This is a genomic window from Variovorax stachyos (genome assembly GCF_051400855.1).
Lineage (GTDB): Bacteria > Pseudomonadota > Gammaproteobacteria > Burkholderiales > Burkholderiaceae_C > Variovorax.
In genome coordinates, this window is the sequence record NZ_JBLFFN010000014.1 from 1 (window position 1) to 54,059 (window position 54,059).

Below are 54,059 nucleotides of genomic sequence, written 5' to 3' on the forward strand. Positions count from 1 at the left end.
GCCAGCACGGCCGACGTCGCCCCGGTGGCCTTGCCCGCGCTCCTGGCCGTCTCCTGCACCACCATGCGCATGCCGCGTGCGGCGTTGAAGACGACCCTGTGAAGGTGCTTGTTCATGTTCTTCCTTCTGCCGTCAGAAGCTGTAGTTCAGGTTGAATCCCGCCGTGGTGCCGGCCGTGCGGAAGCCTTCGGGCTTGGCGATGGGCGCGCCGACGAAGAAGTCGTAGTTCAGCCCCTTCCATGCGCCGCGCAGCCCGATCACGCCTCCGCTCAGGTGGCGCGTCTCCAGCTGCCGGGCGGAGGGGCCTCCGACCTGCCCGTGATCGATGCCGAGGTAGAGCTCTGCGCCGCTCGCGCCGAGCGCCCAGCCGATGTCGTTGCGCAGCAGCCAGCCACGATCGCCCATCAGGCTCGACTCGCCGTCGAAGCCGCGCACGGTGTAGCGCCCGCCGATCGAGAAGCGGTCCTGCGGTGTGAGCGCGCTGCGGCTCCACTGCGCGCGCCACAGGCCGGAATAGCGCAGCTTCTGCGCGCCGAGCGCGAAGGGCGCGTTCAGGCCGAGCTCGGCGGTGACGATCCGGAAGCGCGAGGTGCCATCCCCGTGTTGCTCTTCCGGCGCATGCAGTGCACCGAAGGCGCCGGTGCCGCGCCGCCAGGCCAGGTTGGCATCGAGCGTGGCCGCGCCGATGAACTCGCGGTGCGCCAGGCCCAGCTCCCAGCCCGCGGTGGCGCGCCGCTGCACCGGGATCTCGACGTCCTCCACGAAGTTGTGCGCGCTGCGACGGAAGCCGCGCAGGGCGAGCGTGGTCTTGCGGCGCTGGTCGCGATAGACCAGGCGCGAAAGCTTGAGCTCCGCGTTGGCCGACTCGCCCGCGTAGACATACGCCTGGTCCGCGCCGTGCACGGTCTGGTGGTACTTGCCCTGCGAGGCCGTGGCGCTCGCCAGCCAGTAGCCCCATGGCACCGAGTAGTGCACGGTCTGGCCGCTGGTGCCCTGCCCCCGGTGGTTGAAGGCGTCGTGGTTGAGGCTGAGGTAGAACAGGTCGTTGAGTCCCAGCGGGTTGTCCCAGGCGACAGTGGCGCCTGCCTGCGTCTTGCCGGTGGCCTTGGTGCCGCCGTCGTCGAGGCTCAGCGTGGTGCGCAGCGGAAAGCGCTGCGCGTACTTGACGACCAGGTCGCTGTCGCCGGGGCGTGCGCCGGCGGCCGTCGAAGGCTCGATCTGGATATCGGCCTCGGCGGTGGGCGCGCGCTTGAGGTTCTCCAGGCCCTGTTCGATGTCGCGCAGGTCGACCAGGTCGCCGGCACGCGCGGGAATGGCGGCGGCAAGGCTGGTGCGCCCCTCGCTTCCGTCGGCGAACCGGATGCGGGCGATGCGGCCGGGGATCAGCGTCAATGCCAGCGTGCCCCCGCCCAGTTCCTGCGGCGGGACGAGCACGCGGGTGGTGACGTAGCCACGCGCGACCACGGCCTGCTGCAGCCGCGCCATCACGATGTCGATGCCCTCGGGGCCGAGGCAGCGGCCGCGCGGATCGTCGCTGCCGTCCTCGCCGGCGGCCGCGGCCAGCGCCCACTGGAAGTCCTCGGCGCGCTCGCCGGCCAGCACGATGTGCTCGATGCGAAAGCACGGTGCCTCGTCCTTCGGCAGCCGGCGAGCCTCGGGCCGTGCGTCGGTCTGCAGGCGGGTGTCGACGGTGCGCTCCTGCTGCCGGCGCAAGGCCCGCTCGCGCTCCTGCTGGCGCTGCTCCTCGACGAAGGGATTGGGCGCCGCGGGCAGCGGTGCCGTCTGGGCATGTGCCAGCGTAGCCAGCGCGACAGGCAATGCCATCACCCATGTCTTGCGCTTCATCCCATGGGCGCGCGCGCGCTTCCGGGCCGCGGACCCGAAGCCTCCCCTGACATTCACCACGACGATCCTTCTTGGTTTTTGAACGGGCTGGATTCTGGTGTGCACCTCCGCAGATATCGGCAGCCGCGTCAGAAAACTTTAGATTTCGGTGATCAAATGCGCGGCCGAGCGACGCGGCTCGTGGCTGCGTGAAATCTTTCGTGGTAGTTGAGCTGCTGCGCGAACGAAGGCGCGCAGCCGCGGCCGCTCAGGGCGCGGCGCCACGCAGCGCCGCGACCTGCTGCGCGTAGCTGCGCTCGATGCGCTCGAGGCGGGCCTCGCGCGCCGCCCGGCTGACCCATTTCGCGTTGAGCGCTTGCTGCCGGGCGAGCCGATAGTCCAGGGCCGCCGTCGACAGCAGCGCACTGTTGTCCTGAGCGAGGTACCCCAGGGGCGCGTGCAATTGCTTCAGCACGTCGCGCTCGGCATCGCCGCGCGGACCGCGGGCCTGGCCGTAGCCGGCGAGGAAATCCTGCAGCTGCTTCTGCAGCGCCGACGGCTGGTCGCGCCGCACCACGAACAGCGCCGGCGGCGTCGGGCCGGATTCCCAGATCACCTGCAGCCGCGCCGCCTCGACCGGGAACTGCAGCTTGAAGCGCTCGAAGTCGGTGGTGTTGTTGGTGGCCACGTCGGCATCGCCGTTGGCCACCGCCAGGGCGGTGCCCTGGTGGGTGTCGACCAGCTCGCTCCGGAAGCGCTCCATGGCGATGCCGTGCGGGAGGAAGAGCTCCTGCTGCGGCACGATGAAGCCCGAGATCGAGTGGCTGTCGCCGTGCGCCAGGCGCCATCGCTCGGGCGAGTCGAGCAGCTCCTTCAACGTGCGGGGCGGGGCGGCCTTGCGGGTGAGCAGCACGGCACGATGCGCGGACACGCCGGGGTTCCGCTTCACCTGCGCCACGACGTTCATCCGCTGCGTCGAGACGGCGTCGAGTGCCAGCTTCGCAGACAGGAGGGCGAAGTCCACCTCGCCGCGCCGGATCGCCTGGTCAAGCGATTCGTAGGAGCTCACGGACAGCACGCTCACCGGCCGGCCAAGCGCGCGGCCCAGGTCCCTCAGCAGCGGCGTCCAGCTCTCGCGCGACTCGACGGCACCGCCGACCGGCAGCACGCCGAAGCGCAGGGGAGCAGCCGCCTCGGCGCGCACGCGCTGTGCAAAGGATGGGGCCACAGGCAGGGCGAGCAGCACCACCGCGCCCAATGCCAAAAAGGGCCGCCGCCGCACGCCGGCTTCAGGGTGCCCTGCCGCGCAAGGCCGCCAATTGATCGGCATAGCCGCTCTCGATGCGCTGCAGCCGCGCCTGCCGCGCGGCCTCGTTGACCCACTGCGAGGTCATGGCGCTCTGGCGCGCCAGCTGATAGGCCAGCTTGGCGGCCGGCAGCAGCGAGGTGTTGTCGGCCGGCAGGAAGCCCGCAAGGTCGTGCAGCGACTTGAGCACGGCGCGCTCGGCATCGCCGCGCGGGCCCTTGCTGCGTGCGTAGTCGACCAGGAAGGCCTGCACCTTCTTCTGGAACTCGGGGCTGTAGTCGCGCCGCACCACGATCTGCGCATGCGGGATCAGCTCCGATTCCCAGATCACGTGGAGGCGCTCGGCCTCGACCGGGAACTGGAGCTTGAAGCGCTCGAAGTCGGCGGTGTTGTTGGTCGCCACGTCGGCTTCGCCGTTGGCGACGGCGAGCGCTGTGGCCTGGTGCGTGCCGACCACCTCGCTCGCGAAGCGGGTCTCCATCACGATGTTGTTGGGCAGGAAGAGCTGCAGCTGCGGCACGATGAAGCCCGAGACCGACCGGCTCTCGCCACGGGCCAGGCGCCAGCGCTCGGGCTCGGCCAGCAGGCCCTTGAGCGTGCTGCGCGGCCCGGTCTTGCGCGTGAGCAGCAGGGCACGGTAGCCCGGCAGGCCGTCGTGCCGCGTGACCTGGGCGACCACGTTCATGCGGCGCTGGGACACGGCGTCGAGCGCCATCTTTCCTGAAAGGAAGGCCATGTCGACCTGGTCGCGCTGGATGGCCTGCTCGAGCGCCTCGTAGGAGTTGACCGAGAGCATGCTCACCGGCCGGCCGATGGCGCGGCTCAGGTCCGCCAGCAGCGGCTCCCAGTCGTTGCGCGACTCGAAGGCGCCGCCCAGCGGCAGGATGCCGAAGCGCAACGCGGCATCGTCGGCCGCGGCAGCGGTCTGCATCGGGGCCGCGAAGCCCAGGCCCATCAAGGCGGCGAGCACGCAGCGCCATGCAAGCGCCGACAGGCACCGTGCCATCATGCGCACACGCTCGGCCAAGCCGAAGGCGAAGGTACTCCAGTGGGCGGCATGGACAGGGGCCTGCATCTTCTTGGGGAACACGTTGGGCTCGGGGCTCCGGCAACAGGCTGGTCAAAGCTGTTCTCTCGGGAACACAATTAGAAACCAACTTTGGCAGATTCCGTGACATTTTCCTCCGGACATGTACTTCAGTCGAAGCCCCGGCGCCACGCCGGCGCGCGGCTGATCCAGCGATGAGCTGGCCCTTCCGCGCCCTGCGCCTGCTGGTGCGCCTGACGCTGGCCCAGCAGCTGGTGCTGCTGGCGCTGCTGCCCGCCACCGTGGCCACGCTGGGCGCCATCGCGGTGCTGACGCGCCAGCACCTCACGAGCGTGACCGAGCTGATGCGCGCCAACGCGCAGACGGTGGCGCTGCAGGTGGCCACCGTGGCCCAGTCGCAGCTGCAGCGCATGGACCGCCGCGCGCTGCAGCGCACCGCACAGTCCGGCAGCTACCAGCCGCACGTGCAGCAGGTGCAGATCTGGTCGGATGACGGCGAGATCCTGGCCAACTCCGAGACGCTGGACCGCGACCGCGGCGAGGGCCTGCAGGTGGTGGCACCGATCGTGGCGGACGACGGCCGGCACGCCGGCAAGGTGATGGTGGAGATCAGCCTCGACGCGGTGGAGCGGGCGAAGCGGTCGGTCTGGTTCAACGTGGTGCTGGTGCTGGCGGCCAGCCTCGTGGGCGTGGGGCTGGCCGGCTGGTGGGCGGCGCGCCGCATCAGCGCACCGATCCGGGCGCTCGGCGAGGCGGTGGACCGGCTGGGCGCCGGCGAGGCAGTGCAGGTGGCTGTCGAGGGCACGGCGGAGGTGCGGCGGCTGCAGCACGGCTTCAACGAGGCGGCCGCCGCGCTGTCGGAAAGCCGCGCCCTGCTCGAGAGCCGCATCGCCAAGGCCACCGCCGAGCTGGCCAGCAAGAACCAGCAGCTCGAAGTGGCGAGCCAGGCCAAGACGCGGCTGCTCGCCGCTGCCAGCCACGACCTGCGCCAGCCGCTGCATGCGCTCACGCTGTTCTCCGACGGCCTGGCCAACGGCGAGACCGACCCGGTTCGCCTGCAGCGCATCGGCCACATCCGCGAATGCGTGGACTCGCTGGACCGGCTGTTCTCGGGGCTGCTCAATCTTTCGCAGCTCGATGCCGGCGTGCTGCAGCCGCAGTGGGCGGATTTCGCGCTGGACCAGCTGTTCGACGAGATCAGCCGCAACTTCCGGCCGGTGGCCGAGCAGCAGAACCTGCGGCTGGTGGTGCGCAAGACCGAGCTGTGGGTGCGCAGCGACTACGTGATGCTCTCGCGCATCCTCAACAACCTGGTGTCGAACTCGCTGCGCCACACCACCGAGGGCGGCGTGCTGGTCGGCGCGCGGCGGCGCGGGCGCAGCGTGCGCATCGACGTGGTGGACACGGGCATCGGCATCGCGGAGCACCACCAGTCGCGGGTCTTCGAGGAGTTCTACCAGGTCGAGCCGCAGCCGCGCCAGGGCCGCGACGCCCGCGGCATGGGCCTGGGCCTGGCCACCGTGCAGCGGTTGGCGTCGCTGCTGAACACGCAGGTCGAGCTGAGCTCGAAGCCGCACAAGGGCACCTGCGTGCGCGTCCTGGTGCGCGCCGCCGAGGCCGCGCTGCCGGCGCCCGGCGCAGTGCCGGGGGCGGCCGCCGTCGACGAAGAGCCCAGCCTGCGCGGGGTGCGCGCGCTGGTGATCGACGACGAGCGCAGCATTCTCGAGGGGCTGCAGGTGGTGCTCAGCCACTGGGGCGCGGAGGTGATGACCGCGCAGACGCGCAGCGAGGCGCTGGCCTTCGCCGACACCTGGGATCGCCCGCCCGACCTGGTGGTGAGCGACCTGCTGCTGCAGGGCGGCGACAACGGCCTGGACGTGCTGGCCGCGCTGGAGCGCCATCCGCGCGGCATCGGCGCGTCGACCGCGCGCCTGCTGGTGACCGGCGAGACCAAGCCCGACCGGCTGCGCGAAGTCGCCAGCGCTGGCGTGGCCGTGCTCTACAAGCCGGTGTCGCCCAAGCTGCTGCGGCAGGCCATCGGCGCGCAGCTGGCGGCGGTGCGTCAGACAACGATTGAAGAGATACGAAATAAGGCATAGGCCGAGAGGCCGCGAACTCCTCGCGTCGGTAGGCGCAATGCGCCCTCGCACGGGCCGACATAAGCCCTCTGCCTTATCGCGCTGAAAGAGCCGGCTTCGTACATTGGCTGCATCACCCACAGCCGGTGCAGTTCATGTTCGTGAATCCTTCCTCTTGGCTCCTTCGGGGGCTGCGCGCCATCGCGGGCGCGGCCTGCGCGGCCCTGCTCGCTGCCGGCGCGCACGCAGCCGGGCTGACGGTGCTGCTGGCCGACGACAACGCGGCCCACGCGGAATTCGTGCGCCTGCTGCGCGAATCGCAGGACGCGAGCAGCCGCTTCGAGCTGGTGCGCCTGCCCGCCGACGGCACGGCGGCGGACCGCGTCGCGGCCGGCGGCGAGGACCGCGCGAACGCGGGCGTGCGCACCCGCAGCCTGCGCCCCCATCCGCCGGTCGATCTGCCCGTCACCATGGCGGTCGGCGTCGCGGCGGCGCGCAACGCGATAGAGCGGCCGGGCCACGACCCGCTGGTGCTCGCGATGCTGAGCCGGCTCGACTACGAGAGCCTCAAGGGCAACCCCGCACTCAAGCGCGGCGACCGCCAGGTCGGCGTGCTGCTGCGCGAGCCGGCGATGGCCGATCAGCTCGCGCTCATCGACGCCGTGCTGCCGCAGAAGCGCCGGCTCGGCGTGGTGGCGACTGCCGAGTCGGAGCCGATCGTGCGCGAGCTGCAGCGTGCCGCCCAGGGTTGGGACCTGCAGGTCGAATACGCGCCGGATGCCAAATCGCTGGCATCGGTGCTGCGCACGCTGGTGTCGCGCAGCGATGCGCTGATGGTGCTGCCCGACCTGATCGGCGACAGCCAGCCCGCCACGCTCTCGGTGCTGCGTGCCGGTGCCACGGCCGGCCTGCCGGTGTTCGGCACCAGCGACGGCCTGGTGCGTTCCGGCGGGCTCGCGGCCGCGGTCTCCACGCCCGGGCAGCTCGCCCAGCAGGCGCGCGCGCTTGGGCAAAAGCTGGCCATGGGGCCGGTTGCAGGCGGCTTGCTGGTGGAGGCGGCGACGCCCTCCACGGTGCGCGTCAACGCGACCGTCGCACGCGGCCTGGGCCTGCGCCTGCCCGAGGAGCGCGAGCTGAACGAGCGGGTGACCGCCACTCGATGATTTCCTCGAGCCCGCCTCTGGCCGTGCCCGCTGACGCACGCCCCGCCGAACCCGCCGCCGATGCCCGGGCGGTGGAGGTCGGCGGCAGCCTGCAGCGCGACCTGTTCCGGCTCGGCGTGGTGCCCTGCGCGGCAGTGGCCCTGGCGCTCACCGCCTGGTTCACCCACAGCCGTCTCGACACGCTGGAAGTTGCCTTCGATGCCGAGGGCCAGGCGGTGGCGCGCCAGGTCGCCGCAATGTCCGACCTGAGCCTCTATGCCGGCGACCTGCCCGCGCTGCAGAACGTGGCGAACGCGGCGCTGCGCGGCGGCCAGGTGACGCGGGTGGAAATCAGCAACAGCTCCGGCATCTACGTGACGGCCGGCTCCAAGGCCGCGCCCATGGGTCAGCTGCGCATGTTCACCGCGCCGGTGACGCTGCGCGAAGCCTCGAAGGCCAGCGCCTTCGCGCCCGAGGGGGCGACCGCCGCCGGCGAGCAGCCCATCGGCCTGGTGCAGGCCTTCCGCGACACCACGGCCTACGCGCACGAGCGCACGCGCTCGCTGATGGCGGGCATCGGCATCGCGATGATTGCGCTGATCGCCGCCTGGGCCTGGGTGCGTCACACGGCGCGGTCCGTCGCGCAGCCGCTGCGCCGCATCTCGCGCACCGTGGCCGCCCTCGAGGCCGGCCGGTTCGACGCGCGATGCAACGTGGTCGCTCGCGAGGGCAATGCGGCGCAGGCGGACGGCGACAAGCGCGGCCGCCGCGCGCAGCACGAGCTCGCCGGCCTGGCGCACGACATCAATCGCCTGGCCGAGCGCCTGCAGCGCAACCGGCAGCAAAGCGAGGAACAGGTGCGCGAGGCCACCGCCGTCGCGCTGCAGCGCATGGCCGAGGCCGAGCAGGCCGCGCTCTCGCGCGCCCGCTTCCTGGCCGCGGCCAGCCACGACCTGCGCCAGCCGCTGCATGCGATGGGCCTGTTCATCGATGGCCTGCTCCCCACCGCCAGCCCGACGCAGCGCCCCGCGGTGCTGCGGCTGCAGGAAGGCGCCGAGTTCATGGGCGTGCTGCTCGACGACCTGCTCGAGATCTCCCGCCTGGATGCGCAGGTACTGACGCCGGCCATCGGCAACGTCTCGCTGGCGATGCTGTTCGACCAGCTCGGCGCCCAGCATGCGGCGCGCGCCGCAGCCTCGCAGGTGCGGCTGGTGTGGCGGGACCGCGGCCTCGCGGTGCGCTCCGACCCGGCACTGCTGCTGCGCATTCTCGGCAACCTGGTCGGCAATGCGATCACCCACAGCGGCATCGAAGGCACGGTGCTGGTGGCGGCGCGGCGCCGCGGCGGCCGGGTGCGCATCGAGGTGCGCGACAACGGCGTTGGCATCGCGCCGATCCACCAGGCGCGCATCTTCGAGGAGTTCTACCAGGTCGCGAACACCGAGCGCGACCGGCGCCAGGGCTTCGGTCTCGGCCTGGCCATCTGCGCCCGCGTCGCCGCACTGCTGGGCACGCGGATCGGGCTGCGCTCGGCGCTGCAGGCCGGCAGCACCTTCTCGCTGGAGCTGCCCGGTGCCGATCCGCGCGACGTGCCGCCGCCGGCGCCGGAGCCGGTGGCCAGCTCTCCGCTGGCCGGGCTGCGCTGCCTGGTGGTGGACGACGACCCCGCCATCCTCGATGCGACCCGCGCGCTGCTCACGCAATGGGACTGCGAGGTGGAGTGCATGGTCAGCGGCAGCGAGGCGATGCGCCGGCTGGCCGAACCCTCGACGCGCTTCGACGTGCTGCTGTGCGACCTGCAGCTGGCCGACGCCGAGGACGGCATGGAAGTGATCGAGGCCGCACGCCGCCTGCAGCCCCACGCGCTGGCCGTGCTGGTCTCGGGCGCAACCGGGCCCGAGGTGCTGCAGCGCCTGCGCCAGGGCGGCGTCACGCTGCTCACCAAGCCGGTGGCGCCGGCCAAGCTCAGGGCGCTGTTGTCGACACGGCGCGCCGGGCGCGTGTCTTCCTGAATTGCGCGCGACCGCGCGCACGCGCACCACTTCGCCCGAGCGACGCCCGCACGCGCGCCGCTCCGGATAATCCCGGCCGATGGACCGCCTGAAGCAGCTCGAATCCTTCGTCGCGATTGCCGCCCGCGGCAGCCTCACGGCCGCCGCCAAGGCCGAGGGCGTCGCGCCCGCGATCATGGGCCGGCGCCTCGATGCGCTGGAGGAGCGGCTGGGCGTCAAGCTGCTGTTGCGCACGACGCGCCGCATCACGCTCACGCACGAGGGCAGTGCCTTCCTGGAGGACTGCCAGCGCCTGCTGGTCGAGCTTGCCAATGCCGAAGCCAGCGTGAGCGCAGGTGGCGTCAAGGCGAGCGGCCACCTGCGGGTGACGGCGCCCGCGGGCTTCGGCCGGCGCCATGTGGCCCCGCTGGTGCCGCGCTTTCACGCGCTGCATCCGGAGGTCACGATCTCGCTCAATCTCAGCGACCGCGTGATCGACGTGGCCGGCGAGAACTTCGACTGCGCGGTGCGCGTGGGCGACCTGCCCGACTCCTCGCTGGTCAGCCTGCGGCTGGCGGACAACCGCCGCCGCTGCGTGGCCACGCCGGAGTTCATCCGCCGGCACGGCGCGCCTCGGCATCCGGACGAGCTGGCGCGCTTCGCCTGCCTGACGTTGTCCAGCGACGCCTCGCAAACCCGCGGCTGGGCCTTTCGCGTGCCGACGGAGGCAGGCGAACACGAGGTCGTCTACCTGAAGCCAAGCGGTCCGCTGGACTGCTCCGACGGCCAGGTGCTGCACGACTGGTGCCTGGCCGGCCACGGCATCGCCTGGCGCAGCACCTGGGAGGTGGAAGCCGAGATCGACGCCGGCTTGCTGGTGCCCCTGCTCGACGAGTTCGCCGCGCCGCCCAACGGCATCTATGCCGTGTTTCCCGAGCGCAAGCACCTGCCGCTGCGGGTGCGGCTGTGGCTGGACTTCCTGAAGGCCCAATATGCGCGGCCCGAGTTCTGGGGCGGCACAATCGCTGCGCCCGCGACTTCAACGGAAAGAACCCGATGACCCTCGAAGCGATCCTTGCGTACGTTCATTTCCTGGCCATCCTGACGATGGTGGTCTTCATCGCCAGCGAGGCCGCCCTGTGCCGCGTCGAGTGGCTCAACGCGGCGGCGGTCGAGCGCATCGCGCGGGTCGACATGGTGTACGGCATCGCGGCCATCGCCGTGCTCCTGACCGGCCTGGCGCGCACCTGGTGGGGCATCAAGGGCACGGCCTGGTACTGGACCAATCCGCTGCTGCACGTGAAGCTGGGGCTCTTCATCATCATCGGCGTGCTCTCGATCTTTCCCACGCTCACGTACTTCCGCTGGCGCAAGGCGGTGCGCGCCAGCGGCACGCTGCCCGATGCGGCCGAGATCAAGAAGACGCGCAAGCTGGTGATGATCCAGGCCCACGTGATCGCGCTGGTCCCGCTGGTGGCCGTGTTCCTGGCGCGCGGGTTCGGCGCGCGAGGGTAGCGACATGCAGCCGGCGGCGATCAAGGCGCTGTTCGCCGGCACCATCTTCATCGGCGCCTTCCTGCTGTTCCTGGTGCAGCCGCTGGTCGCCAAGCAGATCCTGCCCTGGTTCGGCGGCTCGGCGGCCGTGTGGTCGGTCTGCATGGTCTTCTTCCAGGTCGCGCTGCTGGCGGGCTACGCCTATGCCGACTGGATCTCCTGCAAACTGCAGCCGCGCACGCAGGCAAAGCTGCACGGCGCGCTGCTGCTGGCGAGCCTGGCCTTCATGCCGGTGCTGGCGGACGCGTCCTGGAAGCCCGGCGGCGGCGAGGAGCCGACGCTGCGCATCCTCGGCCTGCTGGTTGCGACGATCGGGCTGCCGTACTTCCTGCTGTCCACCACCGGGCCGCTGGTGCAGGCGTGGATCACGCGCACGCCCTGGGGCGCGCAGGTGTACCGCTACTTCTCGCTGTCCAACCTGGCTTCGCTGGCGGCGCTGCTCTGCTATCCGGTGCTGATCGAGCCGCACAGCACCGTGCGGCAGCAGGCCTGGGCTTGGTCGGCAGGTTATGGCGTGTTCGTGCTGCTGTGCGGGGCCACGGCCATCTACATCGCGGCGCGCTGGCCGGCGGCGATGCCGGCCGCGACGCAGGCTGGCGACGGTCCGGCCGTGGCGGGCGCCCCGGACACGAAGCCGCGTGTCATCGACCAGCTTCTATGGCTCCTGCTGCCGGCGCTCGGGTCCTGGCTGCTGCTGGCCGTGACCAACCACGTCACGCAGAACGTGGCGCCGGTGCCCTTCCTCTGGGTGCTGCCGCTGTCGGTGTACCTGCTGTCCTTCATCCTGAGCTTCGAGAGCGATCGCTGGTACCGCCGCGCCGTGGTGCTGCCGCTCACGGCGGCGATGCTGGCGCTGTGCGCCTACGGCCTGCAGGACAGCATCGGCTCGAGCCTGCGCACGGGGTTGCCGATCTACCTGGTCGGGCTGTTCCTGCTGTGCCTCTGCCTGCACGGCGAAACGGCACGCCTGCGGCCGGCATCGGCCTACCTGACGCGCTTCTACCTGATGCTCTCGCTGGGCGGTGCGGCCGGCGGCGCGCTGGTCGGGCTCGTGGCGCCGCATGTGCTGCCCACCTTCTACGAGCTGGGCATCGGGCTGGTGCTGTGCGCGCTCGCGGCGGCCCTGGTGTGGCGGCACCGGCGCACGGGGGTGCTGGCATCGCTGGCGATGGCCGCCTGCTGCGGCTGGTTCCTGGCCGAGGAGCTGCGCGACGACGCGCGCGCCAGGCGCATGGACCGCAACTTCTACGGCGCGATGAAGGTGGTCGACTCCGGCATCCTGCCCGACGACCGGGTGCGGCGCCTCTACCACGGCGCGACGCTGCACGGCGAGCAGTACCTGTCGCCCGCGAACCGCCGCTGGCCGGGCTCCTACTACAGCAGCAGCTCGGGCATCGGCCGTGCGATCGAGGCGGCGCCGGCCGGCCCGCGGCGGGTCGGGCTCATCGGGCTGGGCGCGGGCACGCTGGCCGCCTACGGCCGGCCGGGGGATGTCTACCGCATCTACGAGATCAACCCGCGCGTCTTCGAGCTGGCCGACACGGAGTTCAGCTACCTGCGCGACAGCGAGGCGCGCATCGAGCGCGTGCTCGGCGATGCCCGCCTGGCACTCGAGCGCGAAGCGCCGCAGGGCTTCGACGTGCTGGCCGTGGACGCCTTCTCGGCCGACTCGGTGCCGGCGCACCTGCTGACCGTGCAGGCCATGGACATCTACCTGCGCCACATGAAACCCGGCGGCGTGATCGCCTTCCACGTGTCCAACCGCTACCTCGATCTCGATGCCGTGGTGGCGAAGCTCGCGCAGGTGCGCGGCCTGCACACCGCGTTGATCGACGACGACCCGGCCGCGGTCGATGCCGAGCGCAGCATCTGGATGCTGGTGGCGAGCGACGCGCAGGCCCTTCAGCGCGAGCCGGTGCGCAGCGTCGCCACGCAAGCCGAGCCGGCCGCGGACCTGGCGCCGTGGACCGACGATTTCAACAACCTGTTCAGCGTTCTCAGGTAATGAAAAAGCCCCGACGGAGTGTCCGCGGGGCTGGATCGGGGAAGGCCGCGACGCTCAGGCCGCTGGCTTGGCCGAGAGGCATTCCTTCATGAAGGCCTTGCGCTCGTCGCCCTTGAGCGTCTTGGCCTTCGGGTCGGCGTTGCAGGTCTTCATCTTGTCCTGCTGCGTCACCGGCTTGGCCGAGAGGCAGGTCTTCATGAAGGCCTTGCGCTCGTCGCCTTTCTTGTCGGCGGCGTCCTTGTTGCAGGTGGCCATCTTGCTCTGCTGGGCCGTCGGGGCCTTGTCCTGCGCGTGCGCGGCGCCGATGGAAAGACAGGCGGCCATGGCCATCAGGGGGAGAAGCTTCTTCATGGTGTGATGTCCTCGGGGTGGGTTGTGAAGGCAGCCCCGGCCGGGGCCGCCCATGCTAACGGGCGCGCCTGACCGCCGGATGACCGCTGCCCCGGGGGCCCGGTTTGCCCCCGGTAAAATCCCGCGATGCTATTGGTCAAACAGGCGCTGCTCGAGGCGCTCGCGAACACGCTCGAATCCCTCTCCCCCGGCTCCGGCTCCAAGGCGGTCTTCGAATCGCCCAAGGTCGCGGCCCATGGCGACCTCGCCTGCACGGCCGCGATGCAGCTCGCCAAGCCGCTCGGGCGCAAGCCGCGCGAGCTCGCCGAGGACATCAGCGCCGCGCTGCGCGCCACGCCCGCCTTTCAGCAATGGGTCGATGCGGTCGAGATCGCCGGCCCTGGCTTCCTCAACATCCGCCTCAAGACCGTGGCCAAGCAGCAAGTGGTGCGCGAGGTGCTCGCCGCCGGCGAGGCCTTCGGCCGCGAGGCGGACAAAGGCGAGAGCGAACGCGTGCTGGTCGAGTTCGTCTCCGCCAATCCCACCGGCCCGCTGCACGTGGGCCACGGCCGCCAGGCTGCGCTGGGCGACGCCATCTGCAACCTGCTCGCCACGCAGGGTGCGCGGGTGTATCGCGAGTTCTATTACAACGACGCCGGCGTCCAGATCCAGACCCTGGCCACCAGCACCCAGCTGCGCGCCAAGGGCTTCAAGCCGGGCGATCCGCAATGGCCCGAGCAGGCCTACAACGGCGAGTACATCGCCGACATCGCCGAGGACTTCAAGGCCAAGAAGACAGTGCGCTCGGACGACCGCGAATACACCGCCAGCGGCGACGTGGAGGACATCGATTCGATCCGCCAGTTCGCCGTGGCCTACCTGCGCCACGAGCAGGACCTGGACCTCAAGGCCTTCCAGGTGCGCTTCGACAACTACTACCTGGAGTCCAGCCTCTACACCAGCGGCCGGGTCGAGGCCACGGTGAAGAAGCTCGTCGAGGCCGGCAAGACCTACGAGCAGGACGGCGCGCTGTGGCTGAAGTCGACCGACTACGGCGACGACAAGGACCGCGTGATGCGCAAGAGCGACGGCAGCTACACCTACTTCGTGCCGGACGTCGCCTATCACCTCGCCAAGTGGGAGCGCGGCTTCCACAAGGTGGTGAACATCCAGGGCACCGACCACCACGGCACGATCGCGCGCGTGCGCGCCGGCCTGCAGGCGGCCAGTGAATTCGACAAGCTCGGCATCCCGCCCGGCTACCCCGACTACGTGCTGCACACCATGGTGCGCGTGATGCGCGGCGGCGAGGAGGTCAAGATCAGCAAGCGCGCCGGCAGCTATGTCACGCTGCGCGACCTGATCGAGTGGACCAGCACCGACGCGGTGCGCTTCTTCCTGCTGAGCCGCAAGCCCGACACCGAGTACACCTTCGACATCGACCTTGCGCTGGCGCAGAACAACGACAACCCCGTCTACTACGTGCAGTACGCCCATGCGCGCATCTGCTCGGTGCTGGCGGCCTGGGGCGGGGACGCGTCCGCACTTGCGCAGGCGGAGCTTTCGCCGCTCGAGAGCCCGGCCGCGCAGTCGCTGCTGCTGATGCTGGCCAAGTACCCCAACATGCTGGCCGCCGCGGCCCAGGACTTCGCGCCGCACGACGTCACCTTCTACCTGCGCGAGCTGGCCGCGGCCTACCATAGCTACTACGATGCCGAGCGGATCCTGGTCGACGACGAGCCGGTCAAACTGGCCCGCCTGGCGCTGGTCGCCGCCACCGCGCAGGTGCTGCACAATGGCCTCGCGATTCTCGGCGTGAGCGCGCCGCGCAAGATGTGATTGCTACCCTCACCATGACTCAAAGACGACAACGCGGCAACATCGTCATCGGCCTGATCATCGGGCTGGTGCTGGGCCTCGGCGTGGCACTGGGCATTGCGGTCTACGTGACCAAGGTGCCCATCCCCTTCATGACCAAGACCCAGCGCGGCGGCCCCGAGCAGGACGAGGCCGAGGCGCGCAAGAACCGCGACTGGAACCCGAACGCCCCGCTGGCCGGCAAGGCCGGCGCCGTGCGTCCGCCAGAGCCGCCGGCCCCGCCCGCGGTGCCACCGCCTTCTGCCGCCGCGCCGGGCATGCCGCAGACCGCGCCGGCCCCGGTGGTGGTGCCGCCCGCCGCTCAGCAGCAGCAACAACAACAGCAACAACGCGCGGCGCGTCCGCCCGTGCCGGCCGAAGCCAACGCAGTGCCTCCGTCGAACGACCCGATCGGCGATCTCGCGCGCTCCCGTTCGGGCGCCGGCGCCGGCACCACCACGGCCGCCGCCCCGCCCAGCAGCAGCGACCCGTTCATGTACTTCGTGCAGGCCGGCGCCTTCCGCACCCCCGAGGACGCCGAGACGCAGCGCGCCAGGCTCTCGCTGATGGGCGTGGAGGCACGCGTCACCGAGCGCGAGCAGGCCGGCCGCACCGTCTACCGGGTGCGTGCGGGGCCTTTCAACAAGAAGGAAGATGCCGACCGGCTCAAGGAACGACTCGACGGCGGCGGCCTCGAATCGGCCCTGGTGCGCGTGCAGCGCTGAGCCTTCGTCTTTTCATGCCCGCGCCGTCCCGGGGAACTCCCGGCGCCATGGCGGGCTCTGTCAGCCGCACTGGAGAACCTTACACATGAAACGCCGTGACTTTTCGCTGGCCGCCACCTCGCTGGGGCTGCTTCCTCTGATCACCCCCCCGCAGGCGCACGCGCAGACGCTCGCGCCCAAGGCGGGCACCGACTACGCAGTGCTCGACAAGCGCGTGCCGGTCGATGCGCCGGCCGGCAAGGTCGAGGTGATCGAGTTCTTCTGGTACAACTGCCCGCACTGCAACGCCTTCGAGCCCACGCTCGAGAGCTGGATCAGGAAGCTGCCGCCGCACGTGGCCTTCAAGCGCGTGCCGGTCGCCTTCCAGGCCAGCTTCCAGCCGCAGCAGAAGCTCTACTACGCGCTCGAGGCCATGGGCAAGGTCGACGAATACCAGCGCAAGGTCTTCGCCGCCATCCACCAGCAGCGGCAGAACCTCTCGGGCGAGCAGCAGATCATCGACTGGGCCGCCGCCAATGGCCTCGACAAGGACAAGTTCACCGAGCAGTACAAGTCCTTCAGCGTGGCGAGCAAGATCCAGCGCGCCAAGCAGCTGCAGGAGGCCTACCAGGTGGCCGGCGTGCCCTCCATCGGCATCGCGGGGCGCTGGTATGTGGACGGCGACCTCGCAAAGAGCATGGAGCGCGCCTTGCAGGTCACCGACTTCCTGGTCGGCGAAGCGCGCAAGAGCGCCTGAGGCTGCTCCCCGGCAGGAAGCCCGCTTTGGCGGGCTTTTCATTGCCGGGCCGCCCCAAGATGAAAACGCCCCCTTGGGGGCGCGGCCACGCGAAGTGATGGAGCGGGTGGGCCATTTTTCATCCGGGTGCTCGAAGTCCGGCCCCTGAGGACGCATACAATCCCCAGCAAGTTTCGTGCCTTTATGACTTCGTTCGCAATTCCCCCCCGCCCCAATCACTTCTGTCGTGCTTTCGTATTCGCCTTGATGCTGGCCGGGCTCGTTCCCCTGGCGCAGGCCGAGAAGGCCGACCGCACCAAGCCGATGAACATCGAGGCCGATGCGATGCGCTATGACGATCTCAAGCAGACCAGCGTGTTCACCGGCAACGTGGTGGTGACCAAGGGCACGATCATCATCCGCGGCGCGCGCATCGACGTGCGGCAGGACCCCGAGGGCTACCAATACGGCGTGGTCACGGCGGCGCCGGGCAAGCTGGCCTACTACAAGCAGAAGCGCGATGCCGGCACCGACGAGTGGATCGAGGGCGAGTCGGAGGTCATCGAATACGACAGCCGTGCCGACAACGTGAAATTCATCCGCCGCGCCGTGATGCGCCGCCTCTACGGCGCCACCGTCAACGACGAGAGCAGCGGACCCCTGATCGTCTACGACCAGAGCAACGACACCTTCACCGTCAACGGCTCCCCGCTGCCGCCCAACGCGGGCGTCGCGACGCAGGGCGGGCGCGTACGCGCCATCCTCACACCCAAGCCGGCCGCTTCGGCGCCGGCGCCCGGCGCCCGCCCGGCCGCGGCGCCTGCCGCGGCACCGGCGAGCGGCAGCGGCCTGCGCTCGACCACCACGCTCGGCGGGGAAGAGCGCAAGTGAGGGCGGACCCGGGCATGGCCAGCGGCTCCAGCGACACGACGACTGGCAGCCGCCTCGAGGCGCGCGGCCTGCAGAAGACCTACGGCAGCCGCAAGGTGGTCAAGGACGTCTCGCTGGGCGTCGACAAGGGCGAGGTGGTCGGCCTGCTGGGCCCCAACGGCGCCGGCAAGACCACCTCCTTCTACATGATCGTCGGCCTGGTGCGGGCGGATGCGGGCGAGATCAGCATCGACGGCGTGCCGATCGCGCACATGCCGATCCACCGCCGCTCGCGCATGGGCCTGAGCTACCTGCCGCAGGAGGCCTCGATCTTCCGCAAGCTGACGGTCGAGGAAAACGTGCGCGCGGTGCTCGAACTGCAGCGCGAGCCGAACGGCGACGGACGGCCGCTGCCGCTGTCGAAGCAGCGCATCGAGGAGCGCCTGAGCGAGCTGCTGCACGACCTGCGCGTGGACCACCTGCGCGATTCCCCCGCGCTGGCGCTGTCGGGCGGCGAGCGGCGGCGTGTCGAGATCGCGCGCGCGCTGGCCACCCAGCCGCGCTTCATCCTGCTGGACGAGCCCTTCGCCGGCATCGACCCGATCGCGGTGATCGAGATCCAGCGGATCATCAACTTCCTGAAGGAGCGCGGCATCGGCGTGCTCATCACCGACCACAACGTGCGAGAGACGCTGGGCATCTGCGATCACGCATTCATCATCAGTGACGGGCATGTGCTGGCACAAGGCACGCCCTCGGAGATCGTCGACAACGCCGAGGTCCGGCGCGTCTACCTCGGCGAGCATTTCCGGATGTAGAGATGAAGCAAGGGCTCTCGCTGCGCGTCTCGCAGCATCTCGCGCTGACGCCGCAACTCCAGCAGTCGATCCGGCTGCTGCAGCTGTCGACGCTCGAGTTGAGTCAGGAGGTCGAGCAGATGCTCGACGAGAACCCTTTCCTCGAGCGCGCAACCGAAGAGGCGCCGCGCGAGGAGTTCGGGCTCGAATCGGCCGACGCGCCGGTGCGTGACGACGACCGCCAGGGCGACGCCGAGGCCGAGTTCGTGGCCGGGCCGGCAGCGGCGTCACTCGACAGCCCGCCCGCCGCGGCCGCCGACAGCGAGACGCCCGCAGCCACCGAAGGTCCTGAGGGCGAGCCCGACTGGGAAGGCGACGGAACGATCGACCTGGCGCCCGATGACAGCGAATGGGGTGGCGACGCCCCCGCGCGCAACAGCGGCACCGGCGACGAGCGCCCCGATGCGACCGAGCTCGCCAGCAGCCAGGAGTCGCTGCAGTCCTTCCTGCATCGCCAGGCACTGAGCCTGCGCCTGGAAGAGAACGACCGCGCCGCGCTGCGCTTCCTGATCGAGTCGCTCAACGACGACGGCTACCTCGAGGACTCGCTGCCGGCCCTGGCCTCCGGCCTGGCAGGCAACGACAACGACCAGTTCGACGAGCTGGTGCACCACTTCCAGGTCGCGCTCGGCCTGCTGCAGAGCCTGGAGCCGCTCGGCGTCGGTGCGCGCAGCCTGGCCGAGTGCCTCACCATCCAGCTGCGCGCACGGCAGGACGAGGACCACACCGAGGAAGAGAAGCAGGTGCGCAGGACCGCCATCGCGGTCTGCAAGCAGCCGATGGAGCTGCTCGCCAAGCGCGACTTCAAGCGCCTGGCCACGCTCACCCGCAGCAACGAGGACGAGGTGCGCGCCGCCCTGCAGCTGATCGCGCGGCTGGAGCCCAAGCCCGGGCGCCGATTCGCCAACGTCGAGCGCAACATCGTCATCCCCGACGTGATCGTCACGCGCATCGGCCACGGCACCAGTGCCAGGTTCCGCGTCATGCTCAACCCCGAGGTGATGCCGCGGCTGCGCGTGCACGACATCTACGCCGGCGCGCTGAAGGCGCACAAGGGCGAGGGCAGCCAGGCGCTGTCGCAGCGGCTGCAGGAGGCGCGCTGGTTCATCAAGAACATCCAGCAGCGCTTCGACACCATCCTGCGCGTGTCGAACGCGATCGTGGAGCGGCAGAAGAACTACTTCGTCCACGGCGAGCTCGCCATGCGCCCGCTGGTGCTGCGCGAGATCGCCGACGAGCTGGGCCTGCACGAATCCACCATCAGCCGCGTGACCACCGCCAAGTACATGTCCACGCCCTACGGCACGGTCGAGCTCAAGTACTTCTTCGGCTCGGCGCTGGGCACTGAAACCGGCGGCAATGCCTCCAGCACCGCGGTGCGCGCACTGATCAAGCAGTTCGTGAGCGCCGAGGATGCGAAGAAGCCGCTGTCGGACAGCCAGGTTTCCGAGATGCTCAAGGAACAGGGCATCGAGTGCGCGCGCCGCACGGTGGCCAAGTACCGCGAGGCGCTGCGCATCGCGCCTGCCAACCTGCGCAAGGCCTTGTAGCGATGCGTGCGCGCCCAAGCCGCTGGCCGCAGTGGGTGCGCCTGGGCTTGGCATTGGCGGTGGTGCTCTTCCTGGCCAGCGGCTGCGCGATGCTGCCTGCCGAGTTCGAGCGCACGCCTTCCAGGGCAGTGCCGCTGTCACCCGACACCGCGCTGGGCCGCATCGCGAAAAGCTCGCAGCCCGACGCCGACCTGAGCGGCTTCCGCCTGCTGCCCAGCGGCGATTTCGCGCTCCACACCCGGCTCGAGCTGGCACGCCGGGCCCAGCGCACGCTGGACGTGCAGTACTACCAGATCCACGACGACGAGACCGGCCGCTACCTGCTGCGCACGCTGCGCGACGCCGCCCGGCGCGGCGTGCGCGTGCGCCTGCTGATGGACGACCTCTACACCTCGGGCGCGGACGAACTGCTGCTGGCCCTGGCCGCCACGCCCAATGTCGAGCTGCGCCTGTTCAATCCCTTCCCCGCCAGGCGCGGCGGCATGCTCGGGCGCTTCTCGGCCTCGCTGCTCGACTTCAGCCGCGTCAACCGGCGCATGCACAACAAGCTCTTCATCGCCGACGGCGCGATGGCAGTGGCCGGCGGTCGCAACATCGGCAACGAATACTTCACCCAGACGGCCGGCGCCAATTTCATCGACCTCGACACCTTCGTCGCGGGCGCGCTGATCCCGCGGCTGGCCAGCCTGTTCGACCAGTACTGGAACAGCGAGTACGTGCGCCCCATCGAGACCGTGGTCGCATCCGCGGTGCCGCGCGAGGAACGCCAGCGCCGCTTCGAGTCGCTGAGCGGTCCGCAGACCACGCCGCCCCCGCGCCCGCCCGCACCCAACGACCTGCTGGGCTACAGCCCGATCATGGAGGACATCAAGGCCGGCAGGCTGGACCTGATCTGGACCCGCGCGGAGGCCTACGCCGACTCGCCCGAGCGCGTGATCGGCAAGCAGGTGACCTATGGCGGCATCCCGCTGCTGGATGTCGACAGCGTGCGCTACAACTTCATCGAGCAGATCCGCCGCGGGCGCTCCGACGTGACCATCGTCTCGCCCTACCTGATCCCCGGCAAGGGCGGGCTGGACGCGATGCGCGAGGTGCGCGGGCGCGGCATGAAGATCAGCGTGGTCACCAACTCGCTGGCCGCCACCGACGAGCCGGTGGTGCACACCGGCTACCGGCGCTACCGCGAGGACATGCTCAAGCTCGGCGTCGAAATCTACGAGCTGAGCTCGCAGCGCACCCGGCGCAGCGTGCGCCTGGGCCTCTTCGGCACGCAGATCGGGCGCCTGCATGCCAAGTCGGCGGTGATCGACGGGCGCACCCTCTTCGTCGGCTCGATGAACTTCGATCCGCGCTCCGACGTGCACAACACCGAGATCGGGCTGATCATCTTCAGCCCCGAGATGGCGCAGCAGGTGCTCAAGCTGATCGAGGTGCTCAAGCAGCAGGGTGCCTACAAGGTGCGCTTCGCACCGGGCACCGAGCGCATCGAATGGGTCAGCGAGGAGGCCGGCGTCGAGCAGGTGCTGACCAGCGAGCCCGACTCCACCCTCTGGGACCGGGTGATGCTCGAGATCCTGGCGCCGCTGGCGCCGGAGAGCTTGTTGTAGAGAAGGCCGAGGGGGTCGCAACCTGCGACCAGCTGCCGGAGTGAAGCCTTCCGAACAGCCTGTCTTCTCGGGCTCAGCTCGGCCCGCCCGTGATGTTCACTGCCTCCACCTGCACCAGCAGCCGCACCTTGTCCTCGAAGCCGAAGGGAATGCCCCAGCTGATGCCCCAGCTGCTGCGTTCCACCGTCGTCTCGAAGTCGCCGCCGCAGACCTGCCGCTTGATCAGCGGGCTCAGGTAGCAGCCGAAGCGGTTGGCCTTGAGCTTCACCGGCCGGGTCTGGCCCATCATCGTGAGCGAGCCCTCGACCTCGGTCACCTTGTCGCCGCTGAAGTCGATCTTGTCGGCCACGAAGCGGGCGACCGGAAACTCGGCGACGTTGAAGAAATCCTTGCTCAGCACATGACGGTTGAGCAGGTCGACGCCGGTGTTGATGGAGCCGATGTCCATCGTGATGTCGATCTTGCCGCCCTTGCCCGTGGCGTCGATCTTGATCGTGCCGTCCTTGGTGCTGAAGCGTCCGCGGTTGGTGGTGGTGCCGTAGTGGCCCATCTCGTACATCACGAAGGTGTGCGTGGGGTCGACCACGTAGGTCGCGCCCTTGACCGGCCCGCCGGCGGGCAGCGCGGCCATTTCCGGCGCAGTCTGCGCGGCGGCGAGGGCGGCGCCGGCCAGCAGCGCGGCGGCGGCAACGGACTTGATCATCTTCATGGCGGTGGATGCGTGCATGGCAAGGTCAGAGTGGACGCAGGCCCGTCAGGACCAGCTTGAAGCGCACCTGCACTTCGTCGCCGATCATCGCGGTGTCGGCCCATTCGCCCTCGCCCACCTTGAAGGCGAGGCGCTGGATCGTAAAGCTTCCGGCGGCGGTCGAGCGGTCCGCGGACTGGGTGATCGTCACCGGCACCACGAGTTCCTGCGTTCGGCCCTTGATGGTCAGCCGGCCGGCGATCTCGAACCGGCCGCCGCCCAGGCTCTTGATCGCGCTGGACTGGAAGCTGGCCCTGGGAAAGCGCGCGGTGTCGAACCAGGGCGCCTTGGGCAGCTCGGCGTCGCTCTGCGGCACGCCGAGCGTGGCGCTCGCCATGTCGATCTCCAGCGCCACGCTGCCGCCCTCGGGCTGCTTCGGGTCGAAGGCGACCTGGGCATCGAACTTGCGGAACTGGCCCTCGACCGGCACGCCCATCTGCTTGCTGACGAACTCGATCTGGCTGTGGCCGGGCACGAGCTGGGCCATGGGCCCGGTGCCGGCCATGGCGGCGGCCGAAGCAAGGATCAGCGCGGCCGCGCACAGAACGCGCCACGCGGGGCGAAGAAGGCTCATCGGGCGTGCCCCTGGTGCGAGAACGGCCACATGCGGTCCAGCAGGCCGTCGCGGTCGACGAAGTGATGCTTGAGCGCCGCCGCGGCGTGCAGGAGCACCACGGCCCCCAGGGCGAAGGCGCTGCCCTGGTGCAAGGGCTTCAGCACCGCCTCGGCGAAGGCCTTGTCCACCGGCACGAAGTCCGGCAGCGGCACCAGGCCCAGCCAGACGACCGGAAAGCCCAGCGCCGAGCTGTAGGCCCAGCCGGCCAGCGGCACCGCGAAGAACAGCAGGTACAGCAGCAGGTGCGTGCCGCGGTGCGCCACCAGCTGCCAGCCGGGCATCGCTTTCGCGATGCAGGCCGGCAACGGGGGCGGCGGGCGCGACAGGCGCCACAGCAGCCGCAGCGCCGTGAGCCCCAGGATGGCGATGCCCGCCCACTTGTGCCAGTTGAAGAGCTTGAGCCGCAGCGGCGAGAAGGGCAGGCCGCTCATGTAGACGCCGACGCTGAAGGAGGTGACGATCATCAGCGCGAGCAGCCAGTGCAGCGCCATCGCGACCGGGCCGTAGCGGCGGGCGGGAACGCGGTGGGCGACTGCAGCCTGGGGATTCAGCGGCTCGGCGGGCATGGCCGGAGCATAAGGCCACCGGCGCGCTGCCCCGCCCCGCTACGGACCTCGCGACTCCCCGGAAGCCCTGACCCGAAAAGCGCTCAGAAGGCCACGGAAGCCGGCTCGGGACCGATCGGCACGCCGCTCGGTCCGGCGTTGAAGTTGGTGAACTGCCATTCGGGGGTCTGGCCGACGCCCGGCTTCGACCAGTCGCACACGCCCAACGGGAACACGGCCGCCAGGCGCGCGAGTTGCGCCCCGCTGAATGCGACGCCTGCGTAGTCGGGGCTGGTCGGCACCAGCGGCTTCAGTTGGCATTGATAGATGTCCTCAGCCGTCGGTCCGCCCGCGACCCGCCGCGGCGACAGGGTCGGCTTCAAGGGACAGGCCGGATCGGTCAACGCGAGTTCGGCGGCCAGGTCGGCTTCGGTGACGCCGCTCGTCGTGAAGCACCCGTCCTTGACGTCGGAAGGCTTGTTGCTGATGACCTTTGCCTCTAGCGGCGCGTCGCCGGCGTCGTTTTCGATGGCCGAGAGCCAGCGATCCATCATCTTGAAGGACTGGGCGGTCAGGGCGGCGCCCGTCACGGTATTGCTTCCGCGCATCACATGGTTGGCGTGATGGCCGTTGGCAGCATCCAGGCGCGCACGGGCTTCGTAGCTGCGCCATGTCATGTGGATGTCCGCACCTCGCTCGGGCCGCAGGTCGATGATGGGTACCTTCGCGAGGTTCCTTGCGTTGCTGTGCAGCCCGCTGCGGTAGATCTGCGGCAGAAGATCGGGCACTGCCCGGAAGCGCGGCGCCGGGATCGTCGGCGCCGCGGGGTCGCCCCCGGTCCAGGCCATGTCGGCCGTGTAGGCCCCGACGCTCTCGTTGAGCTGGACGAACTGCTCGGCCGATATGGCACCGTCCTGCAGCGCCTTCAGCCCGTACTGCACACCGGTGTTGTCGTAGGGAAGCCTCGGCTTCACGCTGCCGTCGATGTCCGTCACGGTACCGAAGATCGCAATCATCATGTCGTGGATCGAGCACCGGACGCCGTTCGGCCGCGTGCCGGGCACATAGACCAGCGATGCCGGGAATCCCGGACCGCAATTGGCCGGTCGCGTCGGATCCTGCGGGTTGATGAACGAGTTGATCCAGGTCTGGCAATAGGTCGTCGGATGGCCGTTGATCGCGGCGCGCGCGCTGTCGCCCAGCGCGCTTCCGTTGGGTGTCTGGTAGTAGCGCCCCAGCAGCCCGCAGTCACGGGTCTCGATCCAGGTGGACACCGCGTCCGGATAGCTCACGCCCGTCTGCAGCCCTTGCAGCAATCCAGGCATGACCGACGCGATCACCGTCTGCATCATCGAGCCGCCGGAGCCGCCGTCGGACATGGTGTAGCGGATTTCTCCGTAGGTATCGATGATGTGCTCCTTGACCATCATCATGTTTTCGGCGGCGAGCAGTTCGTTGTTGTTGTCGTTGTGGTTGGTGAGCTGAGCGTTCGCAACCATGAAGCCTGCGGCCAGCGCATTCGCGTCGAACACGGACGTGCCGGGCGACTGCTGAAAGCGATTGCCGGACGCCGATGCGCCGAACTTCCAATGAAGCTTTCCGTTCCAGGCCTTCTGCGGGGACCAGGGTGCCCACGGCTGTGCGGGATCGAAATAGGCGAGGATGCTGTACATCCCGCGTCCCATCGTTCCGAGTTCGAGCCGCAGCAGGCGCTTGGCGACCTGGCCCCTGTCGTTGGTGAAGTCGGCGATGTCGGCATCCGCCGGCCGGGCCGCGGGCTGGTACTCGACGAAGCACGGGTCTGCGCCGGTCGTCGTGTACGTGCACGCGGTCCCCTGCTTTGCCTTCGGCTGGTAGTAGTAGAAGAATTTGGTGGGCGCGTTGCACTTGTCATCGGTCGGGTCGGCCCCGAGCCCGTTGACCCGGGTGGTCACGCTGTCCGAGAGATTCGTGCCTTCGACGGCCAGGTTGATCGCCCTGCCGTCGGCTGTCGCGCAGATCCACGGCTTGACCTGGACCCCCGCGAACACCGGGCCCCCGCGCTCGTGGTTCGTGATGACGAGCTTCGCGCCCTTCCCGTTGCCGCCCGTTGCGGCAACCGTGTTGGCGCCCGGCTTGAGTCCGGAGACCACGCCGAGCATGCGCCCGTCGGCACGGACAGCAAACTGGGACGTGACGTCGGTGCCGCCATTGAGATCGACCTTGATGCCTGTCGCGCTGGCCCCCTCCGGCAGGACGATCTCGATAAGTGCATCGCCGTCACTTATCAGGTCGGCTCGATTCGACACCGTCTTGACGGCGGTCGGTGCGGCGGCGACGGGAGCGGATGGAGGCGGAAAAAAGCCGCCGCCATTGCCCGATCCGCCGCCACAGGCGGCAAGCAGCGCGGCGAAGGCGAGTGCCAACGATGCCCGCAAGTGCGACAGGAACGGTCTCATGCTGTGTCTCCTCTTGACGTTGCGCAGCTCACCGGTGACGAACTGCTCCCGGCATTGGAGCCACGTGTACCGGCGCTGACTGTTGTCGCGCGAACATTTCAAGGGGAAGTCCCTAGCGGAGGCGCTTGGCGTTTACACCGGTGCAAGCCGTAGTGAGAATGACTGGAGTACAAACCGCATGCCTCCAGACCCCATGCCATTCGAAGGAAGCGCCGAACTCTCAAGTGCACTCCGGGACGCCAGCTGGGCCCATGGGCTGTCCGAGGCCGACCTCGCCGCCGTGGAGCAGAGCGTGCACGAGCGGCGGTTCGCCGCAGGATCGATCGTGATCCGCAAGGGCGAGCCCTCGGACCACTGGATCGGCGTCGTGAGCGGCATGGTGAAGGTCGACACCATGGAGGAGGACGGGCGAAGCACCACCTTCATCGGGGTGTCTCGCGGCGGGTGGCTCGGGGAGGGTTCGGTGCTCAAGAGCGAGTTGCGACCCTACGAAGTCGTGGCATTGCAGGAAAGCCGGATTGCCTTCATGCCTCGCAGGACTTTCATGTGGCTTTACGACACCAGCCTTTCGTTCAACCACTTCCTCATCTCGCAACTCAATGCTCGACTCGGCCAGTTCATTTCGGTCGTCGAGCGGGCCCGCATGGGCGATACCTCCGCGCAGGTTGCCTTCGGGCTCGCCAGCTTGTTCGATCCGCTGCTCAATCCGTCGGCAGGCCGGAAGGTTCGCATTTCCCAGGAAGAACTCGGAAAGCTCTGTGGACTGTCGCGTCAGGTCGTCAGCAGCGGACTGCATCGCCTGCAGCAAGTCGGCTTGATCGCCGTCGAGTACGGGCAGATTCGCGTGATCGACATTTCCGGGCTGAACAAGGTTGCTGGAATCGCGGGCTGACGTGTTCAGCTGACGGCCCACCATGCCCGCGCGGCTTCTCGATGAAGAAGGCAAGCGCTCGGCCTACGCACTAGCCGATGCTCCAGCGCGCGATCAGCAGCAGGCCCGGGCCCAGCACCAGCAGCAGGACGAGCGGCACGACCAGCCACGGTGCGTCGTGCTGCTCTTTGTCTTCCATGGTGTTCATGGCGATCTCCCTTCGACTACGGACGCTCAGAAGGTGGCAACCGCTTCATCCGGCACCGGCTCGGCCCCGCGCAGCACCTCGCTCGCGGCGGGGACCGAGGAATTCCAGGGATCGGCGACCATGAGCGGCGCGGCCGTGGATGCGTCGGCGTGGCTTGCCCCCGCCTCCCAGGAGCCGAGCAGGACCATTGCCCCCAGCAGCGCCACCGCGAGCGTCGCGGAGAACAGCAGTTGCGGCATCCGGGACCGCAGGCGGGCCGGCCGGTTGACGAAGACGGTGTGCGGGTGCGGGTGCGGATGCGGCTGCATGACGGTTCCTTCCTTGCTCATCGAGATGCGCGACGTGCGCATGCATCCAATCTAGAAAGAAGGCGCGTTCTGAGAAATTCCGCATTCGCGCCCGGGCATCCCGCGTTCGCGGGAGGACCGCGCCGTCGGTGCTCAGGCCGCGGCTGCCGCGGGCACTGTCATCGGCAGGCGCAGCACGACGCAGCAGCCACCGCTGGCCGCCGGGCGCAGCGCCAGCGTGCCGCCCAGGCGCTCGGCGCGTGAACGCATGTTGTGCAGGCCACGGCCGCCCTGCCGGCCGGGCTCGGGGTCAAGGCCGCGGCCGTTGTCCTCGATCTCCATTTCCAGCATCTCGCCCGCGCGCCTCAGCCGCACCTGCACCCGCGTGGCGCGGGCGTGCTTGAGCACATTGGTCAGCGCCTCCTGCGCGACGCGCAGCAGCTGCAGCGCGGCGTGCGGCGAAAGCGTGGCTCCGCTGTCGGGCAGGTCGATGTCCCAGCCGGAGCGCACGCCGGCCGCGATCAGCTGCGCCTCCCAGCGGAACCTGAAGTTGCCCAGGGCCGCGCCCAGGTCGTGCTCGCCGGAGGCCAGCGCGTCCAGCGCCAGCCGCATGTCGGCGATGCAGGCACGCAGCGCGCCGGCGATCTGGTCCTCGTCCATGTCGCCGCGCTCCACCCGCGACAGCGAGGTGAAGAGCTGCGAGCCCAGGCCGTCGTGCAGGTCGCGCATGATCAGCTGGCGCTCCTCCGCGGCGGCATGCTCGCGCTCCAGCGCGGCCAGGCGGGCGTAGTTGTCGGCCAGCGCGCGCTCGCGGTCGGCCACCCGCGTCTCCAGCGTGCGGTTGAGCTCCTCCAGCGAATTCAGGGTGCGCAGGAAGCGCGCCGTCAGCAGCGCGCCCATGGCCACCAGCAGGGTGTTGGAGCCGTAGTGCAGGAGGTGGATGCGGTGGCCGGTCCATTCCGGGAAGAAGCGCCCGAGCAGGCGCGGGTCCCAGGTCAGCAGGTAGTCGTGGATGCCCACCAGCACCGCGAAGGCCATCACGGCCGAGAGCGCGGCAGCCGTCAGCGTGCCGCGGCGCCGCGCATAGACGAAGGCGACCGCGATGATCAGCAGCCCCACGCCCACCATGCCGCCCAGCCACCAGCGCGCGATGGCCTGCTCGGCCTCGAAGCCGCCGAGCGCGAACCACAGCGGCCCCACCAGCCCGTAGGCGACCAGCCCCCGGTCCAGCCACGCTCTGCGTACGGGAGTACCTCCGCCTGCGGCTGCGGTGCGAGCCGCTTCGGGCGGCCGGGCGCCGCTCATCCCCGCGTAGTGCAGCGTGAACACCGCCATCACGATCACGAAGCCGCCGGTGGCGCATTGGTAGAGCACGCGCCACCACTGCCATGCACCGATGGGAAGGGTGTCGATCAGGAAGGTCATGGTTCGAATGGCCCACAGCACCGCCGCCAGCCCGAACAGGCCGTAGAGCGACTCGCCCGGACGGCGCCACCAGATGAAGGCGACGAAGCCGGCCACCAGCAGCGAGACCAGCACCGTGAGCTCGGGCACCGTGCGCACCCAGAACAGGCGCCGGTCGTGCAGCGGCTGGATCTCGTCCTGCGGCCCGATGCTGACCTGCGGGAAGCGCAGCGGATAGTCCCTGGAAGGCGCGGCGCGGATCGCCAGCTCGTTGTAGCCGGGGCGCAGCAGCAGGGCGGGCAGCAGCGCCGTCTGCGGCCGGTAGGTGCGCGCATGGACGGCCGCGCTGCGCTCCGCCACGCTGCCGATCAGGCTGCCGTTGAGCCAGATCTGGCCGCCATCGTAGAAGTAGGGCACATAGACCGCCCATTGCACCTGTCGCGCGGGGTCGTCCGGGTAGTCGAAGCCGATGCGGTACCAGGCGGGCGAGCGCGCCAGCGCCGGGCGCGAATAGCCCGCGTCGTCGGGCAAGGTCACGGGCTGCCAGCCGGCGCCGGGCGGTGGCGGCGTGCGCTCCACCGCCGGCGCCGAGAGCACGACGGCGTGGCGCGGCGACTGCAGCGCCGCCGCGGCGCCGTTCGCGAGGCAGGCCAGGGCCAGGAGGAGCAGCAGCAGCCGGGCCGTCCGCGCGCCCGGGCGGCGCGCGCCGGGCATCACAGAAGCCCCATCTGGCTCGCTTCGTAGACCGCCTCGCCGCGCGAATGCACGGCCAGCTTGCGGTAGATCTTCTTCACATGCGCCACCACCGTGTGCGGCGAGATCTCGGTCAACTCGCCGATGGTCTCGAAGCTCAGGCCCTTGGCGGCCAGCCGCAGGATCTCGGTCTCGCGCTCCGTCAGCGGCGAAGGCGGTGCCTCCCTGGGCGCCGGCTGGGCAGCGGGCGGCGGCGCGGTGCCGATGCGGAAGCGCGCCAGCACCCGCCGCGCGATGCTGGGGCTGATGGGCGAGCCGCCGGCGCGCAGCTCGTGGATGCTGGCGGCGATGTGCCCGGCGCCCGCATCCTTCAGCAGGTAGCCGGTGGCGCCGGCCTCGATCGAGGCCACCACGTGCTGGTCGTCGCCGAACATGGTCACCACCAGCACATCGCACTGCGGATGGCAGCGCGCCGCGTGGCGGATCACCTCCACGCCGTCGATGTCGGGCAGGCCCAGGTCGACCAGCATCACGTCGGGCGGCTGGGCGTCGAGCATCGCGATCGCCGCGCGCCCGGTGCCCACCACGCCCGCGAGGGCGAGGCCCGGGTCGGCGAGCACCGCCTCCGAGAAGCGGCGCATGAACTCGGGTGTGTCTTCGACGATCAGCACGCTGGTGGTCATGGCGGCCCCCTGTTGCAACGCGGCAATGCGAACGCGGGGATTTTCCCACCGGGGTTGCGCCCGGCCATAGCGCAAAGGCGGTACGGGACGCATGGGATACTGGCCGGCATCCCGCTTACATGAACGATCTTTCCCTTTTCCTGCCCTGCGCCGCCGGCGTGGAGGACTTCCTGGCCCAGGAGGTGCACGCGCTGACCGGCCGCGCCGGCGACGAGCTCCTGGTCCTGCGCGGCGGTGTGCGGGTGCGCGCCGACTGGCGCGAGGCCCTGAAGCTCAACCTGCACAGCCGGCTCGCGCAGCGCGTGCTGATCGAGCTGGCCCATGCGCCCTACCGCGGCGAGCACGATCTGTACGACATCGCCGGCAGCGTCGCCTGGGAGCTCTGGTTCACGCCGAAGAACACCTTCAAGATCGAGACCACCGCGCAGCACAGTCCGCTCAAGAGCCTCAACTTCGCCACCCTGCGCATCAAGGATGCGATCGCCGACCGCTTCCGCGCCAAGGCGAACGGCGTGCGGCCCAGCATCGAGACCCAGTGGCCCGACGCGCGCGTCTTCGCGCACCTCGACGCGGAACACTGCACCCTGTACATCGACACCTCCGGCGAACCGCTCTTCAAGCGCGGCTGGCGCCAGGACAAGGGCGACGCGCCGCTGAAGGAGACCCTGGCCGCCGCCATGCTGGCCGCCAGCGGCTGGTGGAACCCCGAGCGCGGCGAGGTCTCGCAGATGCCGCTCTACGACCCGTGCTGCGGCAGCGGCACCATCGTGATCGAGGCCGCGCAGCTGGCGCTGGGCATCGCGCCCGGCGCCCGGCGGCGCTTCGGCTTCGAAAAGCTGCTGCCCTTCCAGGCGCATGTGTGGCAGGGCCTCAAGGCCGAGGCGCAGGCCGCGGTGAAGGAGGCGCTGCCGGGCCCCATCTTCGGCTCCGACGTGTCGCACCGCATGGTCGACTTCGCCGAGCGCAATGCCGAGCGCGCGGGGGTGGCCGGTGCCGTGCAGCTGCGTGGCGGCGATGCGCTGCAGCGCATGCCGCCGGCCGAGGCTGGCGTGATCGTGCTCAACCCGCCCTATGGCGAGCGCATCGAGGTCGGCGGCGTGGCAGGCGGCGGGCGCGGCAGCCGCAGCAGTCGCGAAGAAGGCCAGACCGAAGACGGCGGCGAGTTCTTCGTGCAGCTCGCCAGCCACTGGAAGAAGCACTACGCCGGCTGGACCGCCTGGGTGCTCACGCCCGACCTGCAACTGCCCAGGCGGATGCGGCTCAAGGAGTCCCGGCGTGTGCCGATGTGGAACGGCCCCATCGAGTGCCGGCTGTTCCGCTTCGACATGGTCGCGGGCTCGGCGCGCAGCAAGACGGTTGCATAAAGCACACAGCACGCAAGGAAAACGCGGACTCTCGGTTGACCCTGCCATGTTGCCTTGCAACAATCTCGCATCTTCATTTCGGAGCCTCGTGCGTGGACAGTGCCAGTCGAATCAGTGATGTGACGCGAACCCAGTCGTTTGCGGCATCTTCGGCAACTCAGTAGCGCAGCTCCCATGCGCTGCACGCCGAATACGCCGCAGCGCAAAGCCTGTTACCCGCAGGCGCTTCTTCCTTCTCCGGTCCGCTTCCCGTCGCTGATGCATGCAGCCATCGGTGCGCAGCCGCGCATTGCACGGCCGCAGCTGCCTGGATCGTTCCCGCCGCGGGCTCTTCACTGCGAAGGAGCCTTGTCATGTGCCAACGGACGAACGCCGAAACGCCCGCTCACACGCGTGATCGGGTGACTTCATCGCCCAGCCCCGCCGAGAAGGAAAGCGCCCTGGACCAGGCCCAGTCGCTGGACCGGACCGGCCTGTGGCCCTGCCGCCGCATCCGCAACTTCCTGCTCACTCAGCAGCCCGCGCGAGGCGCGGCGATCAAGTAGCCGCGGGCGCGGCGCACGCAGCAAACCCCTCAGAGGTCGATGCGGTACCGCCACTCGGGCGTGCCGCCCAGCTCAGGCATCTTGATGAACTTCTCGACGAGAACCCCGCCGTTGGCGCAGATCACACGCTGCGATGCCAGGTTGTCGGGACTTGTGGTGATCTCGACATAGGCGAGGCCTTCGGCGCGGGCCTCGTGCAGCATCAGCCCGAGCGCCCGCGTGGCGTGGCCCCGGCCGCTTTTCCACGGCACCACGGCGTAGCCGATGTGGCCCAGGCAGTACGCAGGCAGGGTGTTGCTGCCGCGCTGCCAGCGCAAGGAAATGCTGCCGCAGAACTCGCCATCCCAGATCCAGCGGCGATAGCCGGGCAGTCGGGGCACGACGGTGCCGTCCGGCAGGGCAACAGGCGGCCCCTTGGCGTCGCGGTCGACCATCCCTTCGAGAAAGCGCGCGGGGTCGGCCCGGATCCGCGCCAGGTCCTCGAACCCGGCCGCAGGCCACAGGTTGTTGGGCGACCAGCCGCGCTCGAGCGCCGCAACATAGCTGGAAAGATATTGGCGCGCGGGCCAGACCAGTTCGCTCGCCGCGCAGTCATCCGGATGAGACATGTCGTGAATACTTCGCCTGCGCCGAACTCGACGCCATCGCAGCGCAGCATGCCACGGCCTTCTCAGCTCTGGATATAGCTGCGCAGCTGCTCGATGGTTTCTTCGTGGTCCGCGATGATGTCGTCCATCAGGTCCCGGATGGAGATCATGCCGACCACACGCTCGCCGTCCACCACCGGCAGGTGGCGAATGCGCTTCTGGCTCATCAACGTCATGCACTCGCGCGTGCGGCTGGAAGGCGTCACGGTCATCACGTCGGCCGTCATCAACTCGGCCACGAGCACCTCCTTCGAGTTGCGCCCCTGCAGCGCGACCTTGCGCGTGTAGTCGCGCTCGGAGATCACGCCGACCAGCTTGTCGTGCGTCATCACCATCAGCGCGCCGACCTCGTGGCGTGCCAGCGCCTCCAGGGCGTCGAACATGGTGGCGCCAGGCTCGATGCGCCAGACGGCCGAGTTGCGGCGCTTGAGCAGTTCGGAGACGGGTTTCATGGGTCGCAGCTCCCGGAGTGGGTGGATCGCCACGGCCCACGCAAGGGCCGCGCCAGCACCCATCCTAGACCCTGAAGGCGACATCCTTGGGCAATGCACGGCTGGCGAACGGGGGCATGGGCACGAATGCGACGGCCCGACGGTCTAGCCATTTCGATGGATGGACACCAGCCGCCGCACGCAGCACCATGCGTCGCTCGGCGGGCACCCACCGCCGCCCGAGGAGCTGCGATGCACATTCTGATGAGCAAGGGAAGCACCGGAGAGGACGTCGAACGGCTGCGCCAGGCGCTCGCCAAGGCGCTCGGCGAGGACGCGAAACTGTTCCCCTCGCTCCAGGCCTCGGGCACGCCGATCGATGAAGATTTCGACGCCGCGATCCGCCGCTGGCAGGCCGGTGTCGGCCTGATCGGCGACGGCGTGGTCGGCCCGCGCTGCCAGCTGCTGCTGGACCTCGTCGCGATCGACGCCAACAAGTTCGAGCTCGTGCTCAACGTCGGCCACGTGAGCCGCCTGTTCCCCGCCACCAAGCCGGCCAACATCGCGCGCTATCTGCCCTACATCGAGGCCGCGCTCGGCGTCGCCGAGCTGACGGACCGGGCGATGATCCTGTGCGCCCTGGGCACGATCCGCGCCGAGACCGAAGGTTTCGTGCCTATCGCGGAGGCGCCCTCCAAGTTCAACACGCCGCCGGGCGGTGCGCCCTTCAGCCTGTACGACACGCGCACGGCGCTCGGCAACAGCCGGCCGGGGGACGGCGAGCGCTACCGGGGCCGCGGCTTCGTGCAGCTCACCGGCAAGGACAACTACACCCGCTATGGCCAGCGCATCGGCGTGCCGCTCGACGCGGCGCCGGACCGGGCCAACGCCCCGGAGGTCGCGGCGGTGCTGCTCGCGCTCTACCTCTCGGACAAGGCGACCAAAGCCCGCCAGGCCATCAGCAAGGGCGACTTCGCGCAGGCGCGCCGGCTTGTCAACGGCGGCGTGCATGGCCTCGATCGCTTCAAGGACGTGTTCGAGCGCGCCGCCACGGTATGGCCCGCCCCGCGCGTGGGCGCGGGCGCCGGCCGTCGCGGCACCTCCGCCGCCGAGGAGGAAGCGGCTTCGCGCCGCTCCACGGTCTCCCGCACGCGCAAGGACGCGGCCGACCTGCGCGACCGCCTGTTCCAGCCGAGCGCGATCAGCCTGCCCGACGAATTCCCGCCGGCCGAGGAAGTGCGAGAGTACCTACCGGCCTACGCGCGGGCCGGCCTGATCCTGGACCAGGGCCGCGAAGGCGCCTGCACCGGCTTCGGCCTCAGCTGCGTCATCAACTACCTGCGCTGGGTCAAGTCCGGCCTGCCGGCGAAGATGGACTCGGTGAGCCCGCGCATGCTCTACACGCTGGCGCGCAGGCACGACGAGTACGACGGCGAGAACTACGAGGGCTCGAGCTGCCGCGGGGCGCTCAAGGGCTGGTTCAACCACGGCGTCTGCCTGGAGCCGGACTGGCCCTACCTGCCCGAGAAGGCCAACCCCGCCAACTACGGCTTCGCGACGCGGGCGGCGCAGAACACGCTGGGCATCTATTACCGCATCGACACCCGCTCGATCACCGACGTGCAGGCCGCCATCGCGCAGCACCGCGCGGTCTTCGTTTCCGCCTTCACCCACCCGGGCTGGGACGCGGTCCCGATCACGCCCGCGCCGAAGCACCATGCCGAGCTGCCGCTCATCGCCTTCGATGGCCGACGTTCCGAGACCGGGGGCCATGCCTTCGCCCTCATCGGCTTCAATGCACAGGGCTTTATCGTGCAGAACTCCTGGGGCAAGAACTGGGGCGCCGGCGGCTTCGCGGTGCTGGGCTACCTCGATTGGCTGGCCCACGCGATGGACGCATGGGTGGTCTCGCTGGGCGTGCCCGGGGTGATCGCCGGCCAACTGGCAGTGGGCAGCAGCGGCGCCGCCGGCCTCACCAGCGCCGACTGCAGCAAGTGGTGGGACACCGGCCTGGCCTACCGGCACAGCGTGGTGCTGGGCAATGACGGCCGCGTGAGCCGCTACCTGACGGAGGACGAGCCGCCGCGCAAGCTGCAGCAGCAAGCGTGCGTGCTGCCGGACGACTGGTTCCGCAAGCAGACGGCCGCGCGCAAGCGCCTGGTGCTCTACGTGCACGGCGGCCTCAACAACGAGGAGGAGGCGATCAAGCGCGCCAGCGCCATGGGCCGCTACTTCACCGGCAACGGCTGCTATCCCCTCTTCCTGGTCTGGAAGACGGGCTTCCTCGAGTCGGTGACGAACCTCATCGCCGATGCCTTCCGCCGCGAGCCGGCCCGCGCCGGCTTCGGCGAATGGTTCAGCGAGCAGACCGACCTGCTGATCGAGAAGACCGTCGGCCGCCCGGCAGCGCGGCCGCTGTGGAGCGAGATGAAGGAGAACGCCGGCCTGGCCTTCGCCGAGCGGCGCGGCGGCGACCTGCTGCTGGATGCGCTGCAGGCGCTCTGCGGCAATTGGGGTGCGCAGTTCGAGCTGCACCTGGTCGGCCATTCGGCGGGGTCGATCGCCATCGGCCACCTGCTCTCGGCGCTGGCTGCACGCAAGCGCGCCGGCCGCGATGGCGGCTTGAGCGAGCGCGTGGCTTCGGTCAACCTCCACGCGCCGGCCTGCTCGGTCGCCTTCGCGAACCGCCACTACGCGGGCGACACGGCTGTGATGGAGCGCCTGCACCTGGAAGTGCTCACGGACGAGGTCGAGCGCCGGGACACCGTGGGCCCGATCTATCGCAAGTCGCTGCTGTACCTGGTCTCCAACGCACTGGAGGCCGATCTGCACACGCCGATCCTCGGCCTGGACCGCGTCAATGACGAAGGCGACTCGGGCTGGGACGGCTCTTCCGATACCGGCGAGGCGCTGGCGGTGTGGCGCCAGGCTGCCAAGGCCTCGAAGCTCGAAGCCCGCACCCGGCGCGTCGAGCGCCCGCGCATCGAGGTGGCGCTCGGCGCCGATGGCCAGCCGCTGCTGCAGGCGGCGACGCATGGCGGGTTCGACAACGACATCGGCCTGATGACGCGGACGCTGGAGCGGATCACCGGGGGGAAGCTGGCGCTGCCGGTGGAGGATCTGCGGGGGTTCTGAGGGAGCCACTAGCATCGCCCCATGCGCATCGTCATCGACACCAACATCGCCCTCGACCTGCTGGTCTTCGACGACCCGGGTTCCGCGGCGCTGCTCGCCGCGCTCGAGGCCGGCAAGCTGCAATGGATCGCCACCGCCGCGATGCGCGAAGAGCTGGCGCGCGTGCTCGGCTACAGGCTGGTGGCCGAGCGCCTCGCGCGCAACGGCCGGGATGCCGAGAGCGTGCTCGCGGCCTTCGACCGGCACGTGCAGCCGGTGCACGAGGTGCCGGACCGCGCGCCCTGCTTGTGCAGCGACCCCGACGACCAGATCTTCGTCGACCTGGCGGTCGCGCAAGGCGCGCGGCTGCTCAGCAAGGACCGCGCGCTGCTCGAGATGCGCAAGCAGCTCGCGGCGCTCGACGTCGAGGTCTCGGCCGGATGACCTTCCTGCAGGTTCCGGGTGGAGGCACTTCCTCCCGGTGCCGGCACGTTCAAACGCAGCTCAGTGGCGAGACCTGCGCGGCGGATGCACTGCGCTAGCGACGCGTCGTCGGCGGCGGGTCGCTGCAATACCAGCGCCACAGCAGCCGCGCCACCGCCCGGGAGCGCTGCGTATCCCGGCCCCAGCGCCGCCCCGCCGGCAAATGCCGCAGCCAGCGCATGCGCCGCGCGGCCAAAGCCAGGCGCTCGCGCACCTCGTCGCTCGCATCGGCCAGCGCCGCATGCCAGTGCGTGCCGGCCGCCCCGGACGAGGCGGCGCGCACCAGCATCGCGGTGGAGTGCAGATAGCTGAGCCAGTCGCGCACCTGGCATTCGGCCAAAGGCAGGGTCTCGCCCGGGTCGTCCTCGAAGTCGATGTAGCCGATGGTGCCGTCGGGGCACAGCACCAGGTTGCGGTCGAAGGCCTGGCTCAGATAGGTGCCGTGCGCATGGACGGTGGCAATGGCGTCCAGGCCCTCGCGCCACACCGCCAGCAGGGCGCTCGGGCCGATGGCCGCGGCGTGGTCGAGCCGCTCCTGCAGCACCACCGGCGGCCGGCCGCTTTCGCCGAGGTCGGAGATCAGCAGGCCGTCGGGCTGCTGCGCCAGCACCGCCGGCACGCGCAGGCCGGCGGCGCCCAGCGCACGCAGGCGGCGCGCCTCGGTGGCGATGGCGGCCTCGCCGCCGGGGTTGGGCACCGGCGTCAGCACATCGAGCCGCAGCAGGCCGGCCACCATCGCCATCAAGTGATAGCCCAGCTTGCCGTGCGGCGGGCCGGCCTTCTTGAGCCAGACGCGCTCGCTGCCGAGCCGGTGGCTGGCCACCGCCTTGTGCTGATGCGGCAGCGTGGCGCGCAGGAATTCCGCATAGTCGCCGGGTTCCAGCGGGGGCTCGTTGGTTTCGAGGGGTGCCGGCGCCGATGCCAGGCTCTTGCGCGTCTGCACGCGCGTGCCGCGTTTCACGGAGTTCATGGAGCCAGGACGGTCTGTGCGGGTTCGAGGGCAGAGGACGGTGCTGCTGAAATGACGGGTCTCCGGGAGCTTGCTGCATCATAGAGGGCTGCCGCCCCCCTGCTATGACCACGACGATCCCCTCGCCCTCCCCCGACCAGCCGCCCCTCGGCCCCGAAGACTTCGACGCCCTCGACCAGGCGCTCGACGCCATGCGCGAGCACGACGAGGAAATCCCGCAGTGGGAGTTCTGCGAGGGCTTCATGGCCGCGCTGGTGTGCATGCGCCGGCCCGTCGAGCCCGCGGAGTACTGGCCGGTGCTGCTCGGCGACGGCTTCGTGCCGGCCCGGCACATGGAGTTCGCCTGGCGCTGGAAGCGGCGCTGGCGCGAAACCGAGGAGGGGCTGGACGCCGACGTGCAGTCGCTCGACGACGAGCGCGCCTGGCAGCCCGAGGTGCTGGACACGCGCGGCGCCGTTGCGGCGCTGCCGCAGGAAGAGCGTGGCGAGATCGCCGACGAGGACATCCCTTCCTTCGCGCAGGTCTGGGCCCTGGGCTTCATGTACGCGGTAGAGAACTGGCCCGAGGAGTGGACTCCGCCGCGCGACAAGGAGGCGGCTGCCATCCTCGACGAGGCGCTGAACGCCATCGTCGCCTTGACCGAGAACGACCGCGGCAAGCCCACGCTCTCGATGTACAGCGAGGACGGCCCGCCCAGCGTGAGCCAGCAGCGGGTGGACGACTTCGGCGATGCCATCTGGGCGGTGTACGACCTGCGCCGGCTCTGGCGCAGCCAGGGACCGCGGGTGGAGACCATCCGCAAGGAAGCCACGCCGGGCCGCAACGACCCCTGCCCCTGCGGCAGCGGAAAGAAGTACAAGAAGTGCCACGGTGCCGCGTGACCTGAGCCCGACGCTCCCGGCGCGCAGCGCCTGGGCCATGGTGCTGACGCTGTGCACCGCCTTCGCGCTGAGCCAGGCCTACCGCACGGTGGGCGCCATCATGGCCGGGCCGCTGCAGGCGGAGTTCGGGCTGTCGGCGCAGGCCCTGGGCCTGTTTTCCGGGGCCTTCCACTTCGCCTTCGGCGCCATGCAGCTCTTCATGGGCATCGGCATCGACCTGCACGGCGTGCGGCGCACGGTGCTCACGGCCTTCCCGCTCGCGATCGCCGGCGCGCTGCTGTCCGCGCTGGCGACCAGCTTCCCGCTGCTGATCACGGGCCAGGTGCTGATCGGCATCGGCTGCGCGCCGGCCTTCCTGGTGTGCACCGTGTTCATCGCACGGCACTTCCCGGCGGCGCGCTTCGCCTCGGTCTCGGGGCTGGTACTGGGCATCGGCGGGCTGGGCATGCTGGCGACGGGCACGCCGCTCGCGTGGCTGATCGAGGCGCGCTCCTGGCGCATGGGCTTCGCGGTGTTGACAGCGGCTTCGGCGCTGGCCTGGCTCAGCATCCTGCTGTGGGTGCGCGAGCCGGCGCGCGAGGAAGCGCAGGCGAAGGAACCGCTGCTTGCCGCGCTGCGCCGCTTCGGCGCACTGTTCGCGATGCCGCACACGTTGGGCATCCTGCTGCTCGGCGCCGTGTCCTATGCGGCCTTCATCTCGCTGCGCGGGCTGTGGCTGGGGCCGCTGCTGGTGGAGCGCCATGGCTACTCGCTGGTGCAGAGCGGCAACGTGGCACTGATCGTGTCGGTCGTCTCGCTGTTCGGGCCGCCGCTGTTCGGCCGGCTGGACCGCGACGGACCGGCGCGCCGGCGGCGCATCGTGGCCTGCTGCGCGCTCTATGCGGCGCTGTTCGCCGCCATCGGCATCTTCCACGCGGCCTGGATCGACATTGGCTGCGCCATCCTGATCGGACTGTTGTCCGGCTTCATCGTCTGGGAGTACGCCGACGTGCGGGTGGCCTACCCGGCTGCGCTCACCGGCCGCGCGATGGCGGTGTTCACCATGGCGATGTTCCTCGGCGTGGCGCTGATGCAGTGGCTCACCGGCGTGGCGGCTTCGGTGGCCCAGTCGCAGGGCATCGAGCCTTACACCGCCGTGCTGGCGACCATCGCCGCGCTGCTGGTGGCAGGCTGCGCGGCCTTCGCGTGGCTGCCGGCGCCGCCGGGCGCCGTAGCCCCCAGACGCTAGATCTTGAAGGCGCGCTGCGTTTCCGGCCGCACCAGGTCCACGTAGTCGCGGTGCTTGCGGATATAGCCGGTAATGAACTGGCAGGCCGGGATGACTGCCGTGCCCTGCGCCCGTGCCTCGTCGAGCACATGCCGCGCGATGGCCGAGCCCACGCCCTGGCCCTCGAAGGCGGGCAGCACTTCGGTGTGGGTGAACATCACCGCATTGGCAAGCAGGTTGTATTCGCAGTAGCCCGCGAGCTGCCCGTCGATGGCGGCCTCGTAGCGGTGCTTTTCGGGATGGTTCGTGATGGTGATCGTCATGGTGTGCGCGCCATGTAGGCGGCGAGGTTCTTGGCGGCGCCGGCCCGCACCTTGTTCTTCAGCATCGGCGTCCAGCCCAGGAGCAGGCCGGGCGCGCCGAGCGCCTGGCGCGACCACGCCCAGAAGTCGAAGCGGTCGCGCTGGGTGGCGATAAGCCCCTCGGGCGTGAAGCGGAACTCGGAGTCGATCGCGTTGTCGACGATGCGGCCGGTGGTGCCGAAGCGGTAGTGCGCATCCCAGTGGGCACGGCCGGTGGCGCCCTCGGCCTGGACGTCGCGCCAGCTGAGCTTCCACACATCGGCGCCCTTGGCGCGCGTGGCCTCGCACAGCATCTTCCACATCGCGCCGATCTCGCGGCCGTTCTTCAGCGAGAAGGCTTCGTCGTCGAAGCGCGCATCCGGCGCGTAGCAGGCCGCCATGGTGTCGGCGTCGAGCCTGGCGAAGGCCTCGTAGAGGCGCTGGATGGTGGCTTCGTTGGACATGGGCCGCGATCGTAGCCGAGCTAGGGCCTGTCAGCGCCATGCAACAGCGTCAAGAGCGTCGCCAAGGCGTGATGCACCGTGGCTGCCCGCACCGTAGCCCGGTCGCCGCCGAAGCGCCGGCGCTCGGTGTGCACGCGGCCCGCGACCGACCAGCCGAACCAGACGGTGCCCACCGGCTTGTCGGCGCTGCCGCCGGTCGGGCCCGCCACGCCGGTCACGGCCACCGCGATCTGCGCGGCCGACCGTGCCACCGCGCCTTCGGCCATGGCACGCGCGACCGGCTCGCTGACGGCGCCCTCGGCCGCGATCAGCGCCGCATCGACGCCGAGCATCTCGTTCTTGGCCGCGTTGGAATACGTGACGAAGCCGCGCTCGAACCAGTTGCTGGAGCCGGAAAGATCGGTGCAGGCGCCCGCGATCAGCCCGCCGGTGCAGCTCTCGGCGGTGGCGAGCATCCAGCCTTTTCGCTGCAGCAGCTCGGCCAGTTGCGGCAGCAGCGCAGGCGTATCGAATCCGGGTGCGGGAGGAGTGTCGTTCATGGTCATCACCAGCTGCGGAAGAGTGCGATCACCAGCAGCGTGCAGAAGGCAGCCACCAGGTCATCGAACAGGATGCCGAAGCCCGCCGCGCTCCACGACATGGCGGCCGGCGTCGCCCGGCGCTGCTTGAAGAGCTGGTCGGCCCAGGCCACCGGCCCGGGCTTGGCGGCGTCGAAGAGGCGAAACAGCGCGAAGGCCACCAGCTGGGCCAGCAGGCCGGCCGGCGTCACGAGCCACAGCACCAGCCAGAAGCCGGCGACCTCGTCCCAGACGATGGCGCCGGGGTCGGCAATGGCCATGTGGCGTGCCGTCACGGTGCAGGCCCACCAGCCGAGGGGCAGCGAGGCGAGGATGATCCATCCGAGCGCGCCCGCCGGAAGCCAGCGCTGCATGAGCACGAAGGCGGCCCAGGCCCAAAGCGTGCCCACGGTGCCGGGCGCGCGCGGTGCGAGGCCGGCGCCGAAGCCCAGCGCGATCAGGTGCGCGGGGTGGGCGAGCATGAAGCGCAGCGTGGGGCGCCTCAGGGGCGGGCTCGGCAGGGTGCCGGAGGGAGAAGCGGATTGCATGGAGCGACAGTGTCGCCCAAGATGCGCGCTGGCATCGATCGCGCACACCCACTCACGCCGGAGGCCGCCCCATGACGCCCAGCCCCATCGAGACGGACTACCTGATCGTCGGCACCGGCGCGACGGCCATGGCCTTCGTGGACACGCTGCTGTCCGAGTCCGATGGACGTATCGTGATGGTCGACCGGCACCACCGGCCCGGCGGGCACTGGAACGATGCCTATCCCTTCGTGCGGCTGCATGCGCCGTCCGCGCTGTATGGCGTCGACTCGCGCAAGCTCGGCAGCGGCTCCAGGGACAGCGCGGGCCTCAATGAGGGCCTGCACGAACTGGCCAGCGGCGCCGAGGTGCTGGACTACTACGAGCAGGTGATGAACCAGCGCTTCCTGCCCTCGGGCCGGGTGCGCTATTTCCCGATGTGCGAGGGCGAGATCGGTACCGGCGGCGAGCACCAAGTCCGCTCGATCCTGAGCGGGCGGAGCTGGACGGTCACGGCCCGCCGCAAAGTGGTCGACGCCACGCATGCCCGCACCGCCGTGCCTTCCACCCACCCGCCGGCCTATGCGCTCGCGCCCGGCGTGCGCTGCGTGCCGGTGAACGAACTGCCTCGCATCCGCCGGGCCGAGGCCGGTTATGTGGTGGTCGGCGCGGGCAAGACCGGCATCGACGCCTGCCTCTGGCTGCTGCAGAACGGCGTCGATCCGGAGCGCATCTGCTGGATCGCGCCGCGCGATGCCTGGCTACTGGACCGTGCCAACTTCCAGCCGCACATGGACTTCTTCGACCGGGCGATCGGAAGCCTGGTCGCCCAGTTTGAGGCGATCGCCACCGCGACCTCCGTTCCCGACCTGTTCGCGCGCCTCGAGGCGCAGGGCCAGCTGCTGCGGCTCGATCCGGCGGTCGAACCCACCATGTACCGCTGCGCCACCGTCACCCAGGCCGAGCTGCGCGAACTGCGCCGCATCCGCAATGTCGTGCGCCTCGGGCGCGTGAAGGCCATCGAGGCGACGCGCATCGTGCTCGAACGGGGCGCCCGCGAGATCGAGCCCGGCTGGCTGGTCGTCGATTGCAGCGCCGCCGGGATCACGGCGGCGCCCGCGCTGCCGGTATTCGACGGCAACCGCATCAACCTGCTGATGGTGCGTACGTGCCAGCCGATCTTCAGCGCGGCCCTGATCGCCTATGTGGAAAGCCACTTCACCGACGAGGGCGAGAAGAATGCCCTGTGCTCGGTCGTCCCGACGCCCGCGGTACCGGCCGACTGGATCCGGATGTGGGCCGTCTCCCTCGGCAACCGTCAACGCTGGGGCCGGCACCCCGACCTCATGGAATGGCTGGCGCGTTCGCGCCTGGACAGCATGACTGCGCTGGTGCACGCCGTCAGGGAGGACGACGCGGAACGGCAGGCCCTGCTGCAACGTTACAAGGCCGGCGCGAAGCAGGCGGCGGCCCAGCTGCCGCGGCTGCTGGCGGCCGTTGCTTCGTCCGGGCCCGTTGCCGCATCGACGCAGCTCAGCTGAGCACACGCCTCAAGGCCCGAATGCGCTGCCATACCTGCGCCTGCGTGCCGGTCACGCCGATGTCCACCGATTCACGGTACTCACCGAAGCGCAGTGCGATGGCAGTCCCGCCGCCGAACAGGCAGCCCCAGGGCTGGAGGCTGGCATGAACGTTTCTTGTTGAGAATGGGAAACTCTTTTTCCGCAGATCACCGGGACGGCGGCTCCAAGGAGCTTGCTCATGCCACCAGGCCGCGCACCGCCCAGGCGCGCGCGTCCAGCGCAATGCCGCCGTCTTCCCGCACCGGCAAAGCCTGCCGAATGCGTTCGCGCAGGCGGCCCCGGTGCTCCTCGCTCAGCGACATCGCATAGCCGGGCGCCGACCCTTGCCCGCCGAGGAAAGGCGTCCAGTAGTCGTCGAAGTCCTTGAAGGGCGTCTCGATCTCGATGGCCCGCACTTCGATGCGGTCCAAGCCCGCGCCGGCGAACAAGGCCTCCAGCGGTGCCGGCGCGCACAGCGAGGGGAAGCGGCGCCCTTCGTCCAGCGGCCCGGCCGCCGCATCCAGCTCGACGGCCTCCTTCCAGAAGTAGCGCATCAGGCCCATCCCGCCGGCGTAGTCCCATACATAGGCAGCTACCGTGCCGCCGGGCTTGACCGCGCGGGCCATGCCGGCCACCGCGCGCCCAGGCTCGGGCAGGAAGTTCAGCATCAGCGCCGAGACCGCGGCATCGAAGGAGCCGGGCTCGACTGCCAATGCCTGCGCATCGCCCACCTCGAACGAGGCTCGCGGATCCGCGGTGTGCGCCCGGGCATGGGCGACAAAGCCGGCCGAGGCGTCGATGCCGAACACCGATGCGGGCTGCGCCTGGGCCAGCAGGGTCTGCGTCAGCGCGCCCGTGCCGCAGCCGACATCGAGCCACTTGAGACCAGGCCCGAGCCCGAGCCAGTCCACGAAGCGGGCCGCAACCTTGCGGCTCCAGCGGCCCATGTAGGGCTCGTAGAGATTGCCTGCGGCCCAGACGTCGGTCTCGATCATCAGCGTCTCCTGAATCGGCAGTGCGCCGATGGTCGGGCAGCACCGCGCTTTCCGCAAGCAACGCTGCTCCTCAGCAGGAGGGATGCGCCGGCACCGCCGCAGCGACGATGACGAATTCGCCCGGGACCTGGTAGCCGACGCCTTCCCGCCATCGCTCGATGGCGGCCAGATACCGTGCCTGCACGCGCGAGCGCGTCTCCTGGCCGAAGCGCGACCACGCGAGCGCAACCGGGCCGCCCACGAACGCCGCGCCACACGCCTCCTCACCATCGGCGTAGCGCAAGGTGCACGCCATGCGCTGCTGCACGATGCGCTCGAAGCCGGCTTCGGCGCACAGGCGGGCCAGCACGTCCTGCTGCCCGAGGCGGAAGAACAGTGGGCAGACCTCGCTGCGCACCTCGTCGTCGACGATGGGAAACACGGCCGACCAGGCGCAGCGCGCCCGCTCGCCCCACACCGCCAGCACCACGCGGCCGTCGGGGCGCAGCACGCGCCGCATCTCGCGCAGGGCTTGCGCCGGGTCCGGCACATACATGAGCCCGAGCGCGCACAGCGCCAGGTCGAAGCCGCCATCGGGCAGCGCCAGCTGCTCCGCATCCATGCGCGCGAAGCCGAGCTGGCCCAGGCCTCGCTGCGCGGCACGCTGCCGCGCCGCGTCGACCATGTGATCCGACAGGTCGGTGCCGAGCACCCGGCCCTGCGGACCGACGGCCTGCGCCGCGGCCAGCGCGACCAGGCCGGTGCCGCAGGCCACGTCGAGCACCTGCTCCCCCGGCCGCGGCGCGGCGAGCGCCATCAGGGCCTGGTGCGCAGGCGCCAGCTGCGCCTGCCAGAACGGCTCGTAGTCCGCGGCGGCCAGGTCCCAGCCGTAGCGCTGGATCCGTCGCTGCAGCCGCGGTTCCATGCCTCGATTCCTCAACGGCGGGTGACGACGATCTCGAGGTACTCGCTGGGGACCACCAGCGAGTCCGGCCCGGCGCGGTTCAGGCGATTCATCAGCTCGACAAGGTCCTGCTCCAGTGCCGCCGCCTTCTCGGGCGGCAGCGCGGCAAATGCCTTGAGGACCGGCCCATACCAGGTGCGGAACACCTCGATGAAATGCGCGGGCGAGCGGTAGCGGAAGTTGAAGACGCGCGGCGTCGCCTGGATCGAAGCTGCCTGCTCGCCGAACAGCGAACGCAGGTGCGCTTCCGTGCCCCACAGCGCCGGCGGCTGCACGCCCGCCGGCGGCGGCAGGTGGCGGCCCAGCGTCTTGAACACCTGGCCGATGAAGCCATCGGGCGTCCAGTTGGCCATCCCGATGCGTCCGCCCGGGCGGCACACGCGCAGCATCTCGGCCGCGGACTTGGCGTGGTCGGGCGCGAACATCACGCCGAAGGTGGAGAGCACGGCGTCGAAGCTCGCGTCCTCGAAAGGCAGGGCCTCCACGTCGGCGACCTGGAACTTCACCTCCAGGCGCTCGGCCTTGGCGCGCTCGGCGCCGCGGTCGAGCAGCGCGGCCACGTAGTCGGTGGAGGTGACCTTGCAGCCGCGGCGTGCCGCCGCGAGCGTGGCGTTGCCGTTGCCGGCCGCGACGTCGAGCACCGCTTCGTCGCAGCGCAGGTCGCAGGCCTCGGCCAGCTGCTCGCCGACGATCTGCAGGGTGGTGCCGATGATGGCGTAGTCGCCGCTGGACCAGGCGGCGTGCTGGCGGGTCTTGACGGCGTTGAGGTCGACAGGTGCGTTCATGTGAAGGGCTCCTTGGGCTGGGCCGGAGATCCGGCGGGGGTCGATGGTCTGGGGGAAGGACGGCGGCCACGATGCGGCGCCGGCCTGCCGCTACTGGACCACCGCACCGGCCGCGGCGTCCTGCCCGCGCGTCGCCCATGTTTGCCCGATCGTCCTCCGCCGGGCGGTGTCGGGCGCGAAGCTCGCGCGGCGTCCGGAATTGCTGGCCGGGCGTCCGGGCGACGGCATCGGCTGTTCGGCCTAGTTGGCCTGCGCAGGCGTCGAGCCCACAATTTCCGCATCGTCCTCGGCCGACCGGAGAGCATCGACATGAGCATGCAAGACATCGCTGCGGCCCTGAAGCGCGTGGAGGCGGCGCTGGAGCGCCGCCCGGACATGGGCCTTCACGACGACGCGCCGGCCACCGCGCGCTGGCAAGGTGGCACGCGCGTCGAATCCAGCCACGCCAACGGCACCGCCATGGTGACCGACATGCCGTGCGACCTCGGCGGCAGCGGCGAGCGCGTCACGCCCGGCTGGCTGTTCCGCGCCGGCATCGCGTCCTGCGCTGCCACTTCCATCGCCATGTCCGCGGCGGCCGAAGGCATTGCCCTGGGCGCCCTCGAGGTGCGGGTGGGCAGCCGCTCCGACACCCGCGGGCTGGTGGGTCTCGCGGACAGCGACGGCCAGGAGGTCTACGCCGGGCCGCGGGACATGCAGCTGCAGGTGCGCATCGCGGCCGAGGGGGTTTCGCCTGAGCGCCTGCGCACGCTGGTCGAGGCCGGGGTGCGGCGCTCGCCCATGCCCACTGCGACGCGCAACGCGACGCCGCTGGCGCTGCAGATCGAGGTGGAATGACCATGGACGCGTTATCCGAAGTCCTCCGGGTCGTGCGCCTGGTGGGCGCGATCTTCATCCATGGCCGCTTCACCGCGCCCTGGTGCTACCAGTCGCCGAGCGCGGACGCGGCGGCGCCCTTCCTCGAGCCGGGTGCGGAGCGGGTGGTGATCTTCCACCTGATCACCGAAGGCGAATGCTTCGTCGAAATGGCCGGAGAGCCGCCGATGCGCCTGGTCGCGGGCGACGCGATCGTGTTCCCGCAGGGCGATGCGCACCGCATGACCTCCGAGCCCGGCCTGCCGCCGGCGACCGGCGCGCGCCTCGACGAAGTGCTGTCGCGCCGGCCGCGCATGCTGGCCTACGGCGGCGGCGGCGCGACCACCCGCCTGATCTGCGGCTACCTGGCCTGCGATGCGCGGCTGGCGCGCATGCTGCTCGCGGGCCTGCCGCGGCTGCTGCGCGTGAACGTGCGCGGCTCGAACGCCGGCATCTGGCTCGAAAGCTCGGTGCGCTACGCCCTGGCCGAGGCGCGCTCCCCGCGCCCGGGCGGCGCCGGCGTGCTGGCGAAGCTGGCCGAGCTGCTGTTCATCGAGGTGCTGCGGCTGTACATGAACGAGCAGGGCGAGGGCCGCACCGGCTGGCTGGCCGGCATGGGCGACCGCATCGTGGGCAGCGCGCTCACCGCCCTGCACAGCCACCCGGCCCAGGCCTGGACCCTGGAGGAACTGGCGCGCACGGCCGGCACCTCGCGTTCGGTGCTGGCCGAACGCTTTCAGCAGCTGGTGGGCAGCGCCCCCATGCAGTACCTGACCCAGTGGCGCATGCTGCTTGCGGCCAACCTGCTGTGCCGCAGCAACGCGCCGCTCGCGCGAATCGCCGAGGACGTGGGCTATCAGACCGACACTGCCTTCAGCCGCGCCTTCAGGCGCGAGTACGGCTGCCCGCCGGCGGCCTGGCGGCGCAACCGGTCGGCCCGCCCGCAACTGCACTAGACATCGAGAAGGCTGCACCGAGGAGCAATTGCATCAATCCCTCAATAAAAATGCCCGATGAAGTTCATCGGGCATTTATGGAGCGCCTCATCAGCACCCTTTTGATCTTACCAACCTAGGGATGAAAGGTCGGTGTCTTTCGGCCTTCCGCAATCAGCGAGGGCCAACGGAGTAGCACTTTGTAACCTCGACAGGATTTGGAAAGAGCTCGACTTGGACGTCGTATTCGAACACGCTGACGCTCAGGGTGCCGGTGCCGTCGCTATATTCATTAACGACGGATCTCAACTTGAGTGGCGCATCACCAGTTGCAACACCCGGGATGTTGGCAACGTAGTGACCATTACTGTCGCGAGGCAGCGTGACGCCATTCAACGTCACGTCTTCCGTTCCATGGTTATTGTCGCTCTCAGTGAAACTGAAATAAATTTTCTCGCTCATCGAAGGGCATAGTTTTAGAGTAACAACCTTGCCTTCGAAGAAATAGTCATTCTTGTATAGTTTGCTGTGACCTTCAACCGCCGCCAATTGACGACCTGGCTGCTCGCCCGCCACCGGAGTCAAGATCGCGGACACAGTCTTGCTGACAGCAGCCAAGTTCGCCGTCGCGCCGAGTGAAAAGGTCAAGGACGTCGTACCGGCCTTAACTGCAGTGAGGATAATGCTGTCGCTGAGGTAGTTGTCGGTGTCCCAGATTGCAGATCCAATATCTGGATTGCTCAGCGTAATAGTCGGCGTTCTTTGTTCCCCGGAGATCTCATCATAAATTTCGGCAATTACCGGAATAATCAGTTTATATGTGTGGGGCTGCTTCAAATCAGCAAGAGGAATAGTCGACTTCCTCTTTTCGACGACCAATTTGCCCGAAACCGTCCCCCCCTCATAGTTGGCGGTGGGCACCTGCGTTGCGGTGATGGTCGCAGTCCCTGCTGCCCATGCGGTGACCGTTCGGCCATCGCTTCCGAGGTACGCGACAGGTTCCTTCGAAGCCGACACCATGTTGGAAAGTGCGTATTCGATGGCGCCGGTACTCTTGGTCCTGCCCTGGAGCAGGGCCGTTGACCGGATGGCCTCGAGCGTCACTGTGGACATCGACAGATTCGGCTGAGCCTTCTTGACGGTCAAGACGATGTTTGCCCCCTCCAGCGGCGTGGCGGTCGGGTCAGCAATTTTTGCAGTGATCGTGGATGTGCCGGCGCCTACGATCGTCACAGTGTTGCCGGAAATCGTCGCCACGTTGGTATTGCCACTATAGAAGACGAGCGGTGCGCTAACTCCGGACGGGCCCTTCAGCTTGAACGCGGGGTCGCCAAAGGTCTTGAGCACAGGCCCCCAAGGCACGCCCGGATCAGTGCTCGGAATTCCGGGTATGGGAGCCAAGGGAATGCTGGGGACGGGGGTCGGGGCGGTGCCCGGGTTGCTTGGGGCGGTGGCTGGGATGCCCGAGATGGGAGTCAGATTGATGCCGGAGGTGGGAGCGGTGGTGCTGCCGGAGGTGCCGCTTTGCTCACTGTTCGAAATGCTGCCGATGGGACTCAGGGTGACGGCCTGCAGGCTGCCGTCCGATTTATCCGAAGAGGCGTCCGCGAAGCCGCCTGTTGCGTTGCCTGAACCGCCGCCGCCGCAGGCTGTCAGTATCAGGCTCAGGAGCAAAGGCAGCGCGATGCTGCTCGTTTTAGCTGCTTTGAAACAGCGCCTCATGGCGCCGGGAAAAACCTGCATGTCAGAACTCCTTTTGGAAGATGAGCCGACCAGCAAGCGCAGAGAACCACCTCCACGACCACCACTAGGCGTTTCTGGTCAAGGCGGCGATTCTATTTTTTGCAATTGATTTAGATTCTGATGAATTCTTCACATCAGGATGCGTTTCCTGCAGCGCAAACGCTCGCAAATAACGGCGCGCTAAGCCGGTGCAGGCGCAAGCTCCCGCTGGGCGCCAATGGCCAATAGCCGGATGCCGATGGAAACCGACCGCCGCTCAGGCCAGCTGGAAATGCTGCTCGATGCGCTGCGCCACCCGCCTGGGATGGCGGCGCAGCGCATCGACCGGATAGGAGCCGACGAAGAGGCCGCCCACATTGAGCTCGACGCTGGGGAAGAAGGACCCCAGCGAAGCGCCGGCGTCGTACAGGCAGAACGCCAGCGAATCAAATGTGCCGCTGTCGCCTGCCGGCCCCGCGCCGGCGACGAAGGCGCTGATGCGATAGGTGAAGGCGTTCGATCCGACGCGTTGGATTTCGACCAGGGGCTTCATTCGACTGCGGGCAAGAGGGACAGCGTGAATTTGTTGGGAGCCCGATGGTCGCCGCCGCGCCGGTTTGCGTAAATAGTCCAATTGGACCGGGCGCGCAGCGGGGGGACTTGGGCAGAATGCCCGGACTCCCGCCTCGCTCCCGCCCCGCCCTCATGCTGCCGCCCCGCATTCTTCTGGTCGACGATCACGCGCTGTTCCGCAGCGGGTTGCGCATGGTCCTGGCCGCCGGCATCGCGGACCTGGAGGTGGCGGAGGCCGCATCGCTCGAGGAGGCGCTGCGCACTTCCATGCAGGATCCAGCGCTGGTCTTGCTGGACATCCAGCTGCACGGGCTCAACGGGCTGGAAGGCATCGCCCTCGTCCGGCGCAAGTGGCCGCAGGCGCTGGTGGTGATCCTGTCGTCCGAGGTCTCGCCGCAGAAGGTCCGGCTGGCGATGGAGCGCGGCGCGGCTGCGTTCGTCTCCAAGGCCGAACCGGCCGACAAGATCCTGGCGGTGATCGGCCAGTTGCGCCAGGGCCTGCCGGTGGCGGGCGATGCCCTGCAGGCCGGCAAGGGTGGCGCGGACTCGCAGCCGCTGCTCACGCCCCGCCAGAGCGAGGTGCTCGACCTGATGTGCCAGGGCCTGTCGAACAAGCTGATCGGCCGGCGGCTCAACCTGTCCGAGAACACCGTGCGCGGCCATGTGCAGGCGGTCCTCGCGGCGCTGCAGGTCTCGAGCCGCTCCGAGGCCGGTTTCGCTGCGCGGCAGCGCGGCCTCGTGGCCTGATGGTCGACAAGCCGCGCCTGCCCGAGGAGCGCATGCTGGTGGAGCAGCTGCGGCTGCAGCTGGGCAACATCGGCGCCTCGGTGATCCCGACCATCCTGCTGGCGCTGCTGCTGGTCTGGGTGCTCTCCAACGAGACCAACGCGCTCGCGATGCGAGCCTGGGCCGGCACCATCATCCTGCTCAAGCTGTATCTCGCGTGGGATGCGCGGCGCCTGCTGGCGTCCGAGATCAATCCCGCGAGCGCGCGCCGGCTGCTGGCGCGCAAGATGGTGCTCAACGCCATAGACGGCGTGGCCTGGGGTGCGCTGGCGTGGGCTGCGCTGGGCTCCACCACCGTGGCGGGCAGCGTGCTGGTGGTGGCGGTGCTGGCGGGCGTCGCCGGCAGCTCCATGTCCTCCCTGGCGCCGATTCTGCCGGCCTTCATCGTCTTCGGCACCGCCGAACTGGTCGTGCTTGGAGCCAAGCTGTGGTCCATGGACGATCCGGCCTACGACGCCCTGGGCGCAGCTGCGATCCTCTACACGGCGGCCTTGCTGGGGCAGGCGCGCAACGGCTCGCGCGCGGCGCGCCGAGCCATCGGGCTGCGCTTCGAGAACCTCGAGCTGATCGAGCGCCTGCGCATCGAGACCGAGCATGCGCAGGCCGCGCATCGGGCGGCCGAGGAAGCCAACCTCGCCAAGTCCCGCTTTCTTGCCGCCGCCAGCCACGACCTGCGCCAGCCCATCCATGCGCAGGGCCTGTTCCTCGAGGTGTTGTCACGCACCAAGCTCTCGGCCGATCAGTACGACGTGCTGGCCAATGCTCGCGCCACCTGGCAGGCGTCTGCCGAGATGCTCGACACGCTGCTGGACTTCTCGCGCATCGAAGCCGGGGTGGTGGAGCCGCAGGCGCAGGTCTTCGCGCTGCAGCCGCTGCTCAACAAGATCGAGAACGAGCTCGCGCCCCAGGCCGATGCCAAGGGCATCGTCTACCGCTCGCGCGAAACCCATGCGGCCGTGCGCTCCGACCCGGCCCTGGTGGCGCTGATCCTGCGCAACCTGGTGTCGAACGCGATCCGCTACACCGAGCGGGGCGGCGTGCTGGTCGCCTACCGCGCACGTGGCGAACAGGTGGTGCTCGAGGTGTGGGACACCGGCATCGGCATCGAGCCGGCTCAGCACCAGGCGATCTTTCGCGAGTTCCACCAGCTCGGCAATGCCGAGCGCGACCGCCGCAAGGGGCTGGGCCTGGGCCTGGCCATCGCGCACGGCCTGGCGCGGGCGCTGGGGCAGGAGCTCTCGCTGGTGTCGGTGCCGGGGCGCGGCAGCGTGTTCCGGCTCACACTGCCCGCCGCCCGCGCCGGCGTGGTCGCCGACGTCGGCGAGCCGCTGCCGGCGCAGGCGCGCGTGTTCGACCTGCGCGTGCTGGTGATCGACGACGACGAATCCGTGCGCACCGGCATGCGCCAATTGCTCGGCGCCTGGGGCTGCGCCTGCGACGTGGCCGATTCCATCGAGGAGGCCCAGGCGCTGGCGCGCGCGCATCGCCCGGGCCTGGTGATCAGCGACTACCGGCTGCGCGAGCTGCGCACCGGCGCCGAGGCGATCGCGGCCTTGCGCACGGAGTTCGGCGCGACCCTGCCGGCCCTGCTGATCACCGGCGACACCGCGCCGCAGCGGCTGCGAGAAGCGCGCGCGACCGGCGTGCCGCTGCTGCACAAGCCGGTGCTGCCGAGCCAGCTGTATCGCGCGATGACCGCAGTGCTGAACGGGCGCGAGCTCGATTCTTCTTTCGCGGCGCTCGATGCTCGGCGCGCCTGAGCCTCAGCCGGCGCGCCGGGGCTGCGTCACTCGCAGCGAAACAGCACGCCCTGCTCCGCCGGTGCCTTGCCCAGCATGCGGGCGGTCACGCCCTTGTCCCGGCAATGGGCGTCTGCCTGGAGGTAGGTGGCGGCGCGCAGCGTGCCGTCGCGCATCGGGACGACTTGGTTGGGCGGCACCCCGCAGCCGGTGACGAGCAAAGCCACGAGGAGGGGTGCGGGCCAGTTCATCCGGGTATTTTGCAGTAGTTCCCTGGGGTGCCTTCGACGCTGCCGTGCTCTATAACCACAGGCCGGGCTTCATCCGAAGTCCGGCATTCTTCCGAGCCGAGGCCCCCATGACCCGTACCGTTTCCGAAAAGCGCGCCCTCTTCCGCCAGCTCCATGCCGAGGGCTGCTTCGTGCTGCCCAACCCCTGGGACGTGGGCAGCGCACGCTTCCTCGAAAGCCTGGGCTTCAAGGCGCTGGCCACGACCAGCTCCGGCTTCGCCTGGTCGCGCGGCCGTGCCGATGGCGCGATCCCGCGCGAGCAGATCCTGGCCCATCTGCGCGAACTGGTCGCCGCCACCGACCTGCCCGTGAACGCGGACTTCGAGAGCGGCTTCGCCGCCGACCCGCAAGGCGTCGCGCAGAGCGTGCGCATGGCCATCGATACCGGCGTCGCCGGCTTGTCGATCGAGGACTCGACCGGCGATCCCGACCATCCGCTGTACGACATCGAGCTGGCGGTGGCACGCCTGCGCGCCGCGCGCGCGGCCATCGACCAGGAGGGCGGCGAGACGCTGCTGGTCGGCCGGGCCGAGAACTTCTTCCAGGGACGCCCCGACCTCGACGACACCATCGCCCGGCTCAAGGCCTATTCGGAGGCCGGCGCCGACTGCCTGTATGCGCCGGGCATCCGCACGCGCGAGCAGATCGCGGCGGTGGTGGCCGCTGTCGCGCCCAAGCCGGTCAACCTGCTGGTCGGCTCCACCAGCGAGCTGACGCTGCAGGACATCGCGGCGCTCGGCGTGCGTCGCGTCAGCGTGGGCGGAGCGCTGGCGCGCGCGGCGTGGGGCGGGTTCATGCGCGCGGCGCGTGCGCTCGAGCAGGGACGCTTCGACGGCTTCGCAGATGCTGCGTCGGGCGTGGAACTCAACACGCTGTTCCGCTGATCACTGCGCGGACAGCACCAGCAGCGCCCGCGCCTGCGCCCGCCCGACGCGGGCGACGCGGTGGTTCAGGTAGCCGGGGAAGTGGATGCAGTCGCCCGCCTGCAGGCGCTCGGTGCGCTCGGGGAAGATGACGTCGATGGTGCCGGCCAGTACGTAGAGCATCTCCTGCCCCTCGTGCTGCGCCTGCAGCGAGCCGCCGTTCTGTCCGGGGTAGATGATGAAGGCCTCGAAGGCGCTGACCGAATGCCCGTGCAGCAGCGGCGCGAAGCGGTGCTCCGCCGGCTCCTCGGCCGCATGGCCCGGCGCCAGCTCGGCGCCGCGCGTGATCTTGATGTCGGCCTTGTCCAGCGTCTCGCCGACCAGGTTGCCCATGCTGGTGCCCAGCGCCTTGGCCAGCCGCGCCAGCATGTGGATGGAAGGCGTCTTGAGGCCGCGCTCGAGCCGCGACACATGGGCCTTGTGCACGCCCACCGCATCGGCCAGTTCCTCCACCGTCAGGTTCCTCAG

Annotated in this window: 54 protein-coding genes (1 of these 54 running past the window's edge); 27 read left to right on the forward strand and 27 right to left on the reverse strand. The window is 69.7% G+C overall.

Annotated features, from left to right (window positions below):
- From ACMGEZ_RS21760 to phnD, 4 genes are all read right to left on the reverse strand, one after another.
- Positions 1-116, reverse strand: a 116-nt coding sequence (locus ACMGEZ_RS21760; protein ID WP_436824480.1) for an ESPR-type extended signal peptide-containing protein, incomplete at its 3' end; no start/stop codon positions are given.
- A 16-nt stretch (positions 117-132) separates the two neighbouring features.
- The gene (locus ACMGEZ_RS21765; RefSeq protein ID WP_436824357.1) at positions 133-1,824 is read right to left on the reverse strand and encodes a ShlB/FhaC/HecB family hemolysin secretion/activation protein; all 1,692 of its coding nucleotides are present in this window, start codon (positions 1,822-1,824) and stop codon (positions 133-135) included.
- A 268-nt stretch (positions 1,825-2,092) separates the two neighbouring features.
- A complete protein-coding gene (locus ACMGEZ_RS21770; protein ID WP_436824358.1) occupies positions 2,093-3,154 on the reverse strand; it encodes a phosphate/phosphite/phosphonate ABC transporter substrate-binding protein in 1,062 nt (353 codons plus the stop codon).
- Positions 3,114-4,136, reverse strand: coding sequence for a phosphate/phosphite/phosphonate ABC transporter substrate-binding protein (phnD, locus tag ACMGEZ_RS21775; RefSeq protein ID WP_436824481.1), 1,023 nt, complete (start codon positions 4,134-4,136; stop codon positions 3,114-3,116). The genes ACMGEZ_RS21770 and phnD overlap by 41 nt, the downstream gene beginning before the upstream one ends.
- 236 nt (positions 4,137-4,372) lie before the next feature.
- Here phnD and ACMGEZ_RS21780 point away from each other — a divergent pair, with 236 nt between their 5' ends.
- From ACMGEZ_RS21780 to ACMGEZ_RS21805, 6 genes are all read left to right on the forward strand, one after another.
- Positions 4,373-6,277: an ATP-binding response regulator gene (locus ACMGEZ_RS21780; protein ID WP_436824359.1), complete on the forward strand. Its 1,905-nt coding sequence runs from the start codon at positions 4,373-4,375 to the stop codon at positions 6,275-6,277.
- Positions 6,278-6,411: 134 nt separating this feature from the next.
- A complete protein-coding gene (locus tag ACMGEZ_RS21785) occupies positions 6,412-7,419 on the forward strand; it encodes an ABC transporter substrate-binding protein (RefSeq protein WP_436824360.1) in 1,008 nt (335 codons plus the stop codon).
- Positions 7,416-9,410 carry an ATP-binding response regulator gene (locus tag ACMGEZ_RS21790; protein ID WP_436824361.1) on the forward strand — a complete coding sequence of 665 codons (1,995 nt, stop codon included), beginning with the start codon at positions 7,416-7,418 and terminating at the stop codon, positions 9,408-9,410. The genes ACMGEZ_RS21785 and ACMGEZ_RS21790 overlap by 4 nt, the downstream gene beginning before the upstream one ends.
- 79 nt (positions 9,411-9,489) lie before the next feature.
- Positions 9,490-10,449 (forward strand): LysR family transcriptional regulator, encoded by a 960-nt coding sequence (locus ACMGEZ_RS21795; protein ID WP_436824362.1) that lies wholly within the window; start codon positions 9,490-9,492, stop codon positions 10,447-10,449.
- Positions 10,446-10,904, forward strand: coding sequence for a DUF2214 family protein (locus ACMGEZ_RS21800; RefSeq protein ID WP_436824363.1), 459 nt, complete (start codon positions 10,446-10,448; stop codon positions 10,902-10,904). The genes ACMGEZ_RS21795 and ACMGEZ_RS21800 overlap by 4 nt, the downstream gene beginning before the upstream one ends.
- A gap of 4 nt (positions 10,905-10,908) precedes the next feature.
- Positions 10,909-12,948, forward strand: coding sequence for a spermidine synthase (locus tag ACMGEZ_RS21805; RefSeq protein WP_436824364.1), 2,040 nt, complete (start codon positions 10,909-10,911; stop codon positions 12,946-12,948).
- Positions 12,949-13,002: 54 nt separating this feature from the next.
- Here ACMGEZ_RS21805 and ACMGEZ_RS21810 read toward each other — a convergent pair whose 3' ends face one another.
- On the reverse strand, positions 13,003-13,299 hold the full coding sequence (locus ACMGEZ_RS21810; protein ID WP_436824365.1) for a PsiF family protein: 297 nt from the start codon (positions 13,297-13,299) through the stop codon (positions 13,003-13,005).
- A gap of 126 nt (positions 13,300-13,425) precedes the next feature.
- Between ACMGEZ_RS21810 and argS the strand changes: the two genes are divergently transcribed.
- The 7 genes from argS (at position 13,426) to ACMGEZ_RS21845 (ending at position 21,459) form a co-directional block, all read left to right on the forward strand.
- Positions 13,426-15,117, forward strand: a complete 1,692-nt coding sequence (gene argS / locus ACMGEZ_RS21815; protein ID WP_436824366.1) for an arginine--tRNA ligase — start codon at positions 13,426-13,428, stop codon at positions 15,115-15,117.
- 14 nt (positions 15,118-15,131) lie between these two features.
- A complete protein-coding gene (locus tag ACMGEZ_RS21820) occupies positions 15,132-15,860 on the forward strand; it encodes an SPOR domain-containing protein (RefSeq protein WP_436824367.1) in 729 nt (242 codons plus the stop codon).
- Between the two features lie 85 nt (positions 15,861-15,945).
- Positions 15,946-16,596: a thiol:disulfide interchange protein DsbA/DsbL gene (locus tag ACMGEZ_RS21825; protein WP_436824368.1), complete on the forward strand. Its 651-nt coding sequence runs from the start codon at positions 15,946-15,948 to the stop codon at positions 16,594-16,596.
- 183 nt (positions 16,597-16,779) lie between these two features.
- Entirely contained in the window at positions 16,780-17,466 is a 687-nt protein-coding gene (gene lptA, locus ACMGEZ_RS21830) for a lipopolysaccharide transport periplasmic protein LptA (RefSeq protein WP_436824369.1), read from the forward strand.
- A 14-nt stretch (positions 17,467-17,480) separates the two neighbouring features.
- Positions 17,481-18,263 carry an LPS export ABC transporter ATP-binding protein gene (gene lptB, locus ACMGEZ_RS21835; protein WP_436824370.1) on the forward strand — a complete coding sequence of 261 codons (783 nt, stop codon included), beginning with the start codon at positions 17,481-17,483 and terminating at the stop codon, positions 18,261-18,263.
- Between the two features lie 2 nt (positions 18,264-18,265).
- Positions 18,266-19,852, forward strand: a complete 1,587-nt coding sequence (locus ACMGEZ_RS21840) for an RNA polymerase factor sigma-54 (RefSeq protein WP_436824371.1) — start codon at positions 18,266-18,268, stop codon at positions 19,850-19,852.
- 2 nt (positions 19,853-19,854) lie between these two features.
- The gene (locus ACMGEZ_RS21845; RefSeq protein ID WP_436824372.1) at positions 19,855-21,459 is read left to right on the forward strand and encodes a phospholipase D family protein; all 1,605 of its coding nucleotides are present in this window, start codon (positions 19,855-19,857) and stop codon (positions 21,457-21,459) included.
- Positions 21,460-21,532: 73 nt separating this feature from the next.
- Here the strand turns inward: ACMGEZ_RS21845 and ACMGEZ_RS21850 are convergent, their stop codons facing one another.
- From ACMGEZ_RS21850 to ACMGEZ_RS21865, 4 genes are all read right to left on the reverse strand, one after another.
- Positions 21,533-22,186: a YceI family protein gene (locus tag ACMGEZ_RS21850; protein WP_436824373.1), complete on the reverse strand. Its 654-nt coding sequence runs from the start codon at positions 22,184-22,186 to the stop codon at positions 21,533-21,535.
- Positions 22,187-22,193: 7 nt separating this feature from the next.
- Positions 22,194-22,781: a YceI family protein gene (locus ACMGEZ_RS21855; protein ID WP_436824374.1), complete on the reverse strand. Its 588-nt coding sequence runs from the start codon at positions 22,779-22,781 to the stop codon at positions 22,194-22,196.
- Positions 22,778-23,389 carry a cytochrome b gene (locus tag ACMGEZ_RS21860; protein WP_436824375.1) on the reverse strand — a complete coding sequence of 204 codons (612 nt, stop codon included), beginning with the start codon at positions 23,387-23,389 and terminating at the stop codon, positions 22,778-22,780. The genes ACMGEZ_RS21855 and ACMGEZ_RS21860 overlap by 4 nt, the downstream gene beginning before the upstream one ends.
- An 83-nt stretch (positions 23,390-23,472) precedes the next feature.
- On the reverse strand, positions 23,473-25,806 hold the full coding sequence (locus ACMGEZ_RS21865) for a DUF6351 family protein (RefSeq protein WP_436824376.1): 2,334 nt from the start codon (positions 25,804-25,806) through the stop codon (positions 23,473-23,475).
- A 193-nt stretch (positions 25,807-25,999) separates the two neighbouring features.
- Here ACMGEZ_RS21865 and ACMGEZ_RS21870 point away from each other — a divergent pair, with 193 nt between their 5' ends.
- Complete coding sequence (locus tag ACMGEZ_RS21870) at positions 26,000-26,698, forward strand: Crp/Fnr family transcriptional regulator (RefSeq protein WP_436824377.1); 699 nt, start codon at positions 26,000-26,002, stop codon at positions 26,696-26,698.
- 213 nt (positions 26,699-26,911) lie between these two features.
- Here the strand turns inward: ACMGEZ_RS21870 and ACMGEZ_RS21875 are convergent, their stop codons facing one another.
- The 3 genes from ACMGEZ_RS21875 to ACMGEZ_RS21885 form a co-directional block, all read right to left on the reverse strand.
- Positions 26,912-27,235, reverse strand: coding sequence for a hypothetical protein (locus tag ACMGEZ_RS21875; RefSeq protein WP_436824378.1), 324 nt, complete (start codon positions 27,233-27,235; stop codon positions 26,912-26,914).
- Positions 27,236-27,325: 90 nt separating this feature from the next.
- Positions 27,326-29,290, reverse strand: a complete 1,965-nt coding sequence (locus ACMGEZ_RS21880) for a sensor histidine kinase (RefSeq protein ID WP_436824379.1) — start codon at positions 29,288-29,290, stop codon at positions 27,326-27,328.
- Positions 29,290-29,952: a response regulator gene (locus ACMGEZ_RS21885; RefSeq protein ID WP_436824380.1), complete on the reverse strand. Its 663-nt coding sequence runs from the start codon at positions 29,950-29,952 to the stop codon at positions 29,290-29,292. The genes ACMGEZ_RS21880 and ACMGEZ_RS21885 overlap by 1 nt, the downstream gene beginning before the upstream one ends.
- 119 nt (positions 29,953-30,071) lie before the next feature.
- On the opposite strand from ACMGEZ_RS21885, the gene ACMGEZ_RS21890 reads away from it, so the two are divergent.
- Entirely contained in the window at positions 30,072-31,316 is a 1,245-nt protein-coding gene (locus ACMGEZ_RS21890; RefSeq protein WP_436824381.1) for a THUMP domain-containing class I SAM-dependent RNA methyltransferase, read from the forward strand.
- A 353-nt stretch (positions 31,317-31,669) separates the two neighbouring features.
- Positions 31,670-31,861: a hypothetical protein gene (locus tag ACMGEZ_RS21895; RefSeq protein ID WP_436824382.1), complete on the forward strand. Its 192-nt coding sequence runs from the start codon at positions 31,670-31,672 to the stop codon at positions 31,859-31,861.
- A gap of 29 nt (positions 31,862-31,890) precedes the next feature.
- On the opposite strand, the gene ACMGEZ_RS21900 is transcribed toward ACMGEZ_RS21895, so the two are convergent.
- Together ACMGEZ_RS21900 and ACMGEZ_RS21905 are read right to left on the reverse strand one after the other, a co-directional pair.
- Positions 31,891-32,469: a GNAT family N-acetyltransferase gene (locus ACMGEZ_RS21900; RefSeq protein WP_436824383.1), complete on the reverse strand. Its 579-nt coding sequence runs from the start codon at positions 32,467-32,469 to the stop codon at positions 31,891-31,893.
- Positions 32,470-32,531: 62 nt separating this feature from the next.
- Positions 32,532-32,960: a CBS domain-containing protein gene (locus ACMGEZ_RS21905; protein ID WP_436824384.1), complete on the reverse strand. Its 429-nt coding sequence runs from the start codon at positions 32,958-32,960 to the stop codon at positions 32,532-32,534.
- A 243-nt stretch (positions 32,961-33,203) separates the two neighbouring features.
- Here ACMGEZ_RS21905 and ACMGEZ_RS21910 point away from each other — a divergent pair, with 243 nt between their 5' ends.
- Together ACMGEZ_RS21910 and ACMGEZ_RS21915 are read left to right on the forward strand one after the other, a co-directional pair.
- Entirely contained in the window at positions 33,204-36,074 is a 2,871-nt protein-coding gene (locus tag ACMGEZ_RS21910) for a C1 family peptidase (protein WP_436824385.1), read from the forward strand.
- 21 nt (positions 36,075-36,095) lie between these two features.
- Positions 36,096-36,497, forward strand: coding sequence for a putative toxin-antitoxin system toxin component, PIN family (locus ACMGEZ_RS21915; protein WP_436824386.1), 402 nt, complete (start codon positions 36,096-36,098; stop codon positions 36,495-36,497).
- A 94-nt stretch (positions 36,498-36,591) separates the two neighbouring features.
- Here ACMGEZ_RS21915 and ACMGEZ_RS21920 read toward each other — a convergent pair whose 3' ends face one another.
- Complete coding sequence (locus tag ACMGEZ_RS21920) at positions 36,592-37,506, reverse strand: BUD32 family EKC/KEOPS complex subunit (RefSeq protein ID WP_436824387.1); 915 nt, start codon at positions 37,504-37,506, stop codon at positions 36,592-36,594.
- A 104-nt stretch (positions 37,507-37,610) separates the two neighbouring features.
- On the opposite strand from ACMGEZ_RS21920, the gene ACMGEZ_RS21925 reads away from it, so the two are divergent.
- Both ACMGEZ_RS21925 and ACMGEZ_RS21930 read left to right on the forward strand, forming a co-directional pair.
- Positions 37,611-38,387 (forward strand): YecA/YgfB family protein, encoded by a 777-nt coding sequence (locus ACMGEZ_RS21925; RefSeq protein ID WP_436824388.1) that lies wholly within the window; start codon positions 37,611-37,613, stop codon positions 38,385-38,387.
- 37 nt (positions 38,388-38,424) lie between these two features.
- A complete protein-coding gene (locus tag ACMGEZ_RS21930; RefSeq protein ID WP_436824482.1) occupies positions 38,425-39,615 on the forward strand; it encodes an MFS transporter in 1,191 nt (396 codons plus the stop codon).
- Here the strand turns inward: ACMGEZ_RS21930 and ACMGEZ_RS21935 are convergent.
- The 4 genes from ACMGEZ_RS21935 to ACMGEZ_RS21950 are packed head-to-tail and all read right to left on the reverse strand — an operon-like array spanning position 39,612 to position 41,504.
- A complete protein-coding gene (locus ACMGEZ_RS21935) occupies positions 39,612-39,917 on the reverse strand; it encodes a GNAT family N-acetyltransferase (RefSeq protein ID WP_436824389.1) in 306 nt (101 codons plus the stop codon). The two genes, ACMGEZ_RS21930 and ACMGEZ_RS21935, sit on opposite strands and share 4 nt — an antisense overlap.
- Positions 39,914-40,399 (reverse strand): nuclear transport factor 2 family protein, encoded by a 486-nt coding sequence (locus tag ACMGEZ_RS21940; RefSeq protein ID WP_436824390.1) that lies wholly within the window; start codon positions 40,397-40,399, stop codon positions 39,914-39,916. The genes ACMGEZ_RS21935 and ACMGEZ_RS21940 overlap by 4 nt, the downstream gene beginning before the upstream one ends.
- 20 nt (positions 40,400-40,419) lie before the next feature.
- On the reverse strand, positions 40,420-40,938 hold the full coding sequence (locus ACMGEZ_RS21945; protein WP_436824391.1) for a CinA family protein: 519 nt from the start codon (positions 40,936-40,938) through the stop codon (positions 40,420-40,422).
- Positions 40,939-40,943: 5 nt separating this feature from the next.
- Positions 40,944-41,504, reverse strand: a complete 561-nt coding sequence (locus tag ACMGEZ_RS21950; protein ID WP_436824392.1) for a phosphatidylglycerophosphatase A family protein — start codon at positions 41,502-41,504, stop codon at positions 40,944-40,946.
- A 71-nt stretch (positions 41,505-41,575) separates the two neighbouring features.
- Between ACMGEZ_RS21950 and ACMGEZ_RS21955 the strand changes: the two genes are divergently transcribed.
- Entirely contained in the window at positions 41,576-43,024 is a 1,449-nt protein-coding gene (locus ACMGEZ_RS21955; protein ID WP_436824393.1) for an NAD(P)/FAD-dependent oxidoreductase, read from the forward strand.
- On the opposite strand, the gene ACMGEZ_RS21960 is transcribed toward ACMGEZ_RS21955, so the two are convergent.
- The 4 genes from ACMGEZ_RS21960 to ACMGEZ_RS21975 form a co-directional block, all read right to left on the reverse strand.
- A complete protein-coding gene (locus ACMGEZ_RS21960) occupies positions 43,017-43,091 on the reverse strand; it encodes a hypothetical protein (protein WP_436824483.1) in 75 nt (24 codons plus the stop codon). The two genes, ACMGEZ_RS21955 and ACMGEZ_RS21960, sit on opposite strands and share 8 nt — an antisense overlap.
- A gap of 151 nt (positions 43,092-43,242) precedes the next feature.
- Positions 43,243-44,040: a class I SAM-dependent methyltransferase gene (locus ACMGEZ_RS21965; protein ID WP_436824394.1), complete on the reverse strand. Its 798-nt coding sequence runs from the start codon at positions 44,038-44,040 to the stop codon at positions 43,243-43,245.
- Between the two features lie 70 nt (positions 44,041-44,110).
- Positions 44,111-44,944: a class I SAM-dependent methyltransferase gene (locus tag ACMGEZ_RS21970; protein ID WP_436824395.1), complete on the reverse strand. Its 834-nt coding sequence runs from the start codon at positions 44,942-44,944 to the stop codon at positions 44,111-44,113.
- 11 nt (positions 44,945-44,955) lie between these two features.
- Positions 44,956-45,768 carry a class I SAM-dependent methyltransferase gene (locus ACMGEZ_RS21975; RefSeq protein WP_436824396.1) on the reverse strand — a complete coding sequence of 271 codons (813 nt, stop codon included), beginning with the start codon at positions 45,766-45,768 and terminating at the stop codon, positions 44,956-44,958.
- Between the two features lie 43 nt (positions 45,769-45,811).
- Between ACMGEZ_RS21975 and ACMGEZ_RS21980 the strand changes: the two genes are divergently transcribed.
- From ACMGEZ_RS21980 to ACMGEZ_RS21990, 3 genes are all read left to right on the forward strand, one after another.
- A complete protein-coding gene (locus tag ACMGEZ_RS21980) occupies positions 45,812-46,012 on the forward strand; it encodes a hypothetical protein (protein ID WP_436824397.1) in 201 nt (66 codons plus the stop codon).
- 65 nt (positions 46,013-46,077) lie between these two features.
- Positions 46,078-46,605 carry an OsmC family protein gene (locus tag ACMGEZ_RS21985; protein WP_436824398.1) on the forward strand — a complete coding sequence of 176 codons (528 nt, stop codon included), beginning with the start codon at positions 46,078-46,080 and terminating at the stop codon, positions 46,603-46,605.
- 2 nt (positions 46,606-46,607) lie between these two features.
- Entirely contained in the window at positions 46,608-47,579 is a 972-nt protein-coding gene (locus ACMGEZ_RS21990) for an AraC family transcriptional regulator (protein WP_436824399.1), read from the forward strand.
- Between the two features lie 153 nt (positions 47,580-47,732).
- Here the strand turns inward: ACMGEZ_RS21990 and ACMGEZ_RS21995 are convergent, their stop codons facing one another.
- Both ACMGEZ_RS21995 and ACMGEZ_RS22000 read right to left on the reverse strand, forming a co-directional pair.
- Positions 47,733-49,301: a hypothetical protein gene (locus tag ACMGEZ_RS21995; protein WP_436824400.1), complete on the reverse strand. Its 1,569-nt coding sequence runs from the start codon at positions 49,299-49,301 to the stop codon at positions 47,733-47,735.
- A 256-nt stretch (positions 49,302-49,557) separates the two neighbouring features.
- On the reverse strand, positions 49,558-49,833 hold the full coding sequence (locus tag ACMGEZ_RS22000; RefSeq protein WP_436824401.1) for a hypothetical protein: 276 nt from the start codon (positions 49,831-49,833) through the stop codon (positions 49,558-49,560).
- 152 nt (positions 49,834-49,985) lie between these two features.
- Here ACMGEZ_RS22000 and ACMGEZ_RS22005 point away from each other — a divergent pair, with 152 nt between their 5' ends.
- Together ACMGEZ_RS22005 and ACMGEZ_RS22010 are read left to right on the forward strand one after the other, a co-directional pair.
- Positions 49,986-50,600 carry a response regulator gene (locus ACMGEZ_RS22005; RefSeq protein WP_436824402.1) on the forward strand — a complete coding sequence of 205 codons (615 nt, stop codon included), beginning with the start codon at positions 49,986-49,988 and terminating at the stop codon, positions 50,598-50,600.
- Complete coding sequence (locus tag ACMGEZ_RS22010; protein ID WP_436824403.1) at positions 50,600-52,399, forward strand: ATP-binding response regulator; 1,800 nt, start codon at positions 50,600-50,602, stop codon at positions 52,397-52,399. Before ACMGEZ_RS22005 ends, ACMGEZ_RS22010 begins: the two co-directional genes overlap by 1 nt.
- 26 nt (positions 52,400-52,425) lie before the next feature.
- On the opposite strand, the gene ACMGEZ_RS22015 is transcribed toward ACMGEZ_RS22010, so the two are convergent.
- Positions 52,426-52,629, reverse strand: coding sequence for a hypothetical protein (locus ACMGEZ_RS22015; protein WP_436824404.1), 204 nt, complete (start codon positions 52,627-52,629; stop codon positions 52,426-52,428).
- 107 nt (positions 52,630-52,736) lie between these two features.
- Between ACMGEZ_RS22015 and ACMGEZ_RS22020 the strand changes: the two genes are divergently transcribed.
- The gene (locus ACMGEZ_RS22020; RefSeq protein ID WP_436824405.1) at positions 52,737-53,552 is read left to right on the forward strand and encodes an isocitrate lyase/PEP mutase family protein; all 816 of its coding nucleotides are present in this window, start codon (positions 52,737-52,739) and stop codon (positions 53,550-53,552) included.
- Here the strand turns inward: ACMGEZ_RS22020 and ACMGEZ_RS22025 are convergent, their stop codons facing one another.
- Positions 53,553-54,059: the 3' portion of a helix-turn-helix domain-containing protein gene (locus ACMGEZ_RS22025; protein ID WP_436824406.1), read on the reverse strand. It continues 153 nt past the right edge of the window; only the last 507 of its 660 coding nucleotides appear in the window; its start codon lies off the right edge, out of view; it ends in the stop codon at positions 53,553-53,555.

Coding starts and splice junctions, on each gene's coding strand:
- ACMGEZ_RS21765 (WP_436824357.1), bottom strand. CDS start 1,824: ATGGCATTGCCTGTCGCGCTGGCTACGCTGGCACATGCCCAGACGGCA.
- ACMGEZ_RS21770 (WP_436824358.1), bottom strand. CDS start 3,154: ATGCCGATCAATTGGCGGCCTTGCGCGGCAGGGCACCCTGAAGCCGGC.
- phnD (WP_436824481.1), bottom strand. CDS start 4,136: ATGGCACGGTGCCTGTCGGCGCTTGCATGGCGCTGCGTGCTCGCCGCC.
- ACMGEZ_RS21780 (WP_436824359.1), top strand. CDS start 4,373: ATGAGCTGGCCCTTCCGCGCCCTGCGCCTGCTGGTGCGCCTGACGCTG.
- ACMGEZ_RS21785 (WP_436824360.1), top strand. CDS start 6,412: ATGTTCGTGAATCCTTCCTCTTGGCTCCTTCGGGGGCTGCGCGCCATC.
- ACMGEZ_RS21790 (WP_436824361.1), top strand. CDS start 7,416: ATGATTTCCTCGAGCCCGCCTCTGGCCGTGCCCGCTGACGCACGCCCC.
- ACMGEZ_RS21795 (WP_436824362.1), top strand. CDS start 9,490: ATGGACCGCCTGAAGCAGCTCGAATCCTTCGTCGCGATTGCCGCCCGC.
- ACMGEZ_RS21800 (WP_436824363.1), top strand. CDS start 10,446: ATGACCCTCGAAGCGATCCTTGCGTACGTTCATTTCCTGGCCATCCTG.
- ACMGEZ_RS21805 (WP_436824364.1), top strand. CDS start 10,909: ATGCAGCCGGCGGCGATCAAGGCGCTGTTCGCCGGCACCATCTTCATC.
- ACMGEZ_RS21810 (WP_436824365.1), bottom strand. CDS start 13,299: ATGAAGAAGCTTCTCCCCCTGATGGCCATGGCCGCCTGTCTTTCCATC.
- argS (WP_436824366.1), top strand. CDS start 13,426: ATGCTATTGGTCAAACAGGCGCTGCTCGAGGCGCTCGCGAACACGCTC.
- ACMGEZ_RS21820 (WP_436824367.1), top strand. CDS start 15,132: ATGACTCAAAGACGACAACGCGGCAACATCGTCATCGGCCTGATCATC.
- ACMGEZ_RS21825 (WP_436824368.1), top strand. CDS start 15,946: ATGAAACGCCGTGACTTTTCGCTGGCCGCCACCTCGCTGGGGCTGCTT.
- lptA (WP_436824369.1), top strand. CDS start 16,780: ATGACTTCGTTCGCAATTCCCCCCCGCCCCAATCACTTCTGTCGTGCT.
- lptB (WP_436824370.1), top strand. CDS start 17,481: ATGGCCAGCGGCTCCAGCGACACGACGACTGGCAGCCGCCTCGAGGCG.
- ACMGEZ_RS21840 (WP_436824371.1), top strand. CDS start 18,266: ATGAAGCAAGGGCTCTCGCTGCGCGTCTCGCAGCATCTCGCGCTGACG.
- ACMGEZ_RS21845 (WP_436824372.1), top strand. CDS start 19,855: ATGCGTGCGCGCCCAAGCCGCTGGCCGCAGTGGGTGCGCCTGGGCTTG.
- ACMGEZ_RS21850 (WP_436824373.1), bottom strand. CDS start 22,186: ATGCACGCATCCACCGCCATGAAGATGATCAAGTCCGTTGCCGCCGCC.
- ACMGEZ_RS21855 (WP_436824374.1), bottom strand. CDS start 22,781: ATGAGCCTTCTTCGCCCCGCGTGGCGCGTTCTGTGCGCGGCCGCGCTG.
- ACMGEZ_RS21860 (WP_436824375.1), bottom strand. CDS start 23,389: ATGCCCGCCGAGCCGCTGAATCCCCAGGCTGCAGTCGCCCACCGCGTT.
- ACMGEZ_RS21865 (WP_436824376.1), bottom strand. CDS start 25,806: ATGAGACCGTTCCTGTCGCACTTGCGGGCATCGTTGGCACTCGCCTTC.
- ACMGEZ_RS21870 (WP_436824377.1), top strand. CDS start 26,000: ATGCCATTCGAAGGAAGCGCCGAACTCTCAAGTGCACTCCGGGACGCC.
- ACMGEZ_RS21875 (WP_436824378.1), bottom strand. CDS start 27,235: ATGCGCACGTCGCGCATCTCGATGAGCAAGGAAGGAACCGTCATGCAG.
- ACMGEZ_RS21880 (WP_436824379.1), bottom strand. CDS start 29,290: ATGCCCGGCGCGCGCCGCCCGGGCGCGCGGACGGCCCGGCTGCTGCTG.
- ACMGEZ_RS21885 (WP_436824380.1), bottom strand. CDS start 29,952: ATGACCACCAGCGTGCTGATCGTCGAAGACACACCCGAGTTCATGCGC.
- ACMGEZ_RS21890 (WP_436824381.1), top strand. CDS start 30,072: ATGAACGATCTTTCCCTTTTCCTGCCCTGCGCCGCCGGCGTGGAGGAC.
- ACMGEZ_RS21895 (WP_436824382.1), top strand. CDS start 31,670: ATGTGCCAACGGACGAACGCCGAAACGCCCGCTCACACGCGTGATCGG.
- ACMGEZ_RS21900 (WP_436824383.1), bottom strand. CDS start 32,469: ATGTCTCATCCGGATGACTGCGCGGCGAGCGAACTGGTCTGGCCCGCG.
- ACMGEZ_RS21905 (WP_436824384.1), bottom strand. CDS start 32,960: ATGAAACCCGTCTCCGAACTGCTCAAGCGCCGCAACTCGGCCGTCTGG.
- ACMGEZ_RS21910 (WP_436824385.1), top strand. CDS start 33,204: ATGAGCAAGGGAAGCACCGGAGAGGACGTCGAACGGCTGCGCCAGGCG.
- ACMGEZ_RS21915 (WP_436824386.1), top strand. CDS start 36,096: ATGCGCATCGTCATCGACACCAACATCGCCCTCGACCTGCTGGTCTTC.
- ACMGEZ_RS21920 (WP_436824387.1), bottom strand. CDS start 37,506: ATGAACTCCGTGAAACGCGGCACGCGCGTGCAGACGCGCAAGAGCCTG.
- ACMGEZ_RS21925 (WP_436824388.1), top strand. CDS start 37,611: ATGACCACGACGATCCCCTCGCCCTCCCCCGACCAGCCGCCCCTCGGC.
- ACMGEZ_RS21930 (WP_436824482.1), top strand. CDS start 38,425: ATGGTGCTGACGCTGTGCACCGCCTTCGCGCTGAGCCAGGCCTACCGC.
- ACMGEZ_RS21935 (WP_436824389.1), bottom strand. CDS start 39,917: ATGACGATCACCATCACGAACCATCCCGAAAAGCACCGCTACGAGGCC.
- ACMGEZ_RS21940 (WP_436824390.1), bottom strand. CDS start 40,399: ATGTCCAACGAAGCCACCATCCAGCGCCTCTACGAGGCCTTCGCCAGG.
- ACMGEZ_RS21945 (WP_436824391.1), bottom strand. CDS start 40,938: ATGAACGACACTCCTCCCGCACCCGGATTCGATACGCCTGCGCTGCTG.
- ACMGEZ_RS21950 (WP_436824392.1), bottom strand. CDS start 41,504: ATGCAATCCGCTTCTCCCTCCGGCACCCTGCCGAGCCCGCCCCTGAGG.
- ACMGEZ_RS21955 (WP_436824393.1), top strand. CDS start 41,576: ATGACGCCCAGCCCCATCGAGACGGACTACCTGATCGTCGGCACCGGC.
- ACMGEZ_RS21965 (WP_436824394.1), bottom strand. CDS start 44,040: ATGATCGAGACCGACGTCTGGGCCGCAGGCAATCTCTACGAGCCCTAC.
- ACMGEZ_RS21970 (WP_436824395.1), bottom strand. CDS start 44,944: ATGGAACCGCGGCTGCAGCGACGGATCCAGCGCTACGGCTGGGACCTG.
- ACMGEZ_RS21975 (WP_436824396.1), bottom strand. CDS start 45,768: ATGAACGCACCTGTCGACCTCAACGCCGTCAAGACCCGCCAGCACGCC.
- ACMGEZ_RS21980 (WP_436824397.1), top strand. CDS start 45,812: ATGGTCTGGGGGAAGGACGGCGGCCACGATGCGGCGCCGGCCTGCCGC.
- ACMGEZ_RS21985 (WP_436824398.1), top strand. CDS start 46,078: ATGAGCATGCAAGACATCGCTGCGGCCCTGAAGCGCGTGGAGGCGGCG.
- ACMGEZ_RS21990 (WP_436824399.1), top strand. CDS start 46,608: ATGGACGCGTTATCCGAAGTCCTCCGGGTCGTGCGCCTGGTGGGCGCG.
- ACMGEZ_RS21995 (WP_436824400.1), bottom strand. CDS start 49,301: ATGCAGGTTTTTCCCGGCGCCATGAGGCGCTGTTTCAAAGCAGCTAAA.
- ACMGEZ_RS22000 (WP_436824401.1), bottom strand. CDS start 49,833: ATGAAGCCCCTGGTCGAAATCCAACGCGTCGGATCGAACGCCTTCACC.
- ACMGEZ_RS22005 (WP_436824402.1), top strand. CDS start 49,986: ATGCTGCCGCCCCGCATTCTTCTGGTCGACGATCACGCGCTGTTCCGC.
- ACMGEZ_RS22010 (WP_436824403.1), top strand. CDS start 50,600: ATGGTCGACAAGCCGCGCCTGCCCGAGGAGCGCATGCTGGTGGAGCAG.
- ACMGEZ_RS22015 (WP_436824404.1), bottom strand. CDS start 52,629: ATGAACTGGCCCGCACCCCTCCTCGTGGCTTTGCTCGTCACCGGCTGC.
- ACMGEZ_RS22020 (WP_436824405.1), top strand. CDS start 52,737: ATGACCCGTACCGTTTCCGAAAAGCGCGCCCTCTTCCGCCAGCTCCAT.